Source organism: Aliiroseovarius marinus, from assembly GCF_004360145.1.
GTDB classification, from domain to species: domain Bacteria; phylum Pseudomonadota; class Alphaproteobacteria; order Rhodobacterales; family Rhodobacteraceae; genus Aliiroseovarius; species Aliiroseovarius marinus.
The window spans coordinates 1-57,671 of the sequence record NZ_ML178714.1 but is presented as its reverse complement, the minus strand read 5'-3'; the positions used below and the strand labels follow the sequence as shown (position 1 = coordinate 57,671).

The 57,671-nt window shown below is 60.0% G+C and carries 43 protein-coding genes and 3 pseudogenes (1 of these 46 running past the window's edge); 24 read left to right on the top strand and 22 right to left on the bottom strand.

All coding sequences use genetic code 11. The features are described from left to right. The 4 genes in view from EOL43_RS04975 to EOL43_RS04960 are tightly spaced (at most 12 nt apart) and all read right to left on the bottom strand, a layout consistent with a single transcriptional unit that may run on beyond the window. Window positions 1-160 carry the start of a phosphate acyltransferase gene (locus tag EOL43_RS04975; protein WP_205669527.1) on the bottom strand. It extends 707 nt beyond the left edge of the window, so only the first 160 of its 867 coding nucleotides appear in the window; its start codon is at window positions 158-160; its stop codon lies beyond the left edge, outside the window. Between the two features lie 12 nt (window positions 161-172). Beyond that, a complete protein-coding gene (locus tag EOL43_RS04970; protein WP_133486167.1) occupies window positions 173-970 on the bottom strand; it encodes a metal ABC transporter permease in 798 nt (265 codons plus the stop codon). Beyond that, complete coding sequence (locus EOL43_RS04965) at window positions 960-1,739, bottom strand: metal ABC transporter ATP-binding protein (protein ID WP_133486165.1); 780 nt, start codon at window positions 1,737-1,739, stop codon at window positions 960-962. The genes EOL43_RS04970 and EOL43_RS04965 overlap by 11 nt, the downstream gene beginning before the upstream one ends. Beyond that, window positions 1,736-2,224, bottom strand: a complete 489-nt coding sequence (locus EOL43_RS04960) for a Fur family transcriptional regulator (protein WP_133486163.1) — start codon at window positions 2,222-2,224, stop codon at window positions 1,736-1,738. The genes EOL43_RS04965 and EOL43_RS04960 overlap by 4 nt, the downstream gene beginning before the upstream one ends. A 75-nt stretch (window positions 2,225-2,299) precedes the next feature. Between EOL43_RS04960 and EOL43_RS04955 the strand changes: the two genes are divergently transcribed. Beyond that, window positions 2,300-3,424, top strand: coding sequence for a zinc ABC transporter substrate-binding protein (locus EOL43_RS04955; RefSeq protein WP_133486161.1), 1,125 nt, complete (start codon window positions 2,300-2,302; stop codon window positions 3,422-3,424). A gap of 48 nt (window positions 3,425-3,472) precedes the next feature. On the opposite strand, the gene EOL43_RS04950 is transcribed toward EOL43_RS04955, so the two are convergent. Continuing rightward, the gene (locus EOL43_RS04950; protein ID WP_133486159.1) at window positions 3,473-7,063 is read right to left on the bottom strand and encodes a hydantoinase B/oxoprolinase family protein; all 3,591 of its coding nucleotides are present in this window, start codon (window positions 7,061-7,063) and stop codon (window positions 3,473-3,475) included. 247 nt (window positions 7,064-7,310) lie between these two features. Then, complete coding sequence (locus tag EOL43_RS04945) at window positions 7,311-8,561, bottom strand: imelysin family protein (protein ID WP_133486157.1); 1,251 nt, start codon at window positions 8,559-8,561, stop codon at window positions 7,311-7,313. Between the two features lie 172 nt (window positions 8,562-8,733). Between EOL43_RS04945 and mnmH the strand changes: the two genes are divergently transcribed. Then, window positions 8,734-9,789, top strand: a complete 1,056-nt coding sequence (mnmH, locus tag EOL43_RS04940) for a tRNA 2-selenouridine(34) synthase MnmH (protein WP_133486155.1) — start codon at window positions 8,734-8,736, stop codon at window positions 9,787-9,789. Here the strand turns inward: mnmH and selD are convergent. Then, window positions 9,786-11,966, bottom strand: coding sequence for a selenide, water dikinase SelD (selD, locus tag EOL43_RS04935; protein WP_133486153.1), 2,181 nt, complete (start codon window positions 11,964-11,966; stop codon window positions 9,786-9,788). The genes mnmH and selD overlap by 4 nt on opposite strands. Before the next feature lie 191 nt (window positions 11,967-12,157). Here selD and EOL43_RS04930 point away from each other — a divergent pair, with 191 nt between their 5' ends. From EOL43_RS04930 to EOL43_RS04920, 3 genes are all read left to right on the top strand, one after another. Then, the gene (locus tag EOL43_RS04930; protein WP_166636201.1) at window positions 12,158-13,468 is read left to right on the top strand and encodes an NAD(P)/FAD-dependent oxidoreductase; all 1,311 of its coding nucleotides are present in this window, start codon (window positions 12,158-12,160) and stop codon (window positions 13,466-13,468) included. Between the two features lie 153 nt (window positions 13,469-13,621). Then, on the top strand, window positions 13,622-17,512 hold the full coding sequence (locus EOL43_RS04925) for a non-ribosomal peptide synthetase (protein WP_205669526.1): 3,891 nt from the start codon (window positions 13,622-13,624) through the stop codon (window positions 17,510-17,512). Next, entirely contained in the window at window positions 17,512-18,585 is a 1,074-nt protein-coding gene (locus EOL43_RS04920) for a Rossmann-fold NAD(P)-binding domain-containing protein (RefSeq protein ID WP_133486147.1), read from the top strand. Before EOL43_RS04925 ends, EOL43_RS04920 begins: the two co-directional genes overlap by 1 nt. Before the next feature lie 39 nt (window positions 18,586-18,624). Here EOL43_RS04920 and EOL43_RS04915 read toward each other — a convergent pair whose 3' ends face one another. The 3 genes from EOL43_RS04915 to rtcR form a co-directional block, all read right to left on the bottom strand. After that, the gene (locus EOL43_RS04915; protein ID WP_133486145.1) at window positions 18,625-20,703 is read right to left on the bottom strand and encodes a beta strand repeat-containing protein; all 2,079 of its coding nucleotides are present in this window, start codon (window positions 20,701-20,703) and stop codon (window positions 18,625-18,627) included. A 365-nt stretch (window positions 20,704-21,068) separates the two neighbouring features. Further along, window positions 21,069-21,692: a hypothetical protein gene (locus EOL43_RS04910; protein ID WP_133486143.1), complete on the bottom strand. Its 624-nt coding sequence runs from the start codon at window positions 21,690-21,692 to the stop codon at window positions 21,069-21,071. Between the two features lie 37 nt (window positions 21,693-21,729). Continuing rightward, window positions 21,730-23,292: an RNA repair transcriptional activator RtcR gene (rtcR, locus tag EOL43_RS04905; RefSeq protein ID WP_133486141.1), complete on the bottom strand. Its 1,563-nt coding sequence runs from the start codon at window positions 23,290-23,292 to the stop codon at window positions 21,730-21,732. A gap of 313 nt (window positions 23,293-23,605) precedes the next feature. Here rtcR and EOL43_RS04900 point away from each other — a divergent pair, with 313 nt between their 5' ends. The 4 genes from EOL43_RS04900 to EOL43_RS04885 all read left to right on the top strand — a co-directional run bounded on the left by EOL43_RS04900 (window position 23,606) and on the right by EOL43_RS04885 (window position 29,306). Further along, window positions 23,606-24,640 (top strand): hypothetical protein, encoded by a 1,035-nt coding sequence (locus tag EOL43_RS04900; protein ID WP_133486140.1) that lies wholly within the window; start codon window positions 23,606-23,608, stop codon window positions 24,638-24,640. Then, a complete protein-coding gene (locus EOL43_RS04895) occupies window positions 24,637-25,209 on the top strand; it encodes an RNA 2'-phosphotransferase (RefSeq protein ID WP_133486138.1) in 573 nt (190 codons plus the stop codon). The genes EOL43_RS04900 and EOL43_RS04895 overlap by 4 nt, the downstream gene beginning before the upstream one ends. Beyond that, window positions 25,206-26,621, top strand: coding sequence for an RtcB family protein (locus tag EOL43_RS04890; protein ID WP_133486136.1), 1,416 nt, complete (start codon window positions 25,206-25,208; stop codon window positions 26,619-26,621). The genes EOL43_RS04895 and EOL43_RS04890 overlap by 4 nt, the downstream gene beginning before the upstream one ends. Window positions 26,622-26,708: 87 nt before the next feature. Further along, window positions 26,709-29,306, top strand: coding sequence for a DUF3857 domain-containing transglutaminase family protein (locus EOL43_RS04885; RefSeq protein ID WP_133486134.1), 2,598 nt, complete (start codon window positions 26,709-26,711; stop codon window positions 29,304-29,306). A gap of 113 nt (window positions 29,307-29,419) precedes the next feature. On the opposite strand, the gene EOL43_RS04880 is transcribed toward EOL43_RS04885, so the two are convergent. Both EOL43_RS04880 and EOL43_RS04875 read right to left on the bottom strand, forming a co-directional pair. Beyond that, window positions 29,420-31,930, bottom strand: coding sequence for a sulfatase-like hydrolase/transferase (locus EOL43_RS04880; RefSeq protein ID WP_133486132.1), 2,511 nt, complete (start codon window positions 31,928-31,930; stop codon window positions 29,420-29,422). Window positions 31,931-32,192: 262 nt separating this feature from the next. Further along, window positions 32,193-32,663: pseudogene (locus EOL43_RS04875) on the bottom strand (LuxR C-terminal-related transcriptional regulator); the annotation flags it as partial. 12 nt (window positions 32,664-32,675) lie between these two features. Here EOL43_RS04875 and EOL43_RS04870 point away from each other — a divergent pair. Beyond that, on the top strand, window positions 32,676-33,467 hold the full coding sequence (locus EOL43_RS04870; RefSeq protein ID WP_240686467.1) for a TRAP transporter large permease: 792 nt from the start codon (window positions 32,676-32,678) through the stop codon (window positions 33,465-33,467). Window positions 33,468-33,650: 183 nt separating this feature from the next. On the opposite strand, the gene EOL43_RS04865 is transcribed toward EOL43_RS04870, so the two are convergent. Both EOL43_RS04865 and EOL43_RS04860 read right to left on the bottom strand, forming a co-directional pair. Next, window positions 33,651-34,757 (bottom strand): CaiB/BaiF CoA transferase family protein, encoded by a 1,107-nt coding sequence (locus EOL43_RS04865; RefSeq protein ID WP_133486127.1) that lies wholly within the window; start codon window positions 34,755-34,757, stop codon window positions 33,651-33,653. A gap of 9 nt (window positions 34,758-34,766) precedes the next feature. Next, window positions 34,767-35,348 (bottom strand): cupin domain-containing protein, encoded by a 582-nt coding sequence (locus tag EOL43_RS04860; protein WP_133486125.1) that lies wholly within the window; start codon window positions 35,346-35,348, stop codon window positions 34,767-34,769. Window positions 35,349-35,506: 158 nt separating this feature from the next. On the opposite strand from EOL43_RS04860, the gene gabT (EOL43_RS04855) reads away from it, so the two are divergent. The 4 genes and pseudogenes from gabT (EOL43_RS04855) to EOL43_RS04840 all read left to right on the top strand — a co-directional run. Beyond that, window positions 35,507-36,811 (top strand): 4-aminobutyrate--2-oxoglutarate transaminase, encoded by a 1,305-nt coding sequence (gene gabT, locus EOL43_RS04855; RefSeq protein WP_133486123.1) that lies wholly within the window; start codon window positions 35,507-35,509, stop codon window positions 36,809-36,811. Between the two features lie 12 nt (window positions 36,812-36,823). Further along, the gene (locus tag EOL43_RS04850; RefSeq protein WP_133486121.1) at window positions 36,824-38,038 is read left to right on the top strand and encodes an acyl-CoA dehydrogenase; all 1,215 of its coding nucleotides are present in this window, start codon (window positions 36,824-36,826) and stop codon (window positions 38,036-38,038) included. 146 nt (window positions 38,039-38,184) lie between these two features. Continuing rightward, complete coding sequence (locus tag EOL43_RS04845) at window positions 38,185-39,615, top strand: aldehyde dehydrogenase family protein (protein WP_205669525.1); 1,431 nt, start codon at window positions 38,185-38,187, stop codon at window positions 39,613-39,615. A 4-nt stretch (window positions 39,616-39,619) separates the two neighbouring features. Next, window positions 39,620-40,198 (top strand): annotated as a pseudogene (locus tag EOL43_RS04840) (3-hydroxyacyl-CoA dehydrogenase NAD-binding domain-containing protein); the annotation flags it as partial. A gap of 178 nt (window positions 40,199-40,376) precedes the next feature. Here the strand turns inward: EOL43_RS04840 and EOL43_RS04835 are convergent. Then, window positions 40,377-40,847: pseudogene (locus EOL43_RS04835) on the bottom strand (LuxR C-terminal-related transcriptional regulator); the annotation flags it as partial. A 12-nt stretch (window positions 40,848-40,859) separates the two neighbouring features. Between EOL43_RS04835 and EOL43_RS04830 the strand changes: the two are divergent. Continuing rightward, entirely contained in the window at window positions 40,860-41,651 is a 792-nt protein-coding gene (locus EOL43_RS04830) for a TRAP transporter large permease (RefSeq protein ID WP_240686467.1), read from the top strand. 183 nt (window positions 41,652-41,834) lie between these two features. Here EOL43_RS04830 and EOL43_RS04825 read toward each other — a convergent pair whose 3' ends face one another. After that, window positions 41,835-42,941, bottom strand: coding sequence for a CaiB/BaiF CoA transferase family protein (locus EOL43_RS04825; protein ID WP_133486127.1), 1,107 nt, complete (start codon window positions 42,939-42,941; stop codon window positions 41,835-41,837). Between the two features lie 9 nt (window positions 42,942-42,950). Then, complete coding sequence (locus EOL43_RS04820; RefSeq protein ID WP_133486125.1) at window positions 42,951-43,532, bottom strand: cupin domain-containing protein; 582 nt, start codon at window positions 43,530-43,532, stop codon at window positions 42,951-42,953. A 158-nt stretch (window positions 43,533-43,690) separates the two neighbouring features. On the opposite strand from EOL43_RS04820, the gene gabT (EOL43_RS04815) reads away from it, so the two are divergent. The 4 genes from gabT (EOL43_RS04815) (at window position 43,691) to EOL43_RS04800 (ending at window position 48,679) form a co-directional block, all read left to right on the top strand. After that, window positions 43,691-44,995: a 4-aminobutyrate--2-oxoglutarate transaminase gene (gene gabT, locus EOL43_RS04815; RefSeq protein WP_133486123.1), complete on the top strand. Its 1,305-nt coding sequence runs from the start codon at window positions 43,691-43,693 to the stop codon at window positions 44,993-44,995. 12 nt (window positions 44,996-45,007) lie between these two features. Beyond that, complete coding sequence (locus EOL43_RS04810; protein WP_133486121.1) at window positions 45,008-46,222, top strand: acyl-CoA dehydrogenase; 1,215 nt, start codon at window positions 45,008-45,010, stop codon at window positions 46,220-46,222. A gap of 146 nt (window positions 46,223-46,368) precedes the next feature. Further along, window positions 46,369-47,799: an aldehyde dehydrogenase family protein gene (locus EOL43_RS04805; RefSeq protein WP_205669525.1), complete on the top strand. Its 1,431-nt coding sequence runs from the start codon at window positions 46,369-46,371 to the stop codon at window positions 47,797-47,799. A 4-nt stretch (window positions 47,800-47,803) separates the two neighbouring features. Then, entirely contained in the window at window positions 47,804-48,679 is an 876-nt protein-coding gene (locus tag EOL43_RS04800; RefSeq protein ID WP_133486118.1) for a 3-hydroxybutyryl-CoA dehydrogenase, read from the top strand. A gap of 70 nt (window positions 48,680-48,749) precedes the next feature. Here the strand turns inward: EOL43_RS04800 and EOL43_RS04795 are convergent. The 4 genes from EOL43_RS04795 to parC all read right to left on the bottom strand — a co-directional run. Next, window positions 48,750-48,935 (bottom strand): GTP-binding protein (locus tag EOL43_RS04795; protein ID WP_240686466.1); only part of this gene is annotated, 186 nt, incomplete at its 3' end. 198 nt (window positions 48,936-49,133) lie between these two features. Next, window positions 49,134-50,306: a M48 family metallopeptidase gene (locus tag EOL43_RS04790; protein WP_133486116.1), complete on the bottom strand. Its 1,173-nt coding sequence runs from the start codon at window positions 50,304-50,306 to the stop codon at window positions 49,134-49,136. Next, window positions 50,303-51,478: a DUF898 domain-containing protein gene (locus EOL43_RS04785; RefSeq protein WP_240686465.1), complete on the bottom strand. Its 1,176-nt coding sequence runs from the start codon at window positions 51,476-51,478 to the stop codon at window positions 50,303-50,305. The genes EOL43_RS04790 and EOL43_RS04785 overlap by 4 nt, the downstream gene beginning before the upstream one ends. A 6-nt stretch (window positions 51,479-51,484) precedes the next feature. Further along, entirely contained in the window at window positions 51,485-53,818 is a 2,334-nt protein-coding gene (parC, locus tag EOL43_RS04780) for a DNA topoisomerase IV subunit A (RefSeq protein WP_133486114.1), read from the bottom strand. A gap of 131 nt (window positions 53,819-53,949) precedes the next feature. Here parC and EOL43_RS04775 point away from each other — a divergent pair, with 131 nt between their 5' ends. The 4 genes from EOL43_RS04775 (at window position 53,950) to EOL43_RS04760 (ending at window position 56,302) form a co-directional block, all read left to right on the top strand. Continuing rightward, window positions 53,950-54,504 carry an SH3 domain-containing protein gene (locus EOL43_RS04775; protein ID WP_133486112.1) on the top strand — a complete coding sequence of 185 codons (555 nt, stop codon included), beginning with the start codon at window positions 53,950-53,952 and terminating at the stop codon, window positions 54,502-54,504. Between the two features lie 118 nt (window positions 54,505-54,622). Beyond that, entirely contained in the window at window positions 54,623-55,453 is an 831-nt protein-coding gene (locus EOL43_RS04770; RefSeq protein ID WP_133486110.1) for an SDR family NAD(P)-dependent oxidoreductase, read from the top strand. A gap of 73 nt (window positions 55,454-55,526) precedes the next feature. Further along, window positions 55,527-55,730 carry a twin transmembrane helix small protein gene (locus EOL43_RS04765; protein ID WP_133486108.1) on the top strand — a complete coding sequence of 68 codons (204 nt, stop codon included), beginning with the start codon at window positions 55,527-55,529 and terminating at the stop codon, window positions 55,728-55,730. Continuing rightward, window positions 55,730-56,302, top strand: coding sequence for a cob(I)yrinic acid a,c-diamide adenosyltransferase (locus EOL43_RS04760; protein WP_133486106.1), 573 nt, complete (start codon window positions 55,730-55,732; stop codon window positions 56,300-56,302). The genes EOL43_RS04765 and EOL43_RS04760 overlap by 1 nt, the downstream gene beginning before the upstream one ends. Here the strand turns inward: EOL43_RS04760 and EOL43_RS04755 are convergent. After that, window positions 56,299-56,778 carry a GyrI-like domain-containing protein gene (locus EOL43_RS04755; RefSeq protein WP_133486104.1) on the bottom strand — a complete coding sequence of 160 codons (480 nt, stop codon included), beginning with the start codon at window positions 56,776-56,778 and terminating at the stop codon, window positions 56,299-56,301. The two genes, EOL43_RS04760 and EOL43_RS04755, sit on opposite strands and share 4 nt — an antisense overlap. A 222-nt stretch (window positions 56,779-57,000) precedes the next feature. Between EOL43_RS04755 and EOL43_RS04750 the strand changes: the two genes are divergently transcribed. Then, the coding region (locus EOL43_RS04750) for an electron transfer flavoprotein subunit beta/FixA family protein (protein WP_133486102.1) at window positions 57,001-57,671 on the top strand (671 nt) is incomplete at its 3' end.

The following is a 57,671-nucleotide window of genomic DNA, read 5'->3' as shown; positions in this document are numbered from 1 at the left end:
GACGTTCCGAGGCATCGGCAAGCGCAACCGGCTGGGCCAAACCGTCAGCCTGCAAACGTGCGGCAGCCTCGGATATGCGCGGATCTTCCATCTCGGGAAAGACGACGCGCGGTTTGCGCGCTGCGGCGACCTCGAAGGCGCGATCCATTGTGGCCGTCATGAGGCGTTCCTATCAAACGGATTGGTTGCGGAACGTCCTATAGCCGGTTGTCAGTACAAAGATCAACGCCGCAGCCACGATGATCGACGGCCCCGCCGGGGTATCCAACCGAAGCGACGCCCAAAGCCCTGCCCCGCTAGCCGCCCAGCTGACCAGAACCGACGCAACCACCATCTGCACCGGAGAAGACGAGACACGCCGTGCGGCCGTTGCCGGGATGATCAGCATGGCCGAGACCAAAAGCGCCCCAACAACCTTTAGCGACACCGCCACCACCAGCGCGATGGCCACGGTGATAACAAGGCTTTCGCGGTTCGGATGAACGCCTGACGCCGCTGCCAAATCAGGGCTAAGCGTAGACAACAGCAGTTTCGACCATCGCCACGCGATGACGGCGGCAACCAGACCGGCCCCGCCCCAAATCAACAGAAGATCGGACCGTGTAACGGTCAGGATGTCGCCGAACAGATAGGCGGACAGATCAACCCGGACGTCAGGCACGAACGAGATCGCGACCAAACCCGTCGCCAATGCGCCAAAGGACAACACGCCCAGCCCGCTGTCTGGCGACTGCCCCTGCGCCATCATCCAGCTGATCGCACCTGCCATCGCCAAGGCGACAAGCAACGTGCCAAGGCTAATCGGCAGCGAAAAAATCAAGGCCAGCGCCACACCCAAAATGGCGGCGTGGGCCGTGGCATCCCCGAAATAGGCCAGACGCCGCCAAACAACGAAGGCGCCCAGCGGGCCGGTTGCGATGGACAAGCCAAAGCCCGCCAGCGCCGCACGGACAAGGAAATCATCCAGCATGTTCAACCTCGTCCTTCGGCGCGTTGTGATGGTGGTCGTGGCTGTGCTCATGCCCGCAGCCATTATCGTGATCGTGGTCATGCGCGTGTTGATACAGGGCCAATGCACCTTGCGTGCCATGGCCAAACAGAGCGCGGTATTCTGGGGCGTTCTGCACCACATGGGGCTTGCCCTCGCAACAGATATGCCCGTTCAGGCAAATCACCCGGTCCGAGGCGCTCATCACCACGTGTAGATCATGCGAGACCATCAGGACGGCGACGCCGGTTTCGCGGCGGACATCCTCAATCAAACGGTAGAACCCCGCCTCGCCCATCTGATCTAGCCCCTGCGTCGGCTCATCCAGGATCAGGATGTCGGGGTGTTCCAACAGGGCCCGCGCCAGAAGCACGCGTTGCAACTGACCACCGGACAAATCTTGCACCTGCCGCGCTTCAATCCCCGGCACGCCAACGCGGTCCAACATGGCCGCGATTTGGTCAGCCGTATGGGCCTTGGGCAGGTTAAGAAACGTGCGCACGGGCAATGGAAGCGTTGGGTCGAGTGCAAGCTTCTGTGGGACATACCCGACGACCAGACCGGCCTTGCGCGTCACCTTCCCCTTAGAGGGCGTGAGCCCCAGAAGTGCACGCAGAAGCGACGTCTTGCCAGACCCATTCGGGCCGACGATGGTCACGATCTCGCCCGGTGCGACGGACATGTTCACCCGGTCCAACACTGTTTGCGTGCCGTGGCGCACGGTCAGGCCATTGGCCTCGATCAAGGTCATGCAGCGGCCTCGTTCTGACAGGACGGGCACAGGCCCAACGCCTCGACATTGGCGCGCTCGACGGCAAATCCCATCTTCGCGCCCGCCTCGTTGATCATAGTGCGCAACGAAGTTGCCGGGATTTCGGCCACGGCCTTACAGGCCTTGCAGATGAAAAAAGCAGGCGCGTGATCACATTCGAATGTCGTGCAGGCTGCGAAGGCGTTCAACCGCCGGATGCGGTGCGCAAGTCCTTGATCCACAAGAAATTCCAACGCACGATAGGCCACGGGTGGCTGACTGCCAAATCCATCTTCAGCCAGACGCTCCAGCACATCATACGCCCCCATCGCACGATGCTCTTCCAGAAGGATTTCCAGCGTGCGACGCCGTACTGGCGTCAGACGCGCTCCGGCCTCGCGGCAGATATCTTCGGCGCGGGTCAGCGCCTCGCTGGCGCAGCTGGTATGGTCATGACTGTGGAATGCACTGGCAGGATCCGGCATAGGTTGACACCAACTTTGTGTAATATTATCACTTTCGCCAATGCTATAACATCACATTAACCGGAGCAAGCCCAGATGACTTTGACCCGCACCACGATGGCGTTGTGCCTCAGCCCGACTTTGCTGATGGCCGAAACGCCCAAAGTCGTGACCGATTTCGCCCCGATCCATTCGCTTGCCGCGCAGGTGATGGACGGTGTGGGCGAACCGGAACTGCTGTTGCCCCAAGGGGGAGACCCGCATGGCTTCCAGATGCGCCCATCGCAAATGCGATCGCTGTCGGACGCCGATCTGCTGATCTGGGTCGGCCCGGCCTTGACCCCGTGGCTTGAGCGTGCCGTCGAAGGCGCATCACTGGGTCACAGCATGGCACTGCTGTCCGAAGCGGGCACCGTATTGCGCGAAGGCGGGCATGACCACGATCACGGCGACCACGAGTCTCATGAAGACGAGATGCATGAGGATCATGATGATCACGAACATGATGACCATGGTCACGATGACCATGACAAGGATGATCACGCGGATCATGATCATGAAGGCGATGCACACGATGACCACGACGATCATGACCACGACCACGAAGAACATGACGATCATGCGGACCATGATGACGAGAAGCATGATGCCCACGACGATCACGACCATGAGGAAGATCATGACCATGTCGCGCATGTCGAAGGCGTAGATGAACACGCATGGCTGTCGCCTTTGAACGCTCAAGTCTGGCTGGAGGCGATCGCCGAAGAACTGTCCGAACTAGATCCGGCAAACGCCGAGCGCTATCACGAGAACGCCCATGCAGCGCAGGAAAAGATCGCCGCGTTGGACGCCCGCATCAAGGCACGCCTTGAGCCTGTGCACGAAAAAGGCTTCGTCCTGTTCCACGACGCGTTTGGCTATTTCACCGATCACTATGACCTGAACAATCTGGGCTCGATCCGCGAAGGAGACTCCGCCCCGCCCTCGGCCGCTCAATTGGCCGAGATCTCTGAGCGGGTCAAAGGTGGCGAAGTGTCCTGTATCTTCTCGGAGCCTGCGCAGGGTGAATCGCAGGTATTGGATCTGGCGAAAACTGCCGGAGCGGGCACAGGGGTTCTGGATCCCTCGGCATCCATGATCGAGATCGGCCCGATGCTCTATGAAAACCTGATGTGGAGCACGGCGGAGACAATCGCCACCTGTCTGGAAGGCAAGTAAACCAGAACGGGCGCCAATGTGGCGCCCGTTTTCTTTTGCATCAAGGGGTTAGGCAGGTTTACCCCAGCCGCCGCCACCGGGTGTGCACATCTCGAACAGGTCTCCGGGATCCAACGCAACCTCGCCATTGCCCGGCATCGGAATCCGGCTACCGTCGGCCTTTTCGGCTGTGTTCACGCCCACCTGCCCGGGCGCACCGCCGTCGCCGCCAAACGGCGGCACCACACGGTGCGAGCTAAGCGTCGTGACCGTTACAGGTTCAAGGAAGCGCAGCCGGCGCACAACCCCGTCGCCTCCGCGCCACTGCCCTGCCCCGCCAGAACCCGCACGCAGCGTGAACGCCTCAAGCCGCACCGGGAAGCGCTTCTCAAGGATTTCCGGATCGGTCATGCGGGTGTTGGTCATGTGGCTTTGCACCCCATCACAGCCGTCAAAGCCCGGCCCCGCGCCAGTGCCGCCCGCGATGGTTTCGTAGTTCTGGAAGTCGTCATTGCCCCAGATAAAGTTGTTCATCGTGCCTTGCGATCCGGCAATCACACCAAGCGCCCCGTAAAGCGCGTTACAGGCGGCCTGCGAAACCTCGGTATTGCCGGAAATCACCGCCGCCGGATAGCGCGGGTTCAGCATTGTGCCTTCGGGGACAATGATGTTCAGCGGCGCCAGACACCCCTCGTTCAGCGGGATGTCCGCGCCCACCAGCGTGCGGAACACATACAGCACCACCGCGCGGCTGATCGACAGCGGCGCGTTATAGTTGCCCGCCTGCTGATCCGACGTGCCGGTGAAATCCACCGTGGCCGAGCGCGTCGCCTTGTCGACGCTGACGGTCACGCGGATTTCGGACCCACCATCCATCGGATAGGAAAACGCCCCATCGCGCAGCCGGTCGATGACGCGACGCACGCTTTCCTCGGCATTGGCCTGCACGTGGCCCATATAGGCCTGCACGACGTCCAGGCCGTAGTGATCGACCACGCCCAGCAACGCCTGTCGCCCGGTTTCATTGGCCGCCACCTGCGCCTTCAGATCCGCCATGTTCTGATCGATATTGCGGCACGGATATTTGCCCGAGGCCAGAAGCGCGCGCATGTCACCTTCCAAAAGCTGCCCTTCGGCCACCAGCCGCGTGTTCTCGATCAACACGCCTTCATGTTCGATATGCGTGCTGTCGGGCGGACCCGAGCCCGGTGTGCGCCCGCCGATATCCGCATGGTGCCCGCGCGAACCCAGCCAGAAGGCGATGCTGTCACCGACAAAGACCGGAGTCACTACGGTCACATCTGGCAAGTGGGTGCCGCCATTAAAGGGGCTGTTCAGCACGAACGCGTCACCGGGCTTCACCTGTCCGGCATTGTCGCGCATCACGGTACGGATGCTGTCGGACATCGACCCAAGATGCACCGGCACATGTGGCGCGTTCGCGACCAGATCGCCCTGTGCATCAAAAATCGCGCAGGAAAAATCGAGCCGTTCCTTGATGTTCACCGACCACGAGGTATTGGCCAGCGTCGCGCCCATCTGATCCGCCACCGACATGAAGAGGTTGTTGAACACCTCGAGCAGCACCGGGTCCACATCGGTCCCTGCTGCATGGGCACGGGCCAAGGCCTCGACCCGTTCGAGGATCAGGTTGCCGTGGCTGTCTTGCCGCGCCTGCCAGCCCGGTTCGATCATGTTGGTGCCCGTGGGCTCGCGGATGATCGCCGGGCCGGGAATGCGGACGTCCGCAGACAGGTTTGTGCGATCATAGAGCGGCACATCCTGCCAGCCCTCTTCGGTGCAGAGCTGCACAGTGTCGTCAGGCTGATCCTTCCCGCTGGTAACGTGCCCACGCGGTGCTTCGCCTGATGTGCCGATCGCCTCGACCGCCAGCACCTCGAACAGGATCGCGCGTTCGGGCGAGTGGAAGCCAAAGCGCGCTTCGTGGGCCGCTTCAAAGTCGGCACGCATCTGCGCGGCATCTCCAAAGGGCACCTCAAGCGCCTGATGCGAGCCGTCATAGCGCAGATGGGCGATACGCTCGATCTGGATGTCGGTGACGCCCTGCTTGGCGACTTCGGCTTCGGCATCGGTCGCCAAAGCCTGCAAGCGCGCGGCAGCTTCGCCCTCGGCATCCAGCGCGGTGTCGAACTGCTCTTGCCGCAGGGCGCGGATCTCGGCCAACCCCATGCCGTACGCCGACAAGACGCCCGCGAATGGGTGCAGGAACACGGTTTTCATGCCCAAAGCATCGGCGACCAGACAGGCGTGCTGCCCCCCGGCCCCACCGAAGCATTGCAGCACATAGCGGGTCACATCATGCCCGCGCTCGACCGAAATCTTCTTGATCGCGTTGGCCATGTTGTCGACGGCAATACGCAGGAAACCACGCGCCACGTCCTCGGGCGACTGCGCGGGTTGTCCAGTTTCCGTCGCGATCTCTTGCGCGAGGGTTTCGAACTTCTGCCGCACCACATCCGCATCCAACGGCTGGTCGCCATTCGGGCCGAACACATGCGGGAAATGGGCGGGCTGCAGACGGCCCAGCATGACGTTGCAATCGGTGACCGTCAGCGGCCCACCACGGCGGTACGCCGCCGGACCGGGGTTCGCCCCCGCGCTTTCCGGCCCGACCTGAAAACGCCCATCGCGGAACTGGCAGATCGAGCCGCCGCCCGCCGCAACCGTATGGATATCCATCATCGGCGCACGCATCCGCACGCCCGCGACCTCGGTCTCGAAACTGCGTTCATAGCTGCCTGCATAGTGGCTGACATCGGTCGAGGTTCCGCCCATATCAAAGCCGATCAGGTGGTCAAACCCGGCGACCTCGCCCGTTTTCACCATGCCCACAATGCCGCCAGCGGGGCCAGAAAGGATTGCGTCCTTACCCTGAAACATCGCCGCATCGGTCAGGCCACCATTGGACTGCATAAAAAGCAGCCGATCACAGGCCGCGCCAATGTCCAGCGCCCCCGCGACCTGTTCGACATAGCGCCGTAGGATGGGCGACAGATAGGCGTCGACCACGGTCGTATCCCCGCGGCTCACCAGTTTCGACAAGCGCGAGACCGCGTGGCTTTCGGACACTTGCGTATAGCCAATGTCGCGCGCGATCTGAGCCACCTGCGCCTCATGCGCCGGGTTCAAATAGCCATGCAGGAAGGCGATGGCGACACCGCGGATGCCTTCGTCGAAATGGTGCTGCAGCACCGCGCGCACGGCCTCTTCGTCGATGGCGCGCAGGGTATTGCCGTCGGCGTCCAGCCGCTCGTCCACTTCCTCGACCGCCGCATAAAGAAGGTCAGGACGTTTGATATGCAGATCGAACAGGCGCGGGCGGGTCTGATAACCGATGCGCAACAGATCTCCGAAACCCTTCGAGATCAGCAGCAACGTATCGTCGCCCTTGCGTTCAAGCAGCGCGTTGGTCGCCACCGTCGTCCCCATCTTGACCGAAGCAATCGCCCCGTCCGGGATGGGCTGACCGGCTTCAAGCCCCAACAGTTCGCGGATACCCTGCACCGCGGCGTCCGGGTAGCGTTCGGGATTCTCGCTAAGGAGCTTATGGCTCTGCAGACCGCCTTCCGGGTCGCGCGCCACGATGTCGGTGAACGTGCCGCCACGATCCACCCAGAACTCCCACTTGCTGTCCGACATGAGCGCCTCCCTGATCCGTCAGACAGAGGTCAGGCATGGGTCGGGAAATGTCAATCGTGCAGACGAAAAAGGGCGCCGCATAAATGGATCTCCGGCGATCAGAAGACCGTCTGGAGACGGCTGCCTTGGGTCTTTTCGAATGCTACGTTGACGCCGGATCGCTTGGCGCATTAGCTGCCCCAAGTCGGCAAAAAGAAAAGGGCAAACGCGCTGCGCCTGCCCTTCTCATTTTTCATCCAAATGGTCCTTACTGGAACACAGCGGTCGGGTTGTCCAAGCTGTCCGATCCCTCGACCGCGACATCACCCGCGCCAACCACGGCAACCGCGCGCTCAATGTTGCGGGTCTGGGCCACAAGATGGTCGATTGCGTTCTGAATCAGCGCACCTCCCGGGTGCCCAGCGCCCAGCATCTGATCATAGGAGGTGCCAGCCTCGGCCGCCGTGCGGATGTCGCCCAGCGCGATCATGGTCGCGTTCATGTCCCCCAACAGGCCGTCGGCCAGCGCGCCGTCGGCGGCCTTCACCAGATCGTACAAAGACGCGCCGTCCACAACCGACCCATCAATGCGGACATAGCGGCCGGTATAGACGTTGCGGATGCCCAAACCGTCGAAATAGTGCGAATTATGGGTGTTGTCCGAGAAGCAGTCATGCTCTTCTTCCGGGTCATTCAGCAGCAGACCCAGCTTCATCCGCTCGCCCGCTTGTTCACCGTAGGACAGAGAGCCGATGCCAGTCAGCGCCATGGTGATGCCCTGCGAGGCGTCAGTGGTCACGTCGGTGCGGCCCTGCCCGCCTTCCGACCAGTTGGCCACGGCGTCTTCCAGATCCGAGATCAGCAGATCCGTTGCCGCCACCAGATACTGCGCACGTCGGTCACAATTGCCGCCGGTGCAGTTTTCCGTGTCATAGTCCGTCGCCGGTCGCATCCCTGCACCGTGATCGGTGCCCGACAAATCTTGCCCCCAGAGCAGGAACTCAATGGCGTGGTATCCGGTCGCCACATTTGCCTCGATGCCTTCCACCTCGTGCAGGCTTTCCAGCAGCTCGGGCGTGATGGTCGCGGCATCGATTATCGCCCCACCAACACTCAGCTTCGCATTGGCGACGACATTCGCGGTCGAGAACGGGTTTTCATCATTCGCGCCGAAATCGGCAGCGATATAGTCGATCAGCCCTTCATCCAAAGGCCAGGCGTTCACCTTGCCTTCCCAGTCATCCACGGTCGGATTGCCGAACCGGAAGGCCTCGGTCTGTTGATAGGGAACACGGGCAGCAAGCCACGCGTCTTTCGCGGCGTTCAGCGTCGCGTCAGAGGGCGCGGAAACCAGCGCGTCCACTGCGGCTTTCAATGCCTTTGCCGTGGTCAGGCTGTCTTCATATCCGGCCAGCGCGATATTGGCATAGTTGGTGACGACCTCTTCCGGCGTCGTGGCGAATGCGGCCGAAGCTGCAAGGCTGGCAACGCTGGTGGCCAGAAGGGTTTTGCGGATCATGGGAACCTCGTTTATTTCTATCGCAGCCCGATTAGCAGAGTATTTTTGTCGGGTAAATATTATTCTTACTATTTTTATCAGATTTGACGTCAGGACAGGGAATGATTTTTAACGCTCTGGCGCCACGCGGCGGTCTGGTTTACCACCGCAGCACCGAGACACGAGGATCCAGATGCCCCTGAAGCTCAAGACTTTGGTAGACCTGTCCGCGCTGGACGTGGATGACATCATCGACGTGCGCGCGCCATCCGAGTTCGCCGAGGATCACATCCCCGGCGCCATCAACCTGCCCGCACTCAGCGACGCCGAACGCGCCCGGGTCGGCACGATCTATGTGCAAGACAGCCCCTTCAAAGCCCGCAAAATCGGCGCGGCCTTGGTGGCCCGCAACGTGGCAGCACATTTGGAAACCGAACTGGCGGAACATCCCGGCGGCTGGAAGCCCGTGGTCTATTGCTGGCGCGGTGGGCAGCGCTCGGGCTCGGTCGTGTCGATCCTGTCGCAAATCGGCTGGCGCGCGGAGCAACTGGAAGGCGGGTACAAATCCTATCGCCGGATGGTGAAAGCACTGCTTTATGACGACCCGCTTCCGCACAAGCTGGTCCTGATCGACGGCGGCACTGGCACTGCCAAGACCCGCCTGCTTGATGCGTTGGACACGGCAGGTGCGCAGGTTTTGGACCTCGAACAGCTTGCCAGCCATCGCGGGTCGTTGTTTGGGCTGGTTGGCCCCGCGCAACCCAGCCAGAAGTGGTTTGAAAGCCAAGTGGCGATGACGCTCAGCCGCTTCGATCCGTCCCGCCCTGTCTATGTCGAGGCCGAAAGCAACAAGATCGGGCGTCTGATCGTGCCCCCCAGCCTGTGGCAAAAAATGATCCGCGCGCCGCGGTACGAGCTGTCCGCCCCCCTGCCCGCCCGCGCGGAACATTTGGCGCGCGACTATGACGACTTGATCGAAGATCCCGCGCGCCTCGAGGACATTCTAGAGCAACTCGTGTCCTATCACGGGCGCGCGCAGGTGGATCTGTGGCACGGGATGGCGCACACGGGCGATATGCAGGCGTTGGCGGCGGGGCTGATCGAGACGCATTACGACCCGCGCTATCGGCGCATCACCCGCAAGGATGCGCCTGCGCCGACACAGATCGCTTTGCCTGATCTGTCAGACGCGACCTTGGCCCGGACCGCCGCAGAGCTGATCACGCAAATGGACGACGCCGCGCTTTAGCGGCAATAGATGCTCGGGCTGTCCGCCTGCACTTCGCCGATCACATAGGCTGTGCGTCCCTCGGCTGCGAACCCCTCCAGCACGGCTTGCACATCCCGTTCGGGCACCGTGGCCAAGAAGCCCCCCGCCGTCTGCGGGTCATGCAACAGCAGCCCCTTCGCGCCCTCGGCTCCGAAAACCGGTGCCGCATCGCGGTTGGCGCCGTGGATGGTCGAGCGCACGCCGCCGTCAGCCAAGGCCTCAGCCCCCGGATGGGTGGGAATGGCCTCTAAATCCAGTGCAGCCGAGACGCCCGAGGCATGACAGATCGCCATCAAATGCCCCGCCAGCCCAAAGCCTGTCACATCGGTCATTGCCGTCGCATAGGCCCGCAACACGCGCGCCTCGGCCCCTTGCGAACGCGCCATGCCGCGCAACAGCTGCGCCACGTCACGCCCATCCGCGCGCCCCTGCATTTCACCGGCCAACAGCGTACCGGATCCAATGGGGCGGGTCAGGATCAGGCGATCCCCCGGCTGCGCCCCAGCGGTGGTCAGCGCCTGCGTGCCCTCGGGCAGCAGGCCGGTCATGGACACGCCGATGGTCATCTCGGCCCCCATGCTGGAATGCCCACCGATCAGGGCCACCTGTTCATCTGCAAGGAACGCGCTTACCTGCGCCAGAACTTCGTCCATCGTGCGGGACTGAAGCGTGGCACTCATCCTCGGCAGAATGACTGACAGCATCGCGGTCTTCGGCACCGCCCCCATCGCCCAGATGTCCCCCATCGCATGGTTCACCGCGATCCGCGCCGACAGGCCGGGGTCTTCCGTGAAGGCGCGCAAGTGGTCTGTGGTGAGGACCTGTACCGCCCCGCCCACGCGCACCACTGCGGCGTCATCGCCCGGCCCCGTTAAAACCTCGTCCGGCATAGGCTGGTCCAATTTGGAAAGCGCCTGCGATAGACTGCCCGGGGCAACCTTCGACCCGCAGCCTCCACAGAGCGGCACAGCGTCAATCGCCTCCCCGCCCAGCGCACGTTCTCGCGGTTCCGGGGCCTGCGCCATTGCTGGATAGTCCCTAAACTTCTGCATGAACTTCTGATCGATGTGATCCTTCCAGCGCCAAAGACCGGGCAGCGTGACCGCGCGCCCCCATTTCTCGGCCAAGGCGCGTTTTCCGCCCATCGAGATCAGTTTCAGATAATCCTGTTGCGGCTTGTAGGGTGTCATGGCCCCGCCCGTCAACGCAGCCCGCAAGTTGCGCGCCAGCACCGGCGCCGCCCGCACCGCAAACACCCCAGCTTTGGGGCGCGGGTCGTGCAGCATCTCGGCGCAATCGCCCACGGCAAACAACCCGTCGTGCCCCTGCACTTGGAAATCCGGCCCAACAGGGATGAAACCGTCCGGCGTCAACGGCAAGCCGGTTTCTTGCAGCCAGCCATGCGCGAACGCGCCCGCTGTGCCCACGGTGAAACGGCTCTCCAGCGTTGTGCCGTCCCCCAAGACCACGCGATCCGCGTCGATCCGCGCGACCGAGGCTTTCACATGCAGCGCGACCCCCAAGTCGCGCAGCGCCGCCCGCAACGGCCCACGTGCGGCCTTTGCACGTGCCGTGATATCGTCACCTGCCTCGATCAGATGCACTTGCCTGTCGGCGCGATCCCGCAGCGCATGGGACATCGCCAAGGCGAGCTCGACACCAGCGACACCCGCTCCGATGACGGCCACATGAGGCGCGGCCTCACCCTCCGCGACAGCCTGCAAGAAACCCTGCCATTTCGCCGCGTAGACATCCAAGGGCTTGGCACCGCACGCGTGCTCGGAAAACCCGGGAATATCCGGCATCTGCGCATGGATCCCGATATCGATCGAGGCCACGTCATACCCAATCTCGCGCCCGCCCTCGACGGTCACGGTCTTGGCCACCGGATCAATCGTGGTGGCATGACCGATCACCAACCGTGCGCCCGCAAACCGTGCCAACCGGACCAGATCAATGTCCAATGCCTCGCGCGTATAATGCCCAGCGATATGGCCCGGCAGCATCCCCGAATAGGGTGCAGTCGGGGCCGGGTTGATCAGCGTCAGCCGCGCGCCCGCCAAGGGCTTCATCCCCCACATGCGCAGCACCAGCGCATGGGCATGGCCACCCCCGATCATCACAAGGTCTTTTGTCAGAACCGGCAAAGATTGCATCACAGGTCACCTTAATAACTGATACTCAAGGCGATACCCGAGCCCGCGCAGAAAGGCCACTCTCCACGCCTTCACAAGGCCGCGACAGATTGGCAATTCGAAACACCTGCCGTGTCGTTTTTAAGCTTGAGCGGCCTGCGCCTCCGACGCAAGCTGGCCCGACGTGGCACATGGATCAACAGGACGCCTCAATGACACAGACCCGGACGGACGGTTTCGCCCCCTCTTACCGCGACACCTACTACACGCGCACGATGGAGCCGCCGCTGAACGCCGCCCCCTTGTCTGACCGGATCGAGGCCGACATCTGCATCGTCGGTGGCGGCATCGCGGGCATTAGCGCGGCCTATGAACTGACCAAGGCGGGGAAGTCGGTGGTGTTGCTGGAGGCAGATCAGATCGCGTGGGGTGCCAGTGGCCGCAACGGCGGCATCGTCACCCCCGGTTTTGCTGCCAGTGGATCGGCCATTGAAAAGAAACGCGGCTTGGACACCGCGAGGCAAATCTTTGACCTGTCCCGTGAAGGGGTCGAGATCTTCCGGGAATATACCCAGACACTCGCCCTACCCGGTGTGGATATGCGCCCCGGCGCGCTGTCAGTCTCGCGCTATCGCAACACGCAGGGGATGCAGGATGCGGCCCGGCACAAGACAGACGCCTATGACTATCCGGTAGAGTATGTCCCGACCGAAAAACTGCGTCAGATGGTGCGCACGGATCGCTATTTTGACGGCGTCTATGACCCGCAGGGTTTTCACGCCCATTCGCTGAACTATTGCCTTGGCCTTGCCCGGGAAACGCAGCGCCTTGGCGGGCGTATCTTTGAAAACACCCGCGCAGTATCGATGGCGCGTCAGGGGGCGGGACATCTGGTGACGACCCAATCGGGATCGGTGCAGTGCGAAACCCTCATCCTGTGCCAAGGCGGGATGGTTGATGGGTTTTCCAAGCGTTTGCAGCGCACCCTTTTGCCCATCGGAACCTTCGTGACCGTTACCGAGCCCCTTGGCGATCTGGCACAAGACCTGATCCCCACCAGTGCGGCCATTGTCGACACGCGGATGGCCTGCGACTATTTCCGCATCACGCCGGACGGGCGGCTTTTGTGGGGTGGTGGCATGACGGGAATGGCGCTGGAGCCTGCAAATCTGGAACAGCAGATGCGCCGCGCCTTCACCTCGGTCTTCCCGCAGCTCGCGGATGTCAAAATCGACGCGACGTGGAGCGGCCTTCTGGGTTATGCACGTCACCGCATGCCCTATCTGTGCGAGCTGCACGACGGCGTCTGGGCTGCCACTGGGCTTGGCGGTCACGGGGTGAATGTCGGACCTCTTGTCGGACGCCTAATCGCCGAGGCGATTGTCGACGACGGCCAACGCCATGCGGTGCTGGATCCCTATGGGCTGACATGGAACGGATCCGTGTTCGGACCCTTGGCCGCAGACACAGTGTATTACTGGGAAGCGCTGAAAGAACGCTACTTTGAATGGCGCTCTAGCTAGACCGCAGATGGGGCGCACAACCCAAGGTCGCAGCGCGGAAATCGGTTTCTTATCAAATAACAAGAAGCACTCTGGCCAAACTCGCCTGTCCGGTGAATAGTAGCGGGTGCATCAAATGATGTGATGGGGATTGGGCTTGAAGGGGGCCGCATTTTGCACGTTCAGCTGACGGATACTCAACTTGCGTTCTGGCGCGCCTGGCGGAGTTTTCCCGAGCGCCCGATCAACCACCGTTCCATGAAGGTCGAATGGAAAACCGATCTTGATCCGCAGCTTTTTAAGGCCGCGTTTGGGGATTTGGTACAGTCGAATGACGCGCTGCGACTGCGTTTCACAGAACTGGATGGCGTTCCCTATCAACACGCAGCTGAAACATGCGCATGGGAGATGCCCGTTCGCGATTTCTCGGACACTGCGACCCCGCTTGATGACGCGCTCGCGTGGCTGACTGGGCGCGAGATCGAGCCCTTTGATCTGACCTCTTGTGCTTTCACCACCGCCTTGGCGAAAGTGGGTGACGGGCATTGGGTCTGGTCGCTGAACCAGCATCACGTCATCACGGATTTCACGTCGTCAAAGCTGTTGGTCGAGCGACTTGCCGAGATCTATGCCCTGCGCCAGCAAGGGATGAACGAGACGCCAGACTATCCGTCCTTTTTGGGCTTTATGGCGGATCACATGCCAGATCCCAAACAGATCCAGATGACCGGGTCCCGCCCCCCACGCCTGCACCCCGCTGCAATGCAAGACCCCACACGCTTGCCGCACCCAAAGCAGATGTTTCGCCAAGAGTTTCATCTTGGAAAGGACCGGCTTGTCGCGCTGCGTGCCAGTCTGGGGTTGGGGCCAGAGGATGAAGGCCCGCGCTATATTGCCGGACTGTTTGAAACCATCGTCGCCACGACCTTTGCCTTCATGCACCGCGTCTCTGGCGAGGATCATGTTGCCTTGGGTGCCATGTCTCATGGGCGCTTTCAGCGCGGCAGCGATGCCATCGCGGGCCCTCTGATCCGTAACCTTCCGCTGTCATTGGACATGGACGAAAACTGGACTTGCCACGACCTTCTGGCTTCGGTCAAAACCACCCGCCAAACCGCCTTTCGCAGAATCCGCAGGGGGGACAAGATCGTTGGGGACCATGTTGGTGCCACGATCAACTTCATTCCGGAAACACTGCCGGATTTTGACGGCGTTCGGTCAACAGAGCTGATCCGCGAGCGTCGGATCGAGGCCCTTTCGCAAGATCTGAACATCACCGTCCGCGCCGCAGATACCGAAGGCGATGTCCGCATCCTGTTCCAAGTGAACGAAGACATCCTGAAAGCGGTTCCAATTGAGCTGCTGACGTCGGTCTACATGCGCGTACTCGATGCGCTGATCAAAACGCCCGAGCGCCGGATCGCGGACATCGCATTGGGGGGCCCAGAGGACCTTGCGTACGCGCACGCGCGCGGTGCAACCGCGACCAATGCCCCCCTCCCCCTTTATCTGTCTCTGGTGGATGGGGTCTTGCAACAAGTGGCCCGCAGGCCGGATGCCATTGCCGTGCAGGACGGCCCCACCAGCCTGACCTATGCCGCGCTTGAGCAGCAGTCGCGCCACATCGCCTCGGCCCTTGTTGCGCGTGGCGTTCAGCCCGGCGACGTGATCGCCCTGAACTTGCCACGCTCCGCGACCTTGCTCGCGACGCTCCTTGGCATTTTGCGCGCCTCTGCCACCTATTTCGCGCTGGATACACGCCAACCGACAGAAAAAACCCGTAAGCTATTTCAGCAGACAAGCGCACGGCTGGTGATCACAAACGAACCTGCCGATACCGACCAGCGATATGCGGGGGCAGAGCTGGTGCATCCCGACGCGCTGATCGCCGAAGGTCAGACCGCACCCGCGGATCTTCCCAATGTCGATCCCGACGGCACTATGTATGTGATGTTCACCTCGGGTTCGACGAACGAACCCAAAGGCATCGAAATCTCGCATCGCAGCTTTGCGATCTATGACCATTGGGCGGCACAGTGGATTTCGTCCGGCAAGCCCCTGAACTGGGCGCTCGCCACAACCCTATCGTTTGAAAGCGCCTTCCGGTCCTTCATGGCGCTGACCACGGGCGGGACCATCTTCACTTATGATGCGCCAGATGCCTTGACCGGCATGTCACTGATTGACGCGCTGCGCGACGACCGCGTCGACGGCATATCGGTGACCCCCTCGCAGCTGCGGCTGCTCAGCGACAGGGCGTGGTCACTTAAGAACCTGCGCTGCATCGTCAGCATTGGAGAGGTTCTGACAACCGAGCTGGCGCACCGGGCGGCTCAGGCCTTTGGCCCCAATGTCTCGCTTCAAAACTGGTACGGCCCGACCGAGGCGTCGATGGCGTCGACCGCGCATGTGTTTGATGCCAGCGTAGATGCGGACCTGTCTGTCCCAATTGGTGACGTGGCCGATGGCGTGTCGATCTACATTCTGGACCAAGAGGGCAATGTGCTGCCGGATGGGTTCGTGGGCGAGGTCTGCATTGGCGGCATCAAACTGTCCAAAGGATACCTGAACCGCCCGGACTTGACGGCGAAAGCCTTCGTCTCAGATCCGTTCCGCGCGGGTGGGTTGATGTACCGAACGGGCGACCTTGGCCGATACACCGCCGAGGGCGTGCTGGTGCATCATGGCCGAACCGATGACCAGATCAAGATCAACGGTGTGCGCACCGAACTGGCCGAGGTCGAAGCCGGCGTCAGCTATCATCCCGCCGTGGCGAAATGCGCCGTCGTGGCGATCAACCAGCCCGACACACGGCTGGCGGCCTTCTATGTTTCTGAAAGCGACATTCCTGCGGCTGAGCTAAGACGCTCTGCCGAACGAATTCTGGCCCGTGGGATCGTGCCCAGTCTGTTTCAACGCGTCGACGACATCCCGCTTTTGAACAACGGCAAGACCGACCGCCGCAAGTTGGCCGCGCTTGCAGCAGATTGCATCGAGGTCGCCTCTGACACCCGCCGCCAGATGGATCCCCCGGAAGGTCCGGTCGAGCTGTCGCTGGCCCGCGTATGGCGCCGGGTTCTGGGTCAAGACCAGATCTGGCGCCATGACGACTTCTTTGAAATCGGCGGGGACTCGCTGTCTTTCGTGCAGATGATCCTGCTGCTTGAGGCCGAGTTCGACCAACACATTCCCTTGGACACGATCGGAGCCTCCGCCCGTCTGCTGGACCTTGCGCAGGTCGTCTCGTCTGCGATTGCACCCGACGCGGCACCCGCTGAGCGCCAGAAGCCACAGCCCATCAAACGCGTGCTGAGAAAGATGGGCAAGCTGGCCCAACGGTCGCTTGCCACGATGCCATCTGGAACGGTGTCAAACGAACCCGATCTGGCGCGCGCCGACACCCCATGGGAGGAAGTGCGCCGGCGGATGCTGATGACGGCGAACGCATGGCCCGGAGAACAGGCCGGTACGCGCCTGCCTGTCATGCGCTTCAATGCCGACGGTACGCGCCCACCGCTCTTTTGGTGCTTTAACGGCGCGCATGAGCCCGCCGTGATGGCGCGGGAACTGGGGCCGGATCAACCGCTTTACGCCTTGCGGTCCATGCAGGCCGTCGTCGAGAAAAGCGACAAACAGGGCTTCAACGCGGAACTGGCCCGCACCTATGTGGACGAGATCATGCGGCTGCAACCGGATGGCCCCTATTACCTTGGCGGCAACTGCCAATCCGCGCGCATATCCGAACACATCGCGGCCGAGATGCTGCGACGCGGGGCCGAGATCGCCCAGCTTTTGATGCTGGATTATCAGCCAGTGGCCGAGCTCGACTTGAATGTCGGTCTGTTCTATGGCCGCGAAAGCCAACAGTTCAATCCGTTCCTCAGCGAGGCCCGACCAGAGCTGAAATGGCAAAAGCAGTTCGCCGCGGTGACTTGGGATATTGTGCCAGGCGGTCACGGCCAGTATTTCAGCGCCCGCTTTGCGCCGTTCTTCTGCGCGCGCGTCGCGGACCGGTTGGAAGAGGCCAGAAATCGGGCGCGGCCCGTGTCAGAAAGAGCTGGATAATGCAGAACAGCGCCTATCGTATCTTGGTGCTTGGCGCCTCCTATGGGCTTCTCTTTGCCACGCGTGCGGCCTTGGGCGGACACCATGTCACCGTTGCCTGCCGAGACGCGGAAGCGACCCGGATCAACGCTGAAGGGCCAGTCATTCATGCAATGGCACGCAAGTCAGGTGCGCCCATCCTTGTGTCGCGCGAGACCGCCGATCTTGATGTGGTCGCCATCACGCCAGAGAATGCTGACCCGGCACACTACGATCTGATCGTTCTGGCGATGCAGGAACCGCAATTTGCCGCGCCCGACATTCGCGCCCTCGCCTTTCGGATCGCTGCCAGTGAGCGGCCGGTGATCTCGATCATGAACATGGCGCCGCCGCCTTACCTGAAACGGTTGGCGGGCGTGTGGACGCGCGATCTGGCTCAGGCCTATCACGCCCCGGATGTGTGGGAGGCCTTCGCGCCCAATTCTTTCACCCATAGCAGCCCGGATCCGCAGGCGGTCCGCACCGACCCAGCCCTAAGCCATCACCTGAAGGTCTCGCTGCCGTCAAACTTCAAGATTGCGCCGTTTGAAGGCGTCGGCCCGAACGAAATGCTGCGCCAGATTTGCCGCAGCGCGAACCGCGCGCCGATGTTGAAGCAACAGGACCTGCGCCCGCCTGTCCTGTTGGTCGCAGGTGGATCTGCGTTCACACCCCTGGCCAAATGGCCCATGCTGATCACCGGCAATTATCGCTGTCTGGACGATGCGGGGCTAAGCTCGATCGCGGACACTGTCACGCGGGACGAAGGCACCTCGCGCCATATCTATGAAAGTGTGCAGGCGCTGTGCCGTACATTGGGGGCCGCGCCCGAGGATCTGGTTCCGTTTGATACATATTGCGCCGCGGCACGCCAGCTTTCAGCACCGTCCTCTGTCGCCCGGGCCTTGTACCAGTCAGCAACGAAGGTCGAGCGGATGGACCGTGTTATCCTACAACTGATGCACACGCATGGGCTTCCAAGTCGCGACATCCAGAACATCACCGACCGGATCGACAGGACCGTCGCGCAAAATGCCGCGCAGGAAGACGCCTAGAGCAGCCCCCCGCGCGTTTTGGGTGGCATCTGAAGGCGGTTAGAAATTTATCGACCAGCCCGCCGTCGCCGAAAAGCGATCTTCGGTGTCATAGCTCAGCTCGATGCGGCCCGCGCCGGCCTCGAGTCCAGCAAACACCCGGCCAGACCAGCCATCCGCACCGCTGCTGACCGCAAAGGGCGCACCGCCCAACGTAACATCAATCACCTGTCCATCCTGATAAACGGCGTCGACGCCATAGCGCAGGAAATCCGATCCTGCCAAGGGGGTTCGCATCTCGAAGCGGGCTTCTACCACGTGCGACATGCGAGCGTCGACATCCAGATCCGCTTGGCCAAAGTCAAAGCTGTGCGCGGCGTTCCAAACGCCCATATAGCGCAGGCGCAGGCTGTTGTTGCCGCCGCCGATGACACCGTTCAAAGTGTAGGTCGGCGCGATAAAAACGCTGGTATAGCGTGCAGTTACCTCTTCCACACCCGTGGCCACGGTGTTGTTGGCAACCTGACGTGTACTGTCATTTCGCATCACACCCAAGGCGAGGCTGTAATCACCGCCCCCCAAAGTCCCGTAGATACCGCCAAACAGGCTCTTCGTATTGATGTCGAAAGCATCGCTGTCACGGCTGCCCGAGTGCTGAAGGCCAAAGCCGCCGAAATACCCCATGGCACCGTCGCCATCACGGCCAACGATCACACCGCCCGTATATCCTCGGAAGCCCACGATATCCGTTCCACCGGGCCCGGAATGCACAGATCCGAACACTTTCGCCCAAGTGGGTTTACCAAAGGACAGGGCACCGCGTGCCACCTGCACATCAGCATTGGACGCAGGAATGGAGTCAGCAATCAGGCGACCGAAATCGGCGACCATCACGTCTTGGGCAGCGAAATCGGACACATCAGCCGTCACCACGGTATCACCGCCGACAATGGCAAAGACACCAGATGCAGCGGTGATCGTTGCGGGAACTCCGCTGTCCATTTTGACCACTGCAGACAGTCCGGCGCCAAAGTTCAGCGTAGCCGTACCCGCTTGCGAGAACCCGACATTTCCAACCAGGACCGAGCCCTCGAGCAGGGTAAGCTCGGCATTGCTTCCTTGCATCAGGATCGACAGGTCCTGAGCGCTGGAAATCGTGCCCGAATTGGTGATGCTCGCGTCGTCTGCCAAGGCCCAGATCCCTCGGGATGCTGCCCCTTCGGCAGCAAGTACGCCGCTGTTTAAAATGACGCTGTCGACACCACTCGCCCGGATCGCTGAGGCCCCAAAACCTGCGGTGCGCACACTGCCAGAGTTAGTGATATCTCCGGCCAAGTCAGTTTCGATCCCGTCGGCGAATGTACCGGTCGTCGTCACCGTACCACTGTTGACCACACGACCGTTGTCGTCAGCATTGATCCCGTCCGCCCCCGCACCTGAGGTTTCAACACTGCCAGTGTTCTCGACTGCACCGTTGTCGTCGACCTCGATACCATCCGAACCGGTGCCCGCCGTCCTGACCAACCCGGAATTCACAACCGTACTGAAATCCTCGGCATTGATGCCTTCGGAACTGCTGCCGAGGGTAATGACACGCCCGCTATTGGTGATCGTGTTGAAGTTGTCGACATCGATCCCTTCCGAGCTGGACCCGGTTGTTCTGATCAGACCGGAATTGTCGACGATATTGTCATTGTCCAGAAATATCCCTTCGGCCGAGCTTCCCACCGTTCGGATCGACCCTGTGTTTCGCACCGTATTGCGATCGTCCGAGCTGATCCCCTCGGCCGAGATCGACGTGGTCGTGATAGCGCCATTGTTGACGATGACATTGTCATCTCCTGTGGCGCGCATCCCGTCGCCGCCCGATGCGATCGAGCCATTGTTGATCAACGTATTTGCGTCTCCGGTGGCAAAAAGCCCGGCACCCGCTGTTGTTATCGATCCTGATTTGGTCACCTTGATCGTGTCATCGCCATCCAACGTCGCGCCACCATTTGTGGCGTTGACCGCGGTATCGATGATGAAAATCTCTGCTTGAGCCAGCTGAGCGCCGGAAAGAATAATCGCTGTCGACCCTGCCAGCAGAGCAGCTGTTCGCTTAGTATTTGAAATTATGTGTTTAATCTGAAAAGTCATGAATAGCCCCCGGCTTCCCCATTGCCGAGTAGCGTAGGCCCATCGCTCAACCGAGTAAATAAAAGGTTAATCGCGGCCAGAACACTGTGACAGAAATGTGCGCGTATTGGCTGCGCTCCACAGCCCCGGACATGCCTTACGCTTACGTTAGGTCACCCTTCCCGTGTCAAATTTTTGACAAATAGTTCCCTGAAAAACACGATGTACGAGTGAGGGGATTAATGGTTTTCAGCCACCGGTACCACTCAGCCGGTGGCCGTCTCCCACCCGATGCGGGCCACTTTGCAGCAAATTAGTCCTGCAGGCCCAGCGCATCATTCAGCCTTTCAAGCACCGTTCATCCACGACACGCACGCGCCCGAATTTTACTGAATCTCGTAGGTGATATGATTGGCGCCTGCGCTGATGACCCTCAACGACTTTCCAGAAACGACAAGCGTTTTGCCAATGGACACCGCGACTTTTTGATCGCGCACGCCGACAATTCGGTCAGAAGACGCGTTGGGTGGCACAACAATCGGGTAGGCCGACACGCTGGCGACGCCAGAATACGGGATAGCCCCACCCTGCCCGTCAAAATAGGATCCCCCCTGGCGCTTGATGCGCCCGGACGCGTTGGGGCCGTGTTGAACAAAGACATCACGCTTGACGAAAATCGCCTTCGCGCCACTTACTCCGGCAAAGTAGAACGTGGTTGTTCCCGACGTGCTGGCACGTCCAGCTGTAGCAGATCCCGCGACGGTCTCGACGGACAGCACAGCATCCCCAAGCCCAGCGACACGCTGGTTGGCAGAGGCTTCATGCGTCGCGCCCGTATTGGCCTTGTTCGCCTGCGCATCGACACACCCCTGAAGGGGGCCGACCCAAGCCGCCATGATGGCAAATACAATCGCACGTCTCGGCATTCCCACAACTCCATCATCTTGAATTATCGTTGCAGCAAAGCCAGTTCCTGCAGGCAAGTCAAGCGGAGCGGTCAGATGGGGCACCGCCCGACCAGAATGCCTCGCAAGCGCCAGAGACCCTCTAAATCGCCCCCCACTCTAATCCAAACTTGCCAAGATATTTCCGCAATCGGTCAGCATCGTTCTGGGTTTTTCGCTTCGTTCGGGAAACGGCAAACAACGCCCGCCCCGCCGCACTAAGGCTCGACGACGCGCGACAGGTCCGGATCACTTCGGCCAGTTGCACAAGATCGAACGGATCAACGTCCGACGCCGCATCGCCCAACACCTCGGCGACCAGCTTGAAATCATCATTGGATTGCGCCGAGATCCAATCTGATTGAAGCGCGTCGATTTCGCTTGTGACCATTGTCTTGGTAATCCGCCCACGCGGCGCAAGCGTACAGAGCCGACGGATCGACCCCGAGAAATCCCGAAAGTTGCCCGGCCAGCGTGTCGCCGGATCTTTGGCAAACTGCACATACTGCGCGCGCGCATCCGAGTTAAATCCGACATGCGTGCCCAGCGCCCGCTCGCAGCGGTCCAATTCATGCAGAAGGTTTGCCTCGATATCCTCAGAACGGTTGCGCAGCGCGGGCAAGGTGAAGCTCCACGTGTTCAACCGGGCCAACAGGTCCTGGCGAAACTGCCCCGACGCGGCCAAGCTGCGCAAATCGCGGTTCGCACCGGCGATCAGATGGAACCTGCTGGAGATCTCGTGATCCGAGCCCAGCGGATAGAACCGCCCGGTTTCAATCGCGTGTAGCAGGACCGATTGCATGTTGGGATTCAGCTCGTCCACGTCGTCCAGAAACAGAACACCGCCATCTGCCTCGCGCAAAAGGCCACTCCGTTCAGTGCCAGCCGTGCCAAGATAGGACCGGCGCTGACCAAACAGCGTTGCCATGGCATCCGGCCCGTTCAAGGTCGCACAGTTCACATGGACCATCCGCCCCTTGATGCGGCGCCGATCGAGCTTCAGGCTATGAATACGTTCGGCCAGTTCGGTTTTGCCGGTCCCTGTTTCGCCCAGCAAAAGGATCGGCTCGTCCGAGTTGCTGGCGACAAGCTCCACCCGGTCGATCAGGTCGTTGTAATCCGGGTTGCGTGTCTCGATCCCACCCTTCAGCTGGTCACTATACTCTCGCGACAGCTGGTCAAACCGCTGCTGCAACGCGTTATAACGGCTGAGGTCCAGATCAATGACATCGAACTTCGGCGTGTCATCTTCCGGACCCGGAGGACCGGTCTGGATCAGCCGTGCGGGTACGTGGCGGCTTTCCGTCAGCAGGAACCAACAGATCTGGGCCACGTGCGTCCCGGTGGTCAGATGCACGTGGTACCGCTCGCGTTCGTCGTCGAACCCATAGGACCGCGCAAAGTCGAACAGCTTGCCATAGACCTCTTGGAAGTCCCACGGGTCGTTCAGGTCCAACTGCTGCAACAGGACTTCTGTACCGGGCGATTTCTCCTCAATTTCGCGCTTCACCTGCTTGGCCAATCGATTAAACCTCATGTCGAACAGGATCTCGAGCCGATCCACCGAGAAGTGATCATGGCCGACAAGGCTGAGGGTTGGCCGCCAGCGGCGCTTTTTCCCCATGTCGAGTTGGGTTCCGAGGAAGCCGATCACAACATTCTTCATTGGATTATCCAAATTTATAATTACCTATACCTTCATATCGTATATAGCGGCACACCAACTGGCAATGCTGTGTTTTCTCTAGCATTATCAATACCCTATGCGGATTCACGTTTTTCCTCTTTTCGCCACGCCCCTCGTGCCAAAACACTGTCATAGAAAACAAAACACAAGGATCGACGCGATTACGAACCGGAAGGCCGAGGGGGAAGAACTCGCTCCGTGCCGGCGCCAAACAAACCGCATCTGCCCATTCAGATGCGCGGCGGGCCTTCCGGTGGGGTGATTTGGTTAAATTGAGGACGAGGAAAGAGCGATGACCTGTCAAAAAGAAAGTGTACTTGCAGCGGCAGAAGCAGCTGCATGGGCGGTCTATCAGAGTGAAGATCCCTCCGCTGTGTCGGAGTTTGATCGCCTACGCACCAATCTATCCGCATGGGATGTTGCCCAGCTTGATCAACCGCTTCGCAGACGGATCCGCGATGCAAGCTACAAGGCAGTCAGAACGCCTGCAAAACGCAGCTGGCTACCATTCGCACAACCTAGAAAAGTGGATGTGCGGGTTGAGATCGGGAAAAGCCAACCGGTCGCAGCTTTGTTCATGCACGCGCATGACGGCTACCTCCGCGAGGAAGCAGCCAAGTGCTTTGTGCCAGTTGATACGGCAGGAAGAGCTGCATTGCTTCTGCGGTGTAACGACTGGGTCGAGAATGTTAGGGTTGCGGCGCTTTCGAAACTGCGAGAGCTGGTGCCAGAGTGGACAGCAGAGGAACTGACGGACCTCGTGCTTTTCACCGTTGATCGGATCAACGAATGGCAAAGAGGGGGTACTGTTGTGGCGGCGGCCCTTCAAGACCACCGAGAGTGGCAAAGCGCTCTTCGCTTGGTTTTGCTTCACGAGACCAACGGCCCAATGGCACGCTTGCTACGTAAGAACTTGCGAACCCTAGATCTTGACTATCTCTTGCCAGACCTGGCTGTCGAAGCGCGATCGGCCTTTGTGCGCGCCGTGGCCACAGAAACCATTCTTGAAGGATGCGCACGCTGGCATGCCGCGACCGAGTGGCAATGGGTCGACAAGGTTTATGGCCTCAGGCGGAGGGTTCAGAAGTGGGACAAACGAACAGTTCCAATTGCAACCACGGTGCAAAACGAGGTTCTCGCAGCGGCGGCGCGCGACACGTCAGCAGTCGTGAGGAAACTGGCTGCCGAGCATCTGATCCGCGAGGGGATAGAGGCGCATCAGGCGACCTACCAACTGCTCGCTAACGACACATCAAACAGAGTCCGTGACCGCATGGACTTCTGCACTCGAAAATGGAGCGGTCTGAAGACCGTAAAAGTAAAATGAACGAGAAAAAGACGAGCAAGTTTCTAAGCTTGGTTCTGCGACACAAGCCTGAACAGATCGGCATCACGCTTGATCCGCAGGGATGGGTCGATGTGGACGCATTGCTTGCCGCAGTGAGAGCACATGGACATTCACTGGACCGCCCTTCGCTTGAGCGGGTGGTGGCCCAGAATGACAAGCGCAGGTTTACGCTGTCCTCGGACGGCAAACGCATTCGTGCGGCGCAGGGGCACTCGGTAAGCGTGTCGCTGGGACTAACGCCTGTCACGCCACCATCGGTTCTGTACCACGGTACGGTTGCACGGCATCTGCCGTCGATCCGGCGTGATGGGCTGAAGCCCGGACAGCGCACGCATGTTCACCTGTCTGGGGACATATCGACGGCTGAAACCGTCGGTGCGCGATATGGCGATCCACATCTGCTGCGCGTCGATGCCGCAACAATGCACAACCAAGGGCATGCGTTCTTACAAGCCGACAACGGCGTTTGGCTGATCGACCATGTCCCCCCGCAATTCCTTACCGATGTCGGGCAAAGCGAAACCTGCCCAGACGGAGAAGAAAAATGACTGAAGAAACTCAACATTACCCCGTGACCGGGGATCATTTGAAAGACTGGGGACATCGCCCCGGCAAGCAGTTTCCTGCGCTTTTGGCGAAAGCCAATGAAATGCGCGCGGAAGGGTTTGGGCTGGTGCGTATCCGGCAAGAGCTGGACAGCGAGATTGTGCCGCTTCCTGAAACCATGGCGCTGCGTGCGCCGGGGGACGTGTCGTTTCACGAGAATATCGACGTGGGTCATCCGGACGAGGAAGACAATGTCGCGAAGGTGCGCGAGACGATGACCGCGCTGATGCGGACCCCGACGATCGAGGCGGGGGCCATCATGCCCGATGCTTGTCCGGCGGGGCCTATGGGTACCATCCCGGTCGGCGGCGTGGCGGCAGCGCGCAATGCGATCCATCCGGGGATGCACTCGGCTGACATTTGCTGTTCGGTGATGATCACTGATCTGGGAAACGCGGACCCGAAAGCGGTTCTGGATGCGGCCCAGTCGGTCACGCATTTCGGGCCGGGTGGGCGTCCGCAGGGCAAGCGGTTTACCACGTCGTTGAAGCTGTTGGATGCGTTCCGCGAGAACCCGTTCCTGAACAGCCCCAAGATCCTGCGCATGGCGCAAGAGCATATGGGGACGCAGGGTGACGGGAACCACTTCCTGTTCGTCGGGCGCTCGCGCAAGACCGGGCGCACGGCAATCGTGACCCATCACGGGTCGCGTGGACCGGGGGCCGTTCTTTATAAGCGCGGGATGCATGTGGCCGAGAAGTTCCGCAAGGAGCTTTCGCCGCAGACCGCCAAGCAGAACGCCTGGATCCCGGCAGATACCGAGGAAGGGCGCGACTATTGGGAAGCGTTGCAGCTGATCCGTAAATGGACCAAAGCGAACCACAATGCGATCCACCAAGCGACGGTCGAGACCGCGCGCGTGGGGGATGTAGGCGACCGGTTCTGGAACGAGCACAACTTCGTCTTCAAGCGCGACGATCTGTTCTATCACGGCAAGGGGGCGACCCCGGCGTGGGATGGATACGCCGCGGATGCGACGGGCCTGACGCTTATTCCGCTGAACATGTCCGAGCCGGTGCTTGTGGTGCGCGGCAAAAACGCCGATCACGGCCTTGGCTTCAGTCCGCATGGCGCGGGGCGCAACTTTTCGCGGTCTGAACACAAGCGCCGCATGGGGTCGGTCACGCCGGATGAGATGCTGAAGGCGGAAACCGAAGGTCTGGACGTACGCTTCCATGCCGGTGGTGTGGACGCGTCCGAACTGCCGTCGAGCTATAAGAGCGCGGGCAGCGTGGTGGCGCAGATTAAATCCTATGATCTGGCCGAGATCGAGGACTACATCGATCCCTACGGCTGCATCATGGCAGGCGATGTGCCTCCGTTCTGGATGAACAGAAAGAAAGGGCGCCGGTGACACGGTTTCCGGCGCCGCGATCAGGGCCACCCTTGCAACCAAAGGTCGATCTAGGTAGGTCTGGATCGACTTTCGGAGCTTTGTTTTATGTATTTGAGATTTCTGGCGGTTTTCGCATTTATTCTGACAAGCCTGTCGGCTCAGGCTCAGGCACAAAATGTCGATCAATATGTCTCAGTCACACCGCCAGAAGACTGGGTCGTGCATCATGAGCCGGCAAGCGGATCGTTTGACTTGGCGAAGGACGAAGACAGGATCTATCGCCTGATCGACAAGCAAATGTTGGCGTCCGACACGGAAGAGAAGTTCTTTTATCGCGACGTCACCAGCCTTATGAGCGCCGATGCCGTTGATGACTATGGCTCGATCATCATTGCCTTTAATCCTGCCTATGAAACCATCTCGCTGCACCACGTTCGGATCATCCGTGCGACGGGCGAAGTTGTCGATGTCACCCAGCAAGGCGAAATGCAGCTCTATCGGCGTGAAAGCGACCGCGAGCAGCGGATCTATGATGGCAGCCTTGAATTGGCTTTCCTTGTGCCGCAACTCAAACAAGGGGACACGCTGGACTATGCCTATACAGCGCATGGCCGCAATCCTGCCCTGGGGCCGCATTGGCAATACCGGTTCAGCCACAACTATAGCCGCCCGACCCAACGCATGCGGGACCGGTTGCTGGTCGCGACCGGAACGCCAGCCTTCCTGAAAGCACATGGCGGCGCCCCAGAGCCGACGATTACGCAGCTGGGGGGCTTCACGGAATACGCTTGGGCGGCTGAAAACGTACCTGGGCAATCCGTGGAAGACGGCATCCCCAAAGGCTATCGCGCGTGGACATCAACCACCACCAGCAGCGTTGAATTCTGGAGCGACATCGGTCGGTTCTTTGCCCCGCATTATGACCCCGCGCAGTACCAGAACGCGCAAGTCGTCGGGATCGCCAACACCATTCGGACTGCACATCCAAACGCCCCGAAAGCACAATTGCGGGCGGCCTTGGCCTATGTCCAGAAAGAGGTACGCTACACAGCCGTACAGCTTGGCGTAGGCGGCTTCATTCCCCGAGATCCTGCACGCGTCCTGCGCCGTGGATTTGGCGACTGTAAGGACATGACGGTTCTTCTGATCTCGATCCTGTATGCGCTGGACATCGACGCGACACCGCTTTTGGTGAACACCGAATATGGGGCAGGTCTAAACGACGATATCCCGCGCATCCGCGCCTTTGACCACGTGGTGGTACGGGCAAGTGTCGGCGAACGAAACTACGTCCTTGATCCGACCCGGGGCGAACAGCTTGGCGATCTGGACCACCTGCAGCAAGGGCTGTTTGGTAAGGGCGTCATCATTGCACCCGACAGCGTTGGCATGATCACAACCTATGTCCGGCAGCCAGAATATTACAATGATGTGGTCGACACTTTCGACCTGCGCACGGACCCCGACGCCATCCTGTTCACGTCGAAAGCCACCTATGTCGGATCCGAAGCAGACGGGATGCTGAACTGGGCGAACTCGGTTGGCAAAGCGGAAATCGAGAAAACATTCTTCGACTATTTCAAAGGGATCTATCCCAGCATCGAGATCACCAACCCGCTTGAGTTGGTCATAGACAAAACGCGCGCTAAGCTGACCGTCATCACCCACTATCGACTTCCCGATGAATGGGAGGACGACACCGAGACAGGGGGCCAAGTGTTCTGGGCCAGTCCCGAAGACCTGCTGTCGAAACTGCCAAAGCTAGAGGATGACACCCGCACAGCGCCCTTCGCCATCGCGCATCCCATCCGCTTTCGCCACCAGTTGAAATACCTGGTGGACCCGTCATGGGGCTATGACAACAAGACGGATTTCTTCAACAGCGCTGCCTTCGACTTGAAGCTCGCAGTGCGTGGGAAACCGGGGACGACCACATGGACCTACTCGTACGTCACCAAGTCTGATCGCATTCTGTCGAAAACGTGGAAGGACGCCCGGCAAGCATTGAAGGGCCTCGACGATACGCGCTGGGTCCGTCTGGACCGCCCCGGCGAAGGCGCGCTGGTCACGCGCATCGGCTTGGACAGCCTGTCCGAAGACGATTGGGTCGCTGTAGTCGTCGCCTATATGGTCGTGGTCGTGCTGGCCATGTTGATCTACGTAAGCTATCGCGCCCATCCCACCGAAGCCGAGATGAAACTTCAGATCCTGTATCCGGTCTCGACAGCAAAATTCCTGATCATGTCCGTCGGAACCTTAGGCGTCTATTCGCTCTACTGGTTCTGGCAAAACTGGCGCTGGCTGCGGGACGTCGAAAACCACAATGTATCGCCCTTCTGGCGCGGACTGGTACTTGCGGCGCTGTGGAACTTCAGCCTGTTCCGCCGCATTGCCACGCAAGCCCCCGAAGCGCGCCCAGCCCTGTCGCGTCTCGCTTACCCCTTGGCGGGATTGTACTTGGTGTTCAGCATCATCAGCCAAGTCCTTGATGGCGAGGACTCGCCCTTGGTGCTGACAGTTTTGTTTGCCATTCTTCCCGTGTTGGTCGCCCTTCCATTCCAGCGCGAAGTGCTGCGAAAGAATGTCGAGAACCAGAAATGGGTGGCCCGCAACTCGCGGTTTGGATGGCAGGCAATTGTCACTTTGCTCCTCTGGCTCCCGATCCTGTTTCTGATGGGGGTCGGCATGGGTTTGGCCGAGTAAAGGCTTAAGCCTGTGCAAAGGGGGCTTCTGTCGTCGCTGGGATTCCGGCGCCACAGGGCGACGTCACGGCGCTGAATTGGAAGCACCATGAGTGAAAACCACAGCCTGCCACGCTAAGGGGCGCGATACGCCTGCAAGAGCGGAAGCAAGGTCAGGTCGTGGACCTCTGCCGCATTCTTTGGATCGGCGGCATCGCGCAGGACCAATGGGCGGGTGTCGACGGTGTTCAGCCGCAGGAAATCACGCAGTTCGAGCACCATCGCCGTGTTCGGCGTGCCCAGATACTCGGTGATGTTGTCGTTACCCGCGCGGATCGCGACATATGGCTGGGCGCCTTGGATATCGCGCCACTTGCTAAACCCAGTGCCCGCGAAGATCCCTTCGAAATCAATGTCGGGATCACTACAAACAGCCGAGGAATGCACAACGACCACGAAGGCGCCGAAATCATCCGACATGCGATCCATGGCGGGTCCAAAACCGGTGTCGAGCAACACTTCGGGGTCCGGCAGCTCGCCCCCCCACGCACAGGTGTCTTCGTGGGCGATCTTCACCGGGGCCGCATCCGAGTTTAGACCCAAAAGCGTCATCCCACGATAGACATAGACGATGTCGCCCTGCGCCCGGTTGGACACATAGCTTTCCCACGCCTCTGCCCCGCCGGTCGAGCGAATGACGAAGTCGCCGACAAGGCCCGAGGGCGACACCGCGCGCACCTCGTCCGCGTCAATCAGCAACGTGTTGTTGTAGAACCCACCGACGACGCTGTCGAAATAGGCTTGGTCCGGTCGCACCTGTGCGAACACGTTCTTCAGGCTATCAAAGGGCAAGGTCACACCGTCGGCCATTGGAAATGACGTCAGGCCCGGGCTGCCGATGCTGCCAACCAGAGCGCAATATTTTGCAGGCAAAGTCGCTTTGCGCCCCTCGAAAACGCTGACACGGGCGCAACGATCCACCCAGACAAACCGGTCGCCATACCACGTGTCCAACAGCTTCCGCGGCAGTTTGTTGCCGTCGTCGAGATCGTAGAGAATGTCCCGCACACGCAGATCGTCATTTAACTGGAAGATGGCAGGCAGCCTGACATAGCGCGTGCCCATATAGGCTTTTTCAGCCGCCTCATCGACCCGAATACCAGCATTCAGCTGGGGGAAGACTGCAAGGGATGACAGGAAGGTCCAATGGTCTTCCAGAAGCAGGTTCAGGTCGGCCGTCGTGGTCCGCAAGGACGGGGTCGGGCCTTGAAGGTCACGTCCATAGCCCATCGCGTCGACCTCGGCCCCCAGTAGCCCAAGAAAGGTCGGCGCAAGATCGAAGGTCGTGCCGGGCTTGTCGATCTTTCCGGGTTCGATCCCTGCCCCGAAGGCCATCACAAGGTTTGTGCGATCCGCGGCCTCAAGCGTGTCCCAGACCGAGTTCGGTCGGGCCAGATGATCCGACATCACCAACAGGACTGTGTCTTCCATCGCGGGGCTTGCAAGGACGTGGCGGATAAACTCACCCGCCATGTGGTCGGCGCAATGCACCGCATTCAGGAAGGGATTTTCGCCGTCCCCATAGGTGATGCCTTCACAGGTGTTCGAGACCGTACCGCCCTGCGGGTGGTGGGTGTCGACAGTCAAAAGAACCAGTCCGAAGGGCGTGTCGCGCGCGGCAAGCGTGTCGAACCGCTCTGCCCCAATCTTCAACAGGGCATCGTCATAGATCCCCCAGATGGACTTGTAATACGGGTCATCCAGCGCGCTATAGAGATCATCCGCGCCCTCGACCGTGTCAAAACCGTGGGTTTCGTAGAACGTACCCCAGCCCGCGAACTCCAGCGACGAGCCGTGCATATACGTCATGTCATAGCCAGCGTCGCGCAGCAGATCCCCCATGCAGGTCGCGGCAGGCAGGAACTCGTCCGAGCCCGCACCAGACCCGGCCAACGGGATGCCGCACTGGCTTGCCACCATCGCACCGATCGTCCAACTCGCCCAAGTGACTTGCGTCATGTCCGTGAAGCTAAGCGCCTGTTTCTCAAGCTCCAGCAGGTTCGGCGTCAGCCCGGGAAACAGGTCTTCGTCCATATAGGTGCGCTCGATCGACTCGAGATACAGCAGGACGACGTTCTTGTCGGTTCCTTTCGCGTCACGTTTGTCGATCGCAACATATTCCGGCGGTGGCGCAATCCGGTTCTCGCCGCCAAGCGCACCGATCCCGTATTTCCAAGCCAGATCGCTGACGTCCAGCACGGTCGGATTTACCGCAAACGCAGCCAGCAATGCCGCCATGCCGGCCAAAACCGGGGCACGGTGCGGCGCGTCATTTTTACGGGCGCGCATGAAGCGGAACGCAAAATACGTCACGACCAGCGCGGCGACCACCAATAGCGCAACAACGGCGATGATGGCGGTGAAGTCCTGCACCGTGGCGCCCTCCATCCCGGCGACAACATGGAAAAGGACGGATTCATCGATGCCCGATCCGGTCAGGGCATTGACCCCATAGTATGTGACCAGAAAGAGCAGCAAAACCAGAATACTAATGGAAAACCCAAGCGCCGCGCGACGTGATTTGACCGCTTTTCGCAGCAGCACAAGGGCGAGCAATATCAACGCAAGACTAATTGCCGTTTCCATGTCGGTCCTTTCCCTTGGTCAAATCCGCAACCGTCGCACAATCGCGCAGCCCGCACGCGCCTTAGCGTTCAGCGGACACAACTGCTTCCACGTATTTGACGCTACCTACAGCGCCAGACGTGCCGCATTGATCTTCATCAAATATGACATGCGGCAGAGGATGGATGGGGACTATAGCCGCCCTGCCACCTCAAGCGAGTTGCTTCTGACAGAGCCCTAAAGCTGCTTTCTTCCCAGAAAATCGTTATGACCACACAAGGATCTAGCGCGACCCGCCTGCGTATTGCGATGAATAGTAATAGGCAATCGCCTGGGCACGGTTCTTGACCGAAAGCTTCTCGTAAATATTCGAGAGGTGGAACTTCACCGTGTTGGTCGAAATCCCCAGATCCTTCGACAAATCGCGATTGGACAAACCCTTTGCCAGCGCCTCCAACATCGCGCGCTCTTTTCGCGACAAGGAATGGATGGGGTCTTGCTGCATTTCGCGCATGTCGATGAACGGAAAGACCATCTTGCCGGCAGCGACCTCGGCGCAGGTATCCAGCAGGCCTGCCACCTCGCCCGAACGTGCCACAAAGCCTGCCGCCCCGGCCTGCATGGCCAGTCGCGCGGTGTCGCCCCCCGCGTCTCCGTACACCACGAAGCGCGGTGTGTTGTCTTGCTCGCGCAGGACTTCGATCAGCTTGGCCGCGCCAATGACCGGCAGATTCCAATCGACCACGCCTTCCTGTCACGCGACTCGGTGGGCAAGCTTTTTGCTGCGGGGCTTATTCCCGGCCTAATGCTGGCGGGGATCTACATCACCTATATTCTGGTGCGCTGCCGCATTAACCCCTCGATGGGTCCGCCCGCCGAGGAGCAATTCACGGCGAAAGAGAAGATCCTATCTCTCCGCTTTCTGATCGCGCCGGGCATTCTGATTGTGACGGTTTTGGGCTGTATCATCGGCGGCGTAACCTCGCCCTCCGAAGCCTCTGCGATCGGTGCTTTCGGCTCACTGGTGATCGCCGCCATTCAGCGACGCCTGAACTGGGACATGCTGCGCTACGTGATGCTGACCACCACCAAGCTGATGGGGATGCTCATGTGGATCACCATCGCGGCGGTATTCTTTTCCAAGATCTATGTGGGTCTGGGCGCAGGGCAGATCGTGGGTGAGTTGATCGAGGATTTCGACCTGTCCCCCATCTGGGTGATCATCGCCATGCTGGCCACCTATTTCGTGCTGGGCATGTTCTTGGACGACTTCGCCATCGTGTTCATCACCGTGCCGCTGTTTGTGCCGATCGTGCGCGAACTTGGCTATGACACCACTTGGTTTGCGGTGCTGTTCATCCTGTCGATGCAATCGGCCTATCTGACGCCACCGTTCGGCTACAACCTGTTCTACATGCGCTCTGTAGCCCCGCCCGAGATCACAATCGGGGACATCTACAAGGCGGCTTTGCCCTTTGTGGCGCTGCAAATCATTGGCTTGGCGCTGGTGGTGGCGTTCCCGCAGATCGCATTGTGGCTACCAAGCCTGCTGTTCTAACCGCGAAACGATCAGGCGCCGCCTCTTGGCGGCGTCTGGCGTATTTCACAGACATTCCCGTAACTGGCCGCCCTGCTTGGGCGGTTTTTTTTTGAATGCGCCATCGACCGCGGTGTTCCGCGTGAAGCGGCCACAAAAAAGGCCGGGTGGAACCCCGGCCCTCTTCTGTTCAGTTTTCTTGGCTCAGGAGGTCGGCAGCACAGGCGCCGATTTGTCCAGCGCCAGCTCGGCGTCTGAGAACACCCAAGGCCCACGCACGCCCGGCACGCCTTCCGGCGTGATCTGCATGCCACGATGCTGGATCTGCGCATCATCAAACGCTTCACCGATCGAGTTGATCGGACCCGCGGGCACGGTTGCATTCTCGAGCGCCTCCAGCAGATCGACCTTCTGCCACTTCTGCGTTTCCCGCTCGATCTCGATGGTCAGAACATCCCGGTTTTCCACGCGCAGCTGGTTGGTCGCGAAATCCGGATTGTCGCGCAGATCCGGGCGATCAATGACATCGCAGAAACGCTGAAACTGCCCGTCATTCCCAACGGCCAGAATGAAATGTCCATCTGCGGTAGGCAGTACTTGATAAGGTGCAATATTCGGATGCACGTTGCCGCGCCGCTGAGGGCTTTCCCCGGTCGCCAGAAAGTTCATCGCCTGATTGGCCAGCATCGCCGTTGCACAGTCCAGCAAAGACATGTCGATATGCTGCCCCTTGCCAGTGCGATGACGCTGTTCGACCGCGGCCAACACGCCGATGGTGCCGTAAAGCCCGGTCACGATATCGGTGACTGCCACGCCGACCTTTTGCGGCTGACGCTCTGGTTCGCCGGTGATCGACATCAACCCGGACATGCCTTGCAGCAAGAAATCATACCCCGCGCGCTTGGCGTAAGGCCCGTCCTGTCCAAACCCGGTGATCGAACAATAGATCAGACGTGGGTTCAGCTCTTTCACGCTGTCATAGTCCAGCCCGTACTTGGCCAACCCGCCGACCTTGAAGTTCTCGATCAGAATGTCGGCATCCTTGATCAGTTCGCGCACCTGCTCCTGCCCTTCCGGCGTGCGGAAATCACAGGTCACGCAGTCTTTGCCGCGGTTTGCGGCGTAATAATAGGCGGCGGATTTATCACCGTCCCGCTCAATGAATGGAGGTCCCCATTTGCGCGTATCATCCCCCGCTGGGCTTTCCACCTTGATCACTTCGGCACCAAGATCGGCAAGCGATTGACCGATCCAGGGGCCAGCAAGGATGCGGGCCAGTTCTACAACTTTCAGTCCAGCAAGAGGGGGCATTTTGGGTCCTTACAGATAGGGCGGGGTGCAGGACGAGATCACCTTGCACACCCGGTCAGACATGTTGCGAAACCTGTGCGGTTCGCGCGAATTAAATAGATAGGCGTCACCGGCCTTCAGCACGCGGGTCTCTTGCCCCACTGTGACCTCCAGTTCACCTTCGATGACGATGCCGCCTTCATTGGCGTCATGTTCGATCATGGTTTCACCCGTATCGGCGCCGGGCTCATAGCGTTCGTGCAGGATCTGCAACCCGTGCAACTTGGCATCCCCCACCTGCTTCAACGTGATTTTCTTCTGCGCGGCGTCATTGCCCTGATACAGCAGAGACGTCAGATCGCGCAGTTCCGCGGGGGTAAAGAAGATTTGCGAGGACGTGGGCGCGTCGGGCTCAAAGAACTCTGACATGGAAATGCCGAATCCGCCCAGTATTTTGCGCAAGCTCGCAACGGATGGGCTGGACCGGTTGGTCTCGATCATCGAAATCTGCCCGTGGGGCACGCCCGCAGATTCGGCCAATTGCCGTTGAGACATATTAAATTGCAACCTGAGCTGCTTCAAACGGGTACCGACGTCAAATTCTTCCGTCATAGTTTTGGTCCTTTCATCGCTTTTACTCAGATTGAGCGATTCAGCGAAGTTTGTCCAACTTACCTCTAGCAATGCTCAATAAATTGAGCAATACATGATGTCAGAATCAATGAACTTGTGAATCGACATCCGATTCCATCACGTTGGAGGAGACTCTGGTGAGCAACACTGAGACACTTAAATCCCGCCGCGCCGCTGCCGTTGCAAATGGCGTAGCGACCCGTGGCATCTATGCCGTGCGCGCCGAAAACGCAGAACTCTGGGATGCGGATGGCAAGCGCTTTATCGATTTCGCTGCCGGGATCGCCGTAAACAACACTGGCCACCGCCACCCCAAACTGATGGAGGCCGTTGCGACGCAATCTGAGGCCTTCACCCACACATGCTTCCACGTGGCGCCGTATGAAAGCTACATTGCACTGGCCGAGCGTCTGAATGCCTCGACCCCGGGCGATTTCGCCAAGAAAACCATGATGGTGACCACGGGCGCTGAAGCGGTTGAGAATGCTGTGAAGATGGCCCGCGCCTTTACTGGTCGTTCGGGCGTGATCGCATTTTCGGGCGCTTTCCACGGTCGTACCCTGATGGGCATGGCGCTGTGCGGCAAGGTGAACCCTTATAAGAAAGCCTTCGGTGCGATGCCGCCGGAAGTGCTGCACGCCCCCTTCCCGAACGAGTTCCACGGTGTAACCGTAGAACAGTCGCTGGCCGTGCTGGACAACATGTTCAAAAGCTCGATCGACCCCGAGCGCGTTGCCGCGATGATCATCGAGCCGGTACAGGGCGAAGGCGGTTTCAACATCGCGCAACCCGAGTTCCTGCGCGCGCTGCGCAAGATCTGTGACGACTATGGTATCATCCTGATCGCGGATGAAGTTCAGGCGGGGATCGCGCGCACCGGCAAGCTCTTTGCATTTGAACATGCAGGTGTTGCCGCAGATCTGGTCACCATGGCCAAAGGTCTGGCAGGTGGCTTCCCGCTGTCGGCCGTCACTGGCCGGGCCGAAGTCGTTGACGCAGCCCCTGTGGGCGGCATCGGCGGCACCTATGCGGGCAACCCGCTGGCAGTTGCCGCAGCCAACGCCGTTTTTGACGTGATCGAGGAAGAAAACCTCTGCGAACGCGCCGCCGAGATCGGTGAAAAGATCAAGGCGCGCTTGAACACGCTGGCAGATCGTCAGGGCATGGAAGCCATTGGTGATGTCCGCGGCCTTGGTGCTATGATTGCCTTCGAGCTTGTCACCGACCGCGAGACGAACAACCCTGATCCCGCGCTGACTCAGGCCATTGTGGCCGAAGCCGAGGCACGTGGCCTGATCATCCTACCCTGTGGCACGCGCGCCAACGCTGTGCGCCTTCTGCCGCCGCTGACCGTGCCAATGGAGCAGGTCGACGAAGCACTGGACATCATTGAAGCCTCGATCGAGGCTGCGATTAGCAAAACCGCCGTCGCGGCGGAATAAGGAGACAAAGATATGGCGAAAGATCTTGCCCCCCAATCCCGTCCCGAACTTGCAGGTTTTGCATGGGATGATGCCTTCCTGCTGGAAGATCAGCTGAACGAAGACGAACGCATGGTGCGCGATGCTGCACGCGCTTACGCCCAAGACAAGCTGTTCCCGCGCGTGACCGAAGCCTTTGCCAAGGAAGAGACCGACCCGGAAATCTTCCGCGAAATGGGCGAGATGGGCCTGCTGGGCACCACCATCCCCGAGAAGTTCGGCGGCATTGGCGCAGGCTATGTGACCTATGGTCTGGTCGCGCGCGAAGTCGAGCGTGTGGACAGTGGTTACCGCTCGATGATGTCGGTTCAGTCGTCGCTGGTGATGTACCCCATCTATGCCTACGGCACCGAAGAGCAGCGCGCAAAATACCTGCCCAAGCTGGCTTCGGGCGAATGGATCGGCTGTTTTGGCCTGACCGAACCCGACGCGGGCTCGGATCCCGGCAGCATGAAAACCACGGCCAAAAAGGTTGATGGTGGCTATGTGCTGAACGGCTCGAAAATGTGGATCTCGAACGCGCCGATCGCGGATGTGTTTGTGGTCTGGGCCAAATCCGACGCCCATGACGGTAAGATCAAGGGCTTCGTGCTGGACAAAGGCACCAAAGGTCTGACCGCACCGAAGATCGAAGGCAAACAGTCGCTGCGCGCCTCGATCACCGGCGAGATCGTGATGAGCAATGTCGAAGTGGGCGAAGACGCCCTGCTGCCCGATGTTGAAGGCCTGAAAGGTCCGTTCGGCTGTCTGAACCGCGCCCGCTATGGCATCGCATGGGGCGCCATGGGTGCTGCCGAGGCCTGCTGGCACGGCGCACGTCAATACGGTCTGGACCGTAAGCAGTTTGGCAAACCTCTGGCGCAAATGCAGCTGTTCCAGCTGAAGCTCGCCAACATGCAGACCGAGATCACATTGGGGCTGCAAGCCGCTCTGCGCGTTGGTCGTCTGATGGACGAAGCCAAAGCCGCGCCCGAAATGGTGTCGCTGATCAAGCGCAACAACTGCGGCAAGGCGCTGGAGATCGCCCGTCACGCCCGTGACATGCACGGCGGCAACGGCATCAGCCAGGACTTCCACGTGATCCGCCACATGGTGAACCTGGAAACGGTGAACACCTATGAGGGCACGCACGATGTCCACGCCCTGATCCTGGGCCGTGCACAGACTGGCCTGCAGGCGTTCGCGTAACGCAAGCGCACAAGAAAAACCGGTCGCCTCAACCGCGTGGCGACCGGTGATTGATGAAATCCCATCTCGATCCGCTCGGGCTGTCACCGCCCGTGTATGAGACCTCGTGTGAGGTCCCTCCCTTATCAGATAAAATGAGAGCCACCATGAAGCAGAACCTGATTGCCGGCGAATGGCTGGACGGCGTGGATGCCGCCCCGAACCTCAACCCTGCAGACCTATCGGATGTCATTGGCGAATATGCCCATGCATCGGTTGATCAGGTTGGCGATGCGGTGGCTGCAGCAAATGCCGCCTTGCCAGCATGGGCCAATGCCTCGCCGCAACTGCGGTCGGACATCCTTGAAGCCGTGGCCGCCGAGATCTTCGCCCGTAAGGACGAGATCGGCACCATTCTGGCCCGCGAGGAAGGCAAAACCCTAGCGGAAGCCATCGGGGAAACCGCCCGTGCGGCGCAGATCTTCCGGTTCTTCTCGGGCGAAGCGATCCGCGTGGCAGGCGATGCGATCGCCTCGGTCCGCCCGGATGTGGACGTGGACGTGGTGCGCGAACCGGTCGGTGTGGTCGGTATGATCACGCCTTGGAACTTCCCCATCGCAATTCCTGCGTGGAAAATCGCCCCCGCCCTGGCCTATGGCAACACGGTGGTGTTCAAACCTGCCGACCTGACGCCTGGCTCGGCACATGTTCTGGCCGAGATCTTGCATAAGGCGGGCGTTCCGGCCGGTGTGTTCAACCTTGTCATGGGGCGCGGGTCCGTTGTCGGGCAAGCCATTGTCGACCATCCCGGCGTGGATGCGATCACCTTCACTGGCTCGGTACCGGTGGGCCGGAACATGGCCGTGGACGCCGCGCGCGGCATGAAGAAGCTGCAGATGGAAATGGGTGGCAAAAACCCGATGGTAATCATGGACGACGCCGACATGGATATCGCCGTGTCGACCGTTTTGAATGGTGCCTTCTTCTCGACCGGCCAGCGCTGCACGGCGTCAAGCCGGATCATCGTTCAGGCGGGTATCCATGACGCGTTTGTGGATCGCCTGTCGACGGAAATGCAGGCGCTGAATGTGGGCAATCCGCTGGATGCGGCCACCCAGATTGGGCCGGTGGTGTCTGAAAGCCAACTGAACGGCAACCTCGGCTATGTTGACTTGGCCCGCGGCGAAGGGGCCGACGTGATCGGCGGTGACCGCCTGAACCGCGACACGGAAGGGTTCTTCCAGGCCCCCGCCCTGTTTGTCGGAGCCACCAATCAGATGCGCTCGAGCCGAGAAGAGATTTTCGGTCCCTGCGCCTCGATCATCAAAGTCGCCGATTTCGACGAGGCGCTTTCCGTGTCCAATGACACCGAGTTCGGCCTGTCCTCGGGCATCTGCACCTCGAACCTGAAATTCGCCCGTGAATTCAAGCGCAAGTCGCAAGCTGGCATGGTGATGGTGAACCTGCCCACAGCTGGCGTCGACTACCATGTGCCCTTTGGTGGGCGCAAAGGCTCCAGCTATGGCTCGCGCGAACAGGGGCGCTATGCGGCAGAGTTCTACACCACCGTGAAAACCGCCTATAGCTTTGCAGGGTAGGCAAATGAGCATTCAGACTGTCGGTGTGATCGGTGCGGGTCAGATGGGCAACGGGATCGCCCATACCTTTGCCGTGGCCGGGTACAGGGTTCTTCTGAACGACATTTCGGAAGATGCCCTGACCGCCGCAATGGCGCGGATTGAAAAGAACACCGCGCGTCAGGTGTCGAAAGGCACGCTCGGCGAAGACGCACGCACAGAGGCGCTGGCCAACATTCGCACCACACAGGACTTGGGCGAACTGGGCGGCACAGATCTGGTGATCGAAGCCGCCACGGAACGTGAAGACATCAAGAACCAGATCTTTGCAGGTCTGGCGCCATCGCTGGGGGACAACACGATCCTCACCACCAACACGTCCTCTTTGTCGATCACGCGCCTTGCGGCCAAGACCGACCGTCCGGAACGCTTCATGGGGTTTCACTTCATGAACCCGGTGCCGGTGATGCAACTGGTGGAACTGATCCGCGGCATCGCCACCTCGGACGAGACCTATCAGACCCTCATGGGCGTGGTGAAACGTCTGGGAAAAACCGCCGCCAGCGCCGAGGACTACCCTGCCTTCATCGTGAACCGCATCCTANNNCCACGTATTTGACGCTACCTACAGCGCCAGACGTGCCGCATTGATCTTCATCAAATATGACATGCGGCAGAGGATGGATGGGGACTATAGCCGCCCTGCCACCTCAAGCGAGTTGCTTCTGACAGAGCCCTAAAGCTGCTTTCTTCCCAGAAAATCGTTATGACCACACAAGGATCTAGCGCGACCCGCCTGCGTATTGCGATGAATAGTAATAGGCAATCGCCTGGGCACGGTTCTTGACCGAAAGCTTCTCGTAAATATTCGAGAGGTGGAACTTCACCGTGTTGGTCGAAATCCCCAGATCCTTCGACAAATCGCGATTGGACAAACCCTTTGCCAGCGCCTCCAACATCGCGCGCTCTTTTCGCGACAAGGAATGGATGGGGTCTTGCTGCATTTCGCGCATGTCGATGAACGGAAAGACCATCTTGCCGGCAGCGACCTCGGCGCAGGTATCCAGCAGGCCTGCCACCTCGCCCGAACGTGCCACAAAGCCTGCCGCCCCGGCCTGCATGGCCAGTCGCGCGGTGTCGCCCCCCGCGTCTCCGTACACCACGAAGCGCGGTGTGTTGTCTTGCTCGCGCAGGACTTCGATCAGCTTGGCCGCGCCAATGACCGGCAGATTCCAATCGACCACGCCTTCCTGTCACGCGACTCGGTGGGCAAGCTTTTTGCTGCGGGGCTTATTCCCGGCCTAATGCTGGCGGGGATCTACATCACCTATATTCTGGTGCGCTGCCGCATTAACCCCTCGATGGGTCCGCCCGCCGAGGAGCAATTCACGGCGAAAGAGAAGATCCTATCTCTCCGCTTTCTGATCGCGCCGGGCATTCTGATTGTGACGGTTTTGGGCTGTATCATCGGCGGCGTAACCTCGCCCTCCGAAGCCTCTGCGATCGGTGCTTTCGGCTCACTGGTGATCGCCGCCATTCAGCGACGCCTGAACTGGGACATGCTGCGCTACGTGATGCTGACCACCACCAAGCTGATGGGGATGCTCATGTGGATCACCATCGCGGCGGTATTCTTTTCCAAGATCTATGTGGGTCTGGGCGCAGGGCAGATCGTGGGTGAGTTGATCGAGGATTTCGACCTGTCCCCCATCTGGGTGATCATCGCCATGCTGGCCACCTATTTCGTGCTGGGCATGTTCTTGGACGACTTCGCCATCGTGTTCATCACCGTGCCGCTGTTTGTGCCGATCGTGCGCGAACTTGGCTATGACACCACTTGGTTTGCGGTGCTGTTCATCCTGTCGATGCAATCGGCCTATCTGACGCCACCGTTCGGCTACAACCTGTTCTACATGCGCTCTGTAGCCCCGCCCGAGATCACAATCGGGGACATCTACAAGGCGGCTTTGCCCTTTGTGGCGCTGCAAATCATTGGCTTGGCGCTGGTGGTGGCGTTCCCGCAGATCGCATTGTGGCTACCAAGCCTGCTGTTCTAACCGCGAAACGATCAGGCGCCGCCTCTTGGCGGCGTCTGGCGTATTTCACAGACATTCCCGTAACTGGCCGCCCTGCTTGGGCGGTTTTTTTTTGAATGCGCCATCGACCGCGGTGTTCCGCGTGAAGCGGCCACAAAAAAGGCCGGGTGGAACCCCGGCCCTCTTCTGTTCAGTTTTCTTGGCTCAGGAGGTCGGCAGCACAGGCGCCGATTTGTCCAGCGCCAGCTCGGCGTCTGAGAACACCCAAGGCCCACGCACGCCCGGCACGCCTTCCGGCGTGATCTGCATGCCACGATGCTGGATCTGCGCATCATCAAACGCTTCACCGATCGAGTTGATCGGACCCGCGGGCACGGTTGCATTCTCGAGCGCCTCCAGCAGATCGACCTTCTGCCACTTCTGCGTTTCCCGCTCGATCTCGATGGTCAGAACATCCCGGTTTTCCACGCGCAGCTGGTTGGTCGCGAAATCCGGATTGTCGCGCAGATCCGGGCGATCAATGACATCGCAGAAACGCTGAAACTGCCCGTCATTCCCAACGGCCAGAATGAAATGTCCATCTGCGGTAGGCAGTACTTGATAAGGTGCAATATTCGGATGCACGTTGCCGCGCCGCTGAGGGCTTTCCCCGGTCGCCAGAAAGTTCATCGCCTGATTGGCCAGCATCGCCGTTGCACAGTCCAGCAAAGACATGTCGATATGCTGCCCCTTGCCAGTGCGATGACGCTGTTCGACCGCGGCCAACACGCCGATGGTGCCGTAAAGCCCGGTCACGATATCGGTGACTGCCACGCCGACCTTTTGCGGCTGACGCTCTGGTTCGCCGGTGATCGACATCAACCCGGACATGCCTTGCAGCAAGAAATCATACCCCGCGCGCTTGGCGTAAGGCCCGTCCTGTCCAAACCCGGTGATCGAACAATAGATCAGACGTGGGTTCAGCTCTTTCACGCTGTCATAGTCCAGCCCGTACTTGGCCAACCCGCCGACCTTGAAGTTCTCGATCAGAATGTCGGCATCCTTGATCAGTTCGCGCACCTGCTCCTGCCCTTCCGGCGTGCGGAAATCACAGGTCACGCAGTCTTTGCCGCGGTTTGCGGCGTAATAATAGGCGGCGGATTTATCACCGTCCCGCTCAATGAATGGAGGTCCCCATTTGCGCGTATCATCCCCCGCTGGGCTTTCCACCTTGATCACTTCGGCACCAAGATCGGCAAGCGATTGACCGATCCAGGGGCCAGCAAGGATGCGGGCCAGTTCTACAACTTTCAGTCCAGCAAGAGGGGGCATTTTGGGTCCTTACAGATAGGGCGGGGTGCAGGACGAGATCACCTTGCACACCCGGTCAGACATGTTGCGAAACCTGTGCGGTTCGCGCGAATTAAATAGATAGGCGTCACCGGCCTTCAGCACGCGGGTCTCTTGCCCCACTGTGACCTCCAGTTCACCTTCGATGACGATGCCGCCTTCATTGGCGTCATGTTCGATCATGGTTTCACCCGTATCGGCGCCGGGCTCATAGCGTTCGTGCAGGATCTGCAACCCGTGCAACTTGGCATCCCCCACCTGCTTCAACGTGATTTTCTTCTGCGCGGCGTCATTGCCCTGATACAGCAGAGACGTCAGATCGCGCAGTTCCGCGGGGGTAAAGAAGATTTGCGAGGACGTGGGCGCGTCGGGCTCAAAGAACTCTGACATGGAAATGCCGAATCCGCCCAGTATTTTGCGCAAGCTCGCAACGGATGGGCTGGACCGGTTGGTCTCGATCATCGAAATCTGCCCGTGGGGCACGCCCGCAGATTCGGCCAATTGCCGTTGAGACATATTAAATTGCAACCTGAGCTGCTTCAAACGGGTACCGACGTCAAATTCTTCCGTCATAGTTTTGGTCCTTTCATCGCTTTTACTCAGATTGAGCGATTCAGCGAAGTTTGTCCAACTTACCTCTAGCAATGCTCAATAAATTGAGCAATACATGATGTCAGAATCAATGAACTTGTGAATCGACATCCGATTCCATCACGTTGGAGGAGACTCTGGTGAGCAACACTGAGACACTTAAATCCCGCCGCGCCGCTGCCGTTGCAAATGGCGTAGCGACCCGTGGCATCTATGCCGTGCGCGCCGAAAACGCAGAACTCTGGGATGCGGATGGCAAGCGCTTTATCGATTTCGCTGCCGGGATCGCCGTAAACAACACTGGCCACCGCCACCCCAAACTGATGGAGGCCGTTGCGACGCAATCTGAGGCCTTCACCCACACATGCTTCCACGTGGCGCCGTATGAAAGCTACATTGCACTGGCCGAGCGTCTGAATGCCTCGACCCCGGGCGATTTCGCCAAGAAAACCATGATGGTGACCACGGGCGCTGAAGCGGTTGAGAATGCTGTGAAGATGGCCCGCGCCTTTACTGGTCGTTCGGGCGTGATCGCATTTTCGGGCGCTTTCCACGGTCGTACCCTGATGGGCATGGCGCTGTGCGGCAAGGTGAACCCTTATAAGAAAGCCTTCGGTGCGATGCCGCCGGAAGTGCTGCACGCCCCCTTCCCGAACGAGTTCCACGGTGTAACCGTAGAACAGTCGCTGGCCGTGCTGGACAACATGTTCAAAAGCTCGATCGACCCCGAGCGCGTTGCCGCGATGATCATCGAGCCGGTACAGGGCGAAGGCGGTTTCAACATCGCGCAACCCGAGTTCCTGCGCGCGCTGCGCAAGATCTGTGACGACTATGGTATCATCCTGATCGCGGATGAAGTTCAGGCGGGGATCGCGCGCACCGGCAAGCTCTTTGCATTTGAACATGCAGGTGTTGCCGCAGATCTGGTCACCATGGCCAAAGGTCTGGCAGGTGGCTTCCCGCTGTCGGCCGTCACTGGCCGGGCCGAAGTCGTTGACGCAGCCCCTGTGGGCGGCATCGGCGGCACCTATGCGGGCAACCCGCTGGCAGTTGCCGCAGCCAACGCCGTTTTTGACGTGATCGAGGAAGAAAACCTCTGCGAACGCGCCGCCGAGATCGGTGAAAAGATCAAGGCGCGCTTGAACACGCTGGCAGATCGTCAGGGCATGGAAGCCATTGGTGATGTCCGCGGCCTTGGTGCTATGATTGCCTTCGAGCTTGTCACCGACCGCGAGACGAACAACCCTGATCCCGCGCTGACTCAGGCCATTGTGGCCGAAGCCGAGGCACGTGGCCTGATCATCCTACCCTGTGGCACGCGCGCCAACGCTGTGCGCCTTCTGCCGCCGCTGACCGTGCCAATGGAGCAGGTCGACGAAGCACTGGACATCATTGAAGCCTCGATCGAGGCTGCGATTAGCAAAACCGCCGTCGCGGCGGAATAAGGAGACAAAGATATGGCGAAAGATCTTGCCCCCCAATCCCGTCCCGAACTTGCAGGTTTTGCATGGGATGATGCCTTCCTGCTGGAAGATCAGCTGAACGAAGACGAACGCATGGTGCGCGATGCTGCACGCGCTTACGCCCAAGACAAGCTGTTCCCGCGCGTGACCGAAGCCTTTGCCAAGGAAGAGACCGACCCGGAAATCTTCCGCGAAATGGGCGAGATGGGCCTGCTGGGCACCACCATCCCCGAGAAGTTCGGCGGCATTGGCGCAGGCTATGTGACCTATGGTCTGGTCGCGCGCGAAGTCGAGCGTGTGGACAGTGGTTACCGCTCGATGATGTCGGTTCAGTCGTCGCTGGTGATGTACCCCATCTATGCCTACGGCACCGAAGAGCAGCGCGCAAAATACCTGCCCAAGCTGGCTTCGGGCGAATGGATCGGCTGTTTTGGCCTGACCGAACCCGACGCGGGCTCGGATCCCGGCAGCATGAAAACCACGGCCAAAAAGGTTGATGGTGGCTATGTGCTGAACGGCTCGAAAATGTGGATCTCGAACGCGCCGATCGCGGATGTGTTTGTGGTCTGGGCCAAATCCGACGCCCATGACGGTAAGATCAAGGGCTTCGTGCTGGACAAAGGCACCAAAGGTCTGACCGCACCGAAGATCGAAGGCAAACAGTCGCTGCGCGCCTCGATCACCGGCGAGATCGTGATGAGCAATGTCGAAGTGGGCGAAGACGCCCTGCTGCCCGATGTTGAAGGCCTGAAAGGTCCGTTCGGCTGTCTGAACCGCGCCCGCTATGGCATCGCATGGGGCGCCATGGGTGCTGCCGAGGCCTGCTGGCACGGCGCACGTCAATACGGTCTGGACCGTAAGCAGTTTGGCAAACCTCTGGCGCAAATGCAGCTGTTCCAGCTGAAGCTCGCCAACATGCAGACCGAGATCACATTGGGGCTGCAAGCCGCTCTGCGCGTTGGTCGTCTGATGGACGAAGCCAAAGCCGCGCCCGAAATGGTGTCGCTGATCAAGCGCAACAACTGCGGCAAGGCGCTGGAGATCGCCCGTCACGCCCGTGACATGCACGGCGGCAACGGCATCAGCCAGGACTTCCACGTGATCCGCCACATGGTGAACCTGGAAACGGTGAACACCTATGAGGGCACGCACGATGTCCACGCCCTGATCCTGGGCCGTGCACAGACTGGCCTGCAGGCGTTCGCGTAACGCAAGCGCACAAGAAAAACCGGTCGCCTCAACCGCGTGGCGACCGGTGATTGATGAAATCCCATCTCGATCCGCTCGGGCTGTCACCGCCCGTGTATGAGACCTCGTGTGAGGTCCCTCCCTTATCAGATAAAATGAGAGCCACCATGAAGCAGAACCTGATTGCCGGCGAATGGCTGGACGGCGTGGATGCCGCCCCGAACCTCAACCCTGCAGACCTATCGGATGTCATTGGCGAATATGCCCATGCATCGGTTGATCAGGTTGGCGATGCGGTGGCTGCAGCAAATGCCGCCTTGCCAGCATGGGCCAATGCCTCGCCGCAACTGCGGTCGGACATCCTTGAAGCCGTGGCCGCCGAGATCTTCGCCCGTAAGGACGAGATCGGCACCATTCTGGCCCGCGAGGAAGGCAAAACCCTAGCGGAAGCCATCGGGGAAACCGCCCGTGCGGCGCAGATCTTCCGGTTCTTCTCGGGCGAAGCGATCCGCGTGGCAGGCGATGCGATCGCCTCGGTCCGCCCGGATGTGGACGTGGACGTGGTGCGCGAACCGGTCGGTGTGGTCGGTATGATCACGCCTTGGAACTTCCCCATCGCAATTCCTGCGTGGAAAATCGCCCCCGCCCTGGCCTATGGCAACACGGTGGTGTTCAAACCTGCCGACCTGACGCCTGGCTCGGCACATGTTCTGGCCGAGATCTTGCATAAGGCGGGCGTTCCGGCCGGTGTGTTCAACCTTGTCATGGGGCGCGGGTCCGTTGTCGGGCAAGCCATTGTCGACCATCCCGGCGTGGATGCGATCACCTTCACTGGCTCGGTACCGGTGGGCCGGAACATGGCCGTGGACGCCGCGCGCGGCATGAAGAAGCTGCAGATGGAAATGGGTGGCAAAAACCCGATGGTAATCATGGACGACGCCGACATGGATATCGCCGTGTCGACCGTTTTGAATGGTGCCTTCTTCTCGACCGGCCAGCGCTGCACGGCGTCAAGCCGGATCATCGTTCAGGCGGGTATCCATGACGCGTTTGTGGATCGCCTGTCGACGGAAATGCAGGCGCTGAATGTGGGCAATCCGCTGGATGCGGCCACCCAGATTGGGCCGGTGGTGTCTGAAAGCCAACTGAACGGCAACCTCGGCTATGTTGACTTGGCCCGCGGCGAAGGGGCCGACGTGATCGGCGGTGACCGCCTGAACCGCGACACGGAAGGGTTCTTCCAGGCCCCCGCCCTGTTTGTCGGAGCCACCAATCAGATGCGCTCGAGCCGAGAAGAGATTTTCGGTCCCTGCGCCTCGATCATCAAAGTCGCCGATTTCGACGAGGCGCTTTCCGTGTCCAATGACACCGAGTTCGGCCTGTCCTCGGGCATCTGCACCTCGAACCTGAAATTCGCCCGTGAATTCAAGCGCAAGTCGCAAGCTGGCATGGTGATGGTGAACCTGCCCACAGCTGGCGTCGACTACCATGTGCCCTTTGGTGGGCGCAAAGGCTCCAGCTATGGCTCGCGCGAACAGGGGCGCTATGCGGCAGAGTTCTACACCACCGTGAAAACCGCCTATAGCTTTGCAGGGTAGGCAAATGAGCATTCAGACTGTCGGTGTGATCGGTGCGGGTCAGATGGGCAACGGGATCGCCCATACCTTTGCCGTGGCCGGGTACAGGGTTCTTCTGAACGACATTTCGGAAGATGCCCTGACCGCCGCAATGGCGCGGATTGAAAAGAACACCGCGCGTCAGGTGTCGAAAGGCACGCTCGGCGAAGACGCACGCACAGAGGCGCTGGCCAACATTCGCACCACACAGGACTTGGGCGAACTGGGCGGCACAGATCTGGTGATCGAAGCCGCCACGGAACGTGAAGACATCAAGAACCAGATCTTTGCAGGTCTGGCGCCATCGCTGGGGGACAACACGATCCTCACCACCAACACGTCCTCTTTGTCGATCACGCGCCTTGCGGCCAAGACCGACCGTCCGGAACGCTTCATGGGGTTTCACTTCATGAACCCGGTGCCGGTGATGCAACTGGTGGAACTGATCCGCGGCATCGCCACCTCGGACGAGACCTATCAGACCCTCATGGGCGTGGTGAAACGTCTGGGAAAAACCGCCGCCAGCGCCGAGGACTACCCTGCCTTCATCGTGAACCGCATCCTAATCCCGATGATCAACGAAGCCTGCTATGCGCTGTACGAGGGCGTGGGGTCCGTTGCGTCAATTGATGCGTCGATGAAACTGGGCGCGAACCACCCGATGGGCCCGCTGGAGCTGGGCGATTTCATTGGTCTGGACACCTGTCTGGCGATTATGAACGTGCTGCATGACGGGCTGGCAGACACCAAATACCGCCCCTGCCCGCTGCTGGTGAAATATGTGGAAGCAGGCTGGGTCGGGCGCAAAGCCGGACGCGGCTTCTATGACTATCGGGGGGAGACCCCCGAACCTACTCGGTAACAAACAAGGAGAACCACGCCAATGAAGGTGCTTGTGCCTGTGAAGCGCGTGATCGACTACAACGTGAAANGTGTGCGGTCGAGATGGTGATGCCGCGGGCTTTCTCTTCCGGCGCGCCGTCAATCTGATCGTATGCCTGGAAGTCACCAAAATACTTGGTGATGGCAGCCGTCAGTGTCGTCTTGCCGTGGTCAACGTGACCAATCGTGCCGATGTTTACGTGCGGTTTACCGCGTTCAAACTTTTCCTTAGCCATAAAGCCCTACGCCTCGTGTCTGAGGGGGTCACAGACCCCGTGGTTCAATATCGCGCGCTAGCTATAGGTTTGCCGAGTGAAAATCAAGGCTTGCGTGCGTTCCGAGGCAAGTAAATGTAACAATCCCACCGTAGAAACGCGCATCAGCAGTTTTTATGTCGAGTTGCCAACGGCTTGACCCACCCCACCTAGCACCTGTCACTCGGGCTTTTCCCACGACTTCTTCGCGGGCGACGTCCCGTTCGAAGACGCATCGGCTTGGCCGCTGCATACCGTCTGCAAATTCTGCCACGATTGCGCATCCAGAATCGTGCCATAGGTCCTGTTCGGATCCACCGCAGCCTGCGCAGCCGAGATACGGTCCGTCATTTGCGGGTGCGAGGCAAGATGGGCCACGATCCCTTCGGCATCTCCATGCTCTTCATGCAAACGCTCGAAGAACGTGCCCAGCGCCACGGGCGAGATATCCGCTTTTTCCAGCAGGTCGTGGGCATAGTCATCCGCACGCGCCTCGGCCGCTTGGCTGTAGGTTGCATTGATGAGCTGGTTGGCGATGAACAGAGCGACGGTGCCGCCCGCAAAATCCCCGAACAACAATCCCAACACCCCAAGCGACCCGGCTGATCGCAACGCGTCGCGGGTTGGGTCGCGGTAGACCACATGGCCGATCTCGTGCGCAAGAACGGCGGCGACCTCGTCGGGGTTGTCGGCCTCTTCCAAGAGCCCCCGGAAGAAGACCAGTCGCCCACCGGGCAGCGCGAAGGCGTTGACCATCGGGTGATCCAGAATGTGTATCTTGACTTCGTAGGGCAGGTCCGCGTCGGGGTTTAGACGCGCATACATGGTCTGCATCGCAGCGTTGCCTGCTGGATCCTCGCAGATACGGACGCCGCCCAGCCCGGTTTCGTCCAGTGCCACACGGATTTGTTCGAACGTGGTGTCACCCAGCGCTTTCTCGCCTTCTGGCGGCAGGATTTCTGCCAGTTGTGTCGCCATAAGCGGCACCAGAAGGAAGATGATCACCGCAACCGAGGCGACAGCCCCGCCCGCCCACAGCATCACTTTGGACAAAGGTGTTGCATGATCGCGCTTACCAAGCGATCTGGCGTGCCGGGTCACAAACTCCTGAGTCTCGTGATCCGCAAGATAGAGGCGCGTCAGAGGGTCCCCTTTATGCGACAACACCATTATGCGCCGGTCTGCCTGATCGCGCACCCGACGCAAGGTGTTCCACCCCCATGTGATCTGCGCGCCATCGGGCATGCCGATGATCAACGCTTCGGGATAGAAGGCAACGCGCACGCGCGTCAGATGGGCACGTTCACCCCGTGCCAGATCCGCAAAGACCCAGTTTACGTCCTGCCCGGTCATATCGCGGCCCCCACATCCAGTGCTTCCGCAAAGCCTTCGGCCTCTGCGAACTCATCTCGGTCACGTTGGACGATCTGGGCAATGTTCTGCGTGTTTACGATCTGGGTCACTTCAGCGAAGTGCTGGGCCAGGGGAAGCGTAATCCACGCATGCGTCATGGCGCGGGCCATGATGATGAACAGGAAATAGACCAACACGAAGATCGGCACCACCGCGGTGGTCGCTACGTCCATATCTTCAAGATTGATGTTCTCCAGGTCGGTTACCCCGACAGCCAGACCCAGAGCCATGAAGGCGACCAAGAACACCCCAGACAGAACGATGTTCATCATCAGCCCGCCCAGCGCGTAGATGCCGATGATCCGCCCGGGGCGCGGTTTGGCGGTGAACTGCATGTCGCCCAGCTGTTTTGCCTCGGTCATGCGCTTGAAGCTTTCGGAACGCCAATAGGCCCAGCCATAGACCAGCCACGGCCCTGTCAGCAGGTACACAAGCGCCCAAGCCGGGTTTTCGAAGAGGGCCAACATCACTGCCGCGACACCGCTAAGCCCAAGGGCGTAGTACACGTGCCGCATAGCTCCAAACAGCAACCCTTTCGAGCCACCCTGAACAAAGCGCTGATCCCCATAGAAGGTGCGCGAGACACGGTATTTCTCCAGCCACAGCGTGGTCAGAGGCCATGTCAGGCCCACGGTGCAGATTGTGGCAAGCCAATGCACCATTGACCGCCAGCTATAGCCCCACGCGCCGGGCTCTAACCCGAAGCGAATACCTCGCCAGCGGGTGCGAGCAAGGATGTAGCGTCGGGCGCGATACTGCGCGAAAAAGATGATCGGGGTCAGGCCTAGAAAGCTGAGCGCATAGGCCGCGTAGTTGGCATTCAGAAGCGCGAAGCTGAAATACATCAGAAGCAGGTTCACGATCCCAATGTAGAAGGCCATGAAGACCACGGCGACCAGAAAGCCCAGAAGCTTTTCCAGCGGATCTCCAACATATTCCAGCGGCGCACCGCCGGGGCGAATGGCGCTCCAGTAATAGCGGCGCAGGCGGGTCTTGGCCCAGAAACGATAAAACCCAAGCGTCAGAACCGTCAGGATGCCGGTGCGCAGGGCCAGCCAGAAGACCGGCCCCTTTTCACCTGCATATGAGATCTTCAGAGTACTGGGCGGCACACCGGATCACTCGAACTTGTTGTTGCGCGGGAAGCCGTGGGGCGGTGCTTTGCCGACACCGGCGCGCTTGCCCAACCACGGCGACATATCGCTTTCGGTGCGGGTGCGGTCCCCGGTGGCTGGCCAGGACAGGCCCTCTTCCAGATTGAAGGTCTTCACGTCGGACAGACCGCCATCCAGCTCCAAGATCCCCTGCTTGCCACGGGCCGAGTTGTACTTCTGCAACCGGACACCCTTGCCGCGCGTCATCTCATTGATCTCGTCCACCGGGAAGACCAGCAGACGTCGGTTTTCCGAGATGATGGCCACGTGATCGCCAGTAATCGGCGCGCAGATCTTGGCCGTCGCATCACCCACATTCAGCACCTGCTTACCGTTCTTGGTCTGGGCCAGCACGTCGTTTTCGTTGACGACGAACCCGTTACCTTCATTCGAGGCGACCAGAAGCTTGCGGTCGGGCTGGTGGATGAACAGATCCACGATCTCGGCCTCGTTCGGCAGATCGACCATCAGACGCAGGGGTTCGCCCATGCCGCGCCCGCCGGGCAGGTTGGCGCAGGAAATGGTGAAGAACTTGCCGTTGGAATCGAAGGCCAGCAGACGGTCGGTTGTTTCGGCGTGGAAGATGAACCGCGGGCCGTCACCGTCGCGGAACTTCAACTCGCGGGTTAGGTCGATATGGCCCGACATGGCGCGGATCCAACCCATTTGCGAGCAAACGACGGTGATCGGCTCGCGCTCGATCATGGCTTCCAGCGGCACCTCTTCGACTTCGCCCGCTTCAGCGAATTGGGTGCGACGGGCGCCACCCTCGAAGTCCTTGCCAAAGACCTTCTTCGACTCTTTCAGCTGCTCGGAAATCTTGCCCCATTGCAGGTCTTCGCTGTCCAGAAGATCGTCCAGCGCGGCGCGTTCTTCCATCAGCTCGTCCCGCTCGCGAACCAGCTCGATTTCTTCAAGACGACGCAAGCTGCGTAGGCGCATGTTCAAGATCGCGTCAGCCTGAACCTCGGACAGCTCGCCCTCGCCCGGTGCGGGGCTGACATAGTCGTCTTCCGACATGGCACGGACGTGTTCGATGCCCCAATCCTCGCGCATCAAGGCGGCTTTGGGATCATCGTCATAGCGGATGATGTCGATCACACGGTCGAGATTCAGGAAGGCGACGATAAAGCCCTCGAGCACTTCAAGACGGTGGTCAATCTTCTCCATCCGGTGACGCGAACGGCGCTGCAACACGTCGCGGCGGTGATCAAGGAAAGCGCGCAGCACTTCCTTCATCGAACAGACCTTCGGCGTCACCCCGTCGATCAACACGTTCATGTTAAGGCTGAACCGCGTCTCGAGGTCCGAGTTACGATACATCAGCCCCATCAGAAGCTCGGGATCGACGTTCTTCGACTTCGGTTCCAGAATGATGCGGATGTCATCGGCGCTTTCGTCGCGAATATCACCCAGAATCGGCACCTTCTTTGTCTGAATCAGCTCGGCGATCTTTTCGATCAGCTTTGACTTCTGAACTTGATACGGGATCTCGGTGACAACGATCTGCCACTGCCCGCGGCCCAGATCCTCGATCTCGTGCTTACAGCGCAGACGGAAGGATCCACGGCCCGTGCGATAGGCGTTGGCGATGTTTTCCTTGGGCTCGACAATCACGCCGCCGGTCGGGAAGTCCGGGCCGGGTACATAGTTCAACAGCGTGTCGTCACGCGCGTCCGGCGTCTTGATCAGATGCAAACACGCGTCGATCAGTTCCGAGATATTGTGCGGCGGGATGTTGGTCGCCATCCCCACGGCAATCCCGGCGGCACCATTGGCCAGAAGATTCGGGAACTCCGCCGGTAAAACAACCGGCTCGGTCAGGCGACCGTCATAGTTATCGCGATAGTCGACCGCGTTCTCGTCCAGCCCCTTCAACATCGCCTCAGCGACGAAAGTCATGCGCGCTTCCGTATAGCGGCTGGCGGCGGGGTTATCGCCGTCGATATTGCCGAAGTTCCCCTGCCCGTCGACCAGCGGATAACGCACCGCGAAATCCTGCGCCAAACGCGCCATCGCATCATAGATCGCGGCATCGCCATGCGGGTGGAAATCCCCCATCGTGTCGCCGGAAATCTTGGCCGATTTCAGGAACTTGCCGTTCGAGGCGAGCTTCAGGCGGCTCATCGCATACAGGATGCGGCGGTGCACAGGCTTCAGGCCATCACGGGCATCCGGCAAAGCACGGTGCATAATGGTCGACAGCGCATAGGTCAGATAGCGATCACCAATGGCGCGGCGTAGCGGTTCGGCCAGCTCGCTGCCCATGATCTCGGAATTGTCAGTTACGTCATTCATGCATTTGGTGTATCCTTGAGGAAGACTCGCGTAAAGCTGCCATGCGGGTTTCTTGGGGGAAAATCATATTACATTCCCCGCGATATTTTTGAGCACGAGATATTAACTGGTGATGATTTAAGGGGGATACTATGGGTATTATACGTATGTCATTGTTGACGGTCGGCGTGATGGGCGTCGCCATGATGCATTATGGACGGGACGACGGTCTGCCAACCGATCGGATCGGTCGCGAGCCTGACGTAAAACAAGACAGCATCGTTGCGGTGTCCGCCAAACTGGCGGAAACGCCCGTCAGCGCTGTCGTGCCTGTTGTGGCCACAGCACCAGTCGAAACGCCCGCTCCTGCCAGCCTTGTGATCAAAGCGGCTGCCGTTGCTGGTGATCCAAACAGCCCCGCCGCGCAGGCCGAAGAAGCTGCGCGCCTGATGGCGGCCAGCGCCCCGGCCCCGACACCCACTGCGCCCGAAGCGGCCACAGACGACGCAGGCTTCCCCACCCTGTTCGTCAGCGGCAGCACCGTGAACATGCGTGGCGGTCCCTCGATCCAATTCGGTGTGGTGACGCGCCTGACCCGCGGCACCGAAGTGCTGGAAACCGGTCAGACCGAAAACGGCTGGAGCCAGATCAAAGTGGTCGAGACCGGCAAGCGCGGGTTCATCGCCTCGAAATTCCTGAAGCCGTAACTTTAATAAGCGGCCCTTCCCTTAAGAGTTCCACTGGGCGCCCTTTGCGGCGCCTCTTTTTTGTTGACCCCCGCCGCGACGACCCCGTACCCCTTCTCGGGCGAGGCAGGAGACAGATATGACCCAGAAATCCATCCTGATCACCGGATGTTCCTCCGGTATTGGTTATGACGCAGCCCATACGCTGGCCAAGCGCGGCTGGCGCGTTTTTGCCACCTGCCGCAAGGAAGAGGATTGCGAGCGTCTGCGCAATGAAGGGTTGGAAAGCCTGCGTCTGGACCACGCAGACGAGGCCAGCATGGACGCCGCCGTGGCCGAGGTGCTGTCGCGGACTGGCGGCACGCTGGACGCGCTGTTCAACAACGGCGCCTATGCCATCCCCGGCGCGGTCGAGGATCTGCCCACCGACGCCCTGCGCACCATCTTCGAGACCAATTTCTTTGGCTATCACCACCTGACCCGCCTGATCCTGCCTGTCATGCGCAAGCAGGGGCATGGCCGCGTGATCCACAACTCGTCCGTGCTGGGCTTTGCCGCAATGCCGTGGCGCGGGGCCTATGTCTCCACCAAGTTCGCGCTTGAAGGATTGATGGACACCTTACGGCTTGAAATGCGCGGTATGCCGATCGACATTATCCTGATCGAGCCCGGCCCGGTAACCACCAAGATCCGCCAAAACGCCCAACCACATTTCGAGCGCTGGATCGACTGGGAAAACAGCCCGCGCCGGAACCTCTATGCCAAATTGCGCGAGCGTCTGTATGACGACAGCGGCGAGCTGGACAGGTTCGAACTGCCCCCGTCTGCAGTGACAAAAAAGCTGATCCATGCGCTGGAGCACCCCAAGCCGAAGCCGCGCTACTATGTCACCACGGCCACCTATATTGCGGGCATCGGCAGGCGACTTCTGTCGACACGCGTGGGCGACCGGCTGACGCCCAACGGCTGACTGCGCCCAATTGCCCCTCGCAAATCGGGGGGAATGCGACTATCTGATGGCGGACACGTAAGAAAGAGACATCATGGCCGACGATCCCCTGTTCATCCTCGTAGTGCTGTCCTGCGCTGCCGTTCTGATCATCCTGATGCTGGGCATTGGGTCGTTTGGGGTCGGAGGCAAAGTTGCCCATAAACACTCGAATCGCCTGATGCGCTGGCGGATCGGGGCGCAGGCCGTGGCCATCGCGCTGATCCTGCTGTTCGTCTGGCTGCGCGGAGGAAACTGATGGTTGTTCTGAACAAGATTTACACGCGGACGGGCGATAAGGGCGAAACGGCTTTGGGCGATGGATCGCGCCGGCCCAAGCATGACGCGCGGGTGGATGCTTATGGCACGGTAGACGAAACCAACGCCACCATCGGCATGGCGCGCCTGCACGCCGAGGGTGACATGGACGCGGCCCTGGCCCGCATCCAGAACGACCTGTTTGATCTGGGCGCGGACCTCTGCCGCCCCGACATGGCCAAAGACGCCGAAGCCGAATACCCGCCGCTGCGTATGGCGCAAGAACAGGTGGATCGACTGGAAGCCGAGATCGACGTGATGAACAAGGCGCTGGAACCGCTCCGCAGCTTCATCCTGCCCGGTGGCTCGGCCCTTGCGGCCCACCTGCACCTGACCCGCACCGTATCGCGCCGCGCCGAACGTCTGGCGACTGATCTGGCTACCCAAGAAGACGTGAACCCGGTGGCGGTGAAATACCTGAACCGCCTGTCCGACTGGTGCTTCGTCGCCGCCCGCGTGGCGAATGACGACGGCAAAGCGGATGTGCTTTGGGTTCCAGGGGCGAATCGCTAGGCGGTAGTCTGTACCGGTGCCCAGATCTCATAGGCCATGGCCTCGGGCGTGTTGCGCTCATCATGCGGATAGCGCTCAAAAACCGCGCCTTCACGCGGGACCAGCGACTTGGCCGGGATCAGCTCGCTAAACACGCGGTCGAATTGTTGTGGAAGTTCCGCAACGGGTCCGAATGTGCGCAGAACCAGATAATCACCTTCAGATAGGGTGACATGGCAGCACCCTTCCGGCAGAGCTTCGTCCGTTGAAGGCACCTCGAGCCCAACGGCATAATCGAACGCTCCACTTGGCGTCATTCCATAGGACACCCCGTAGAATGCCCCTTCGATCACATTCTCGATCTCGGGCGGGTCAGTAAAGAACTGCTGCCACAGCCCCGGGATCTGGTTGCGGGTGTCCATCGAAAACCGACCGGAACGCCCGGCGACGATACGGGACGGTGCAAGAACAAGCTCTACGGTTTCAGACTGCGCCATGACGTCTCTCCTGTGATTCCCGGTCAGGATGCACCTCGCCCGGCGTCAAAGCAATCCGGCCACACGGCAACATTCTTGCAAAGAATCCCCCGCAAAACGAAAGAACGCGACGTCCGTGGACCCGGACGTGACGATTTTGCGCTGTTTTCACATGCAGCATTTCGGTAAACGTGTCGCGAGAGCATTACCGCCCCCCGTGGGCATAACTGGGAGATACCGCTGATGAAGGTGCTTGTGCCTGTGAAGCGCGTGATCGACTATAACGTGAAGGTTCGTGTGAAAGCGGACGGGACCGGTGTCGATCTTGCCAACGTAAAAATGTCGATGAACCCCTTTGACGAGATTGCCGTCGAAGAGGCCATCCGCCTGAAGGAAGCCGGCAAAGCGGACGAGATCGTCGTCGTGTCGATCGGCGTGAAGCAGGCTCAGGAAACCCTGCGCACGGCTCTGGCCATGGGCGCAGACCGCGCCATTCTGGTGAACGCTTCTGACGACGTCCACAACGACATCGAGCCGCTGGCCGTGGCCAAGATTCTGGCCAAAGTTGTTGAAGAAGAGCAGCCCGGCCTGGTTCTGGCGGGCAAGCAAGCCATCGACAACGACATGAACGCCACCGGTCAGATGCTGTCGGCCCTTCTGGGCTGGTCGCAAGGCACCTTTGCGTCGGAACTGGACATTGATGGCGACAACGCCGTTGTGACCCGCGAAGTCGACGGCGGCCTGCAGACCATCAAGGTGAAGATGCCGACCATCGTCACCGTTGACCTGCGCCTGAACGAGCCGCGCTATGCGTCGCTGCCCAACATCATGAAAGCCAAGAAGAAGCCGCTGGACGAAAAGACCGCTGCGGATTACGGCGTTGACGTGACCCCGCGCCTCGAGATCGTGAAGAC

Excerpts from the sequence above, each read along its gene's own strand:
- EOL43_RS04765 (WP_133486108.1), top strand. The coding sequence starts at position 55,527 with ATGGCCGACGATCCCCTGTTCATCCTCGTAGTGCTGTCCTGCGCTGCC.
- EOL43_RS04880 (WP_133486132.1), bottom strand. The coding sequence starts at position 31,930 with ATGGAAACGGCAATTAGTCTTGCGTTGATATTGCTCGCCCTTGTGCTG.
- EOL43_RS04960 (WP_133486163.1), bottom strand. The coding sequence starts at position 2,224 with ATGCCGGATCCTGCCAGTGCATTCCACAGTCATGACCATACCAGCTGC.
- EOL43_RS04820 (WP_133486125.1), bottom strand. The coding sequence starts at position 43,532 with ATGACGGAAGAATTTGACGTCGGTACCCGTTTGAAGCAGCTCAGGTTG.
- EOL43_RS04895 (WP_133486138.1), top strand. The coding sequence starts at position 24,637 with ATGAACGAGAAAAAGACGAGCAAGTTTCTAAGCTTGGTTCTGCGACAC.
- EOL43_RS04945 (WP_133486157.1), bottom strand. The coding sequence starts at position 8,561 with ATGATCCGCAAAACCCTTCTGGCCACCAGCGTTGCCAGCCTTGCAGCT.
- EOL43_RS04965 (WP_133486165.1), bottom strand. The coding sequence starts at position 1,739 with ATGACCTTGATCGAGGCCAATGGCCTGACCGTGCGCCACGGCACGCAA.
- EOL43_RS04885 (WP_133486134.1), top strand. The coding sequence starts at position 26,709 with ATGTATTTGAGATTTCTGGCGGTTTTCGCATTTATTCTGACAAGCCTG.
- EOL43_RS04755 (WP_133486104.1), bottom strand. The coding sequence starts at position 56,778 with ATGGCGCAGTCTGAAACCGTAGAGCTTGTTCTTGCACCGTCCCGTATC.
- EOL43_RS04770 (WP_133486110.1), top strand. The coding sequence starts at position 54,623 with ATGACCCAGAAATCCATCCTGATCACCGGATGTTCCTCCGGTATTGGT.
- EOL43_RS04955 (WP_133486161.1), top strand. The coding sequence starts at position 2,300 with ATGACTTTGACCCGCACCACGATGGCGTTGTGCCTCAGCCCGACTTTG.
- EOL43_RS04915 (WP_133486145.1), bottom strand. The coding sequence starts at position 20,703 with ATGACTTTTCAGATTAAACACATAATTTCAAATACTAAGCGAACAGCT.
- EOL43_RS04850 (WP_133486121.1), top strand. The coding sequence starts at position 36,824 with ATGGCGAAAGATCTTGCCCCCCAATCCCGTCCCGAACTTGCAGGTTTT.
- EOL43_RS04865 (WP_133486127.1), bottom strand. The coding sequence starts at position 34,757 with ATGCCCCCTCTTGCTGGACTGAAAGTTGTAGAACTGGCCCGCATCCTT.
- EOL43_RS04860 (WP_133486125.1), bottom strand. The coding sequence starts at position 35,348 with ATGACGGAAGAATTTGACGTCGGTACCCGTTTGAAGCAGCTCAGGTTG.
- EOL43_RS04970 (WP_133486167.1), bottom strand. The coding sequence starts at position 970 with ATGCTGGATGATTTCCTTGTCCGTGCGGCGCTGGCGGGCTTTGGCTTG.
- EOL43_RS04760 (WP_133486106.1), top strand. The coding sequence starts at position 55,730 with ATGGTTGTTCTGAACAAGATTTACACGCGGACGGGCGATAAGGGCGAA.
- EOL43_RS04920 (WP_133486147.1), top strand. The coding sequence starts at position 17,512 with ATGCAGAACAGCGCCTATCGTATCTTGGTGCTTGGCGCCTCCTATGGG.
- EOL43_RS04810 (WP_133486121.1), top strand. The coding sequence starts at position 45,008 with ATGGCGAAAGATCTTGCCCCCCAATCCCGTCCCGAACTTGCAGGTTTT.
- rtcR (WP_133486141.1), bottom strand. The coding sequence starts at position 23,292 with ATGAAGAATGTTGTGATCGGCTTCCTCGGAACCCAACTCGACATGGGG.
- EOL43_RS04790 (WP_133486116.1), bottom strand. The coding sequence starts at position 50,306 with ATGACCGGGCAGGACGTAAACTGGGTCTTTGCGGATCTGGCACGGGGT.
- mnmH (WP_133486155.1), top strand. The coding sequence starts at position 8,734 with ATGCCCCTGAAGCTCAAGACTTTGGTAGACCTGTCCGCGCTGGACGTG.
- EOL43_RS04805 (WP_205669525.1), top strand. The coding sequence starts at position 46,369 with ATGAAGCAGAACCTGATTGCCGGCGAATGGCTGGACGGCGTGGATGCC.
- EOL43_RS04900 (WP_133486140.1), top strand. The coding sequence starts at position 23,606 with ATGACCTGTCAAAAAGAAAGTGTACTTGCAGCGGCAGAAGCAGCTGCA.
- EOL43_RS04800 (WP_133486118.1), top strand. The coding sequence starts at position 47,804 with ATGAGCATTCAGACTGTCGGTGTGATCGGTGCGGGTCAGATGGGCAAC.
- EOL43_RS04890 (WP_133486136.1), top strand. The coding sequence starts at position 25,206 with ATGACTGAAGAAACTCAACATTACCCCGTGACCGGGGATCATTTGAAA.
- parC (WP_133486114.1), bottom strand. The coding sequence starts at position 53,818 with ATGAATGACGTAACTGACAATTCCGAGATCATGGGCAGCGAGCTGGCC.
- selD (WP_133486153.1), bottom strand. The coding sequence starts at position 11,966 with ATGCAATCTTTGCCGGTTCTGACAAAAGACCTTGTGATGATCGGGGGT.
- EOL43_RS04825 (WP_133486127.1), bottom strand. The coding sequence starts at position 42,941 with ATGCCCCCTCTTGCTGGACTGAAAGTTGTAGAACTGGCCCGCATCCTT.
- EOL43_RS04775 (WP_133486112.1), top strand. The coding sequence starts at position 53,950 with ATGGGTATTATACGTATGTCATTGTTGACGGTCGGCGTGATGGGCGTC.
- EOL43_RS04845 (WP_205669525.1), top strand. The coding sequence starts at position 38,185 with ATGAAGCAGAACCTGATTGCCGGCGAATGGCTGGACGGCGTGGATGCC.
- EOL43_RS04950 (WP_133486159.1), bottom strand. The coding sequence starts at position 7,063 with ATGTCGGACAGCAAGTGGGAGTTCTGGGTGGATCGTGGCGGCACGTTC.
- EOL43_RS04930 (WP_166636201.1), top strand. The coding sequence starts at position 12,158 with ATGACACAGACCCGGACGGACGGTTTCGCCCCCTCTTACCGCGACACC.